Source organism: Streptomyces sp. NPDC015242, from assembly GCF_043079125.1.
Classification (GTDB): Bacteria; Actinomycetota; Actinomycetes; order Streptomycetales; family Streptomycetaceae; genus Streptomyces.
In genome coordinates, this window is record NZ_JBIBUF010000001.1 from 1,185,709 (window position 1) to 1,243,379 (window position 57,671).

The window sequence follows — 57,671 nt, forward strand, 5'->3', positions numbered from 1 at the left end:
CAACGTCAAGGTCACCCTCGCGCCCCGGCTGCCCGCCACCCACCGCCTCGTGATCGGGGACCACGGACAGGTCCAGTTCTCCTCATGAGCGGTGTCCGTCTCCTCGTCGTCACCGCGGTCGCCGCCGAACGCGACGCCGCGGCCAGCGGGTTCGGTCCCGCAGCCACGCTCCCACAGCCCGTGCCCGCGCTCGCGCCGTCAGGGCGGGACGTGGTCCGCGTGACGACGGGCGGCGACGGTTCCAGTGACCGGCCGGTCCGCGCCGACCTCGTCGCCGGGGGCGTCGGACCGGCCGCGTCGGCGGCGAGCACCGCGACCGCGCTGACCGCGGCGGCCGCCCGCGGCGAACCCTACGACCTGGTCGTCTCCGCCGGCATCGCGGGCGGGTTCGCCCCCGTCGCGGCCCTCGGCTCCGTCGTCGTCGCCGACCAGGTCATCGCCGCCGACCTGGGAGCCGACTCGCCCGACGGGTTCCTGCCCGTCGACGCCCTCGGTTTCGGCACCACGGCACACACCTGCGCGCCGCACCTCGCCGCGGCCGTCGCCCGCGGGCTCGGAGCCGTCCACGCACCCGTCCTGACCGTCTCCACCGCCACCGGCACCGCCGAACGCGCCGCCGTACTGCGGGAACGCCACGGCGCCGTCGCCGAGGCGATGGAGGGGTTCGGGGCCGCCGAGGCCGCCGCCGGGCACGGCACACCGTTCCTGGAGATCCGCACCATCTCCAACGCGGTCGGTCTGCGCGACCGCTCCGCCTGGCGCGTCCCGGAGGCGCTGGCCGCCCTGCGGGACACCTTCGCGGTCCTGCGCACCGTGCTCACGCGGGGCGTACCCCCGCCCTACGGCTGACCGCCGACGGCCGGCGACAACTCCGGGGGCGCCCCCCGGCCTTACGGCTGACCGCCCGGCGGCGGCGACAACTCCGGGGCGCCCCCCGGCCCTACGACTGACCGCCGGCGGCCGACGACAACTCCGGGGCGTCACACCTCCCTGCGGCCGACCGCAGGAACCCCGCCCCGGCCGGATCGCCCGCCGGGCTGCGTCCTCCCGCGTCCTCCTGCACCCGAACACCAGGTGGGTGCGGCAGCTGCGGTCGCTTCGCCCGGACGGATCGCCCGCCGCGCTCCCGGGCCGGTCAGCCCCCACGGTCGTCTCCTTGGGGCGCCCGGCACCTCGCCGCAGCGTTCCCGGCCCCAACTCCCGTCGCATAAAGGGCCGTAGAGCGACACGGCCGAGCTCCGGGCCGACGCCCCGGCCTGCGCGAACAGCGAACTGCGGACGATTTCCAAGGGTTTCCCCAAACAACCCGGCCGCGGACCGGAATCGGGTGACCGCGCGGGTCATGCTGTCCCCACCGCACGAGGAGATCACCACCGGCGGGGCCCCACCGGGCGCCCCGGCCCGGCACCCGGGCCTCCCCGCGGCACCACCGTCACCGAACCGAACAGCATGGGGGCAGTCCATGACGAATGAAGCGCAGCTTCGGGACTACCTCAAGCGGGTCACCGTCGATCTCCACACCACCCGCCGCAAACTGCGGCAGCTGGAGGCCCGCGAGCAGGAGCCCATCGCCATCATCGGCATGAGCTGCCGGCTGCCCGGAGACGTGCGCACCCCGGACGACTTCTGGAACCTGCTGATCTCCGGAACCGACGCGGTGACGGACTGGCCCGCAGACCGCGGCTGGCCCACCGTCCCCGGCACCGACCCCGGCCACCGCCGGGGCGGCTTCGTCCACGACGCCGACCGCTTCGACCCCGCCTTCTTCGGCATCTCCCCGCGCGAAGCCCTCGCCATGGACCCGCAGCAGCGCCTGCTGCTCGAAGTGGTCTGGGAATCCCTCGAACGCGCGGGCATCGACCCGGCCGCCCTGCGCGGCAGCCGCTCCGGCGTCTTCGTCGGCTGCAGCGACCAGGGGTACACCTCCGGCCTGACCGAGGTGCCCGAGGACGTCCGCGGCCACCTCCTGACCGGCAACTCGATGTCCGTCCTCTCCGGCCGTGTCGCCTACACCCTCGGCCTGGAGGGCCCCGCCGTCACCGTCGACACCGCCTGCTCCTCCTCCCTGGTCGCCCTCCACCTGGCCGCCCAGTCGCTGCGGTCCGGCGAGTGCTCCCTGGCGGTCGTCGGTGGTGTCACCGTCATGTCCAGCCCCGGCGCCTTCACCGAGTTCGCCCGGCAGGGCGGCCTCGCGGGCGACGGCCGCTGCAAGGCGTTCTCCGACGACGCCGACGGCACCGGCTGGGCCGAGGGCGCCGGCATCCTCGTCGTGGAGCGCCTTTCCGACGCCCGCCGCAACAACCACCCCGTGCTGGCGGTCGTCCGCGGCAGCGCCGTCAACCAGGACGGCGCCTCCAACGGCCTGACCGCGCCCAACGGCCTGTCCCAGCAGCGCGTCATCCTCGCCGCCCTGGCCAACGCCGGACTCCCCGCCACGGACATCGACGCCGTGGAGGCCCACGGCACCGGCACCGCGCTCGGCGACCCGATCGAGGCACAGGCGCTGCTGGCCACCTACGGCCAGGGCCGTCCCGCCGACCGTCCCCTGCTGCTCGGCTCGGCCAAGTCCAACCTCGGCCACACCCAGGCCGCCGCCGGCGTCGTCGGCGTCATCAAGTCCGTCCTCGCCCTGCGCCACGGCGTACTGCCCCCCACGCTGCACGCCGAGCGGCCCTCGACCCATGTCGACTGGACCGCCGGTCACGTGCGGCTCCTCACCGACGCCCACGACTGGCCGGAGACCGACCACCCGCGCCGCGTCGGCGTCTCCGCCTTCGGTGTCTCAGGCACCAACGCCCATGTCATCGTCGAACAGGCACCGGAGCCGACGGCCGAAGAGGCGGGCGTCGCCGACCGGACCGACGGCACCGACCGGGCCGACCGGACTCCGCGGGCGAGCCTTCCGGTACTGCCCTGGGTCCTGTCCGCCCGCGACGAGGAGTCCCTGCGCACCCAGGCCCGCCGCCTGGCCGACCACCTCGCCAACCGGCCGGACGCCGACCCCTACGACCTGGCCGCGTCCCTCGCCACCACCCGCACCGCACACCCGTACCGTGCCGCGGTCCTGGGCGCCGGCCGCGCGGAACTCCTGTCCGCCGTCGAGGCGTTGGCCCGCGGCGAAGCCGCTGCGGACGTCTTCACCGACACCGCGCAGGAAGCGGGCAAGGTCGCGTTCCTGTTCTCGGGTCAGGGTGCGCAGCGCGCGGGTATGGGGCGTGAGCTGTACGAGGTGTTCCCGGTGTTCGCGGAGGCCTTCGATGCGGTGTGCGCGCATGTCGGCGGCGAGTTGAAGGATGTCGTCTTCGGTGATGACGCGGAGCGTCTGGGGCGTACGGAGTGGACGCAGCCGGCGTTGTTCGCGGTCGAGGTGGCGTTGTTCCGGCTGCTGGAGTCCTGGGGCGTGCGCCCGGACTTCGTGGGCGGGCACTCGATCGGTGAGATCGCTGCTGCGCATGTGGCCGGGGTGCTGTCCCTGCAGGACGCCTGCGCCCTCGTGACAGCCCGGGGTCGGTTGATGCAGGCTCTGCCGTCGGGTGGGGCGATGGTGGCGGTGGAGGCTGCCGAGGAGGAGATCGTCCCGCTGCTGGAGGGGCGTGTGGTGTCGGTGGCGGCGGTCAACGGCCCGAGGGCCGTGGTGATCGCGGGCGACGAGGCGGCCGTGTCCGAGGTGGCCTCCGAGCTGGCCGGGCGCGGCCGCCGAACGACCCGTCTGCGCGTCTCCCACGCCTTCCACTCGCCGCTGATGGAGCCGATGCTGGCGGAGTTCCGCCAGGTCGCCGAAGGCATCACCTACGCCGCCCCGGCCCTGCCGGTCGTCTCCAACGTCACCGGACAGCTCGCGGCCGAAGGGGAGTTGACCACTGCCGAGTACTGGGTCCGGCACGTCCGCGAAGCCGTCCGGTTCGCCGACGGTGTCGCCACTCTCGCGGCGTCGGGTGTCACCCGGTTCGTGGAGATCGGCCCGGACAGCACCCTCACCGCGCTGGCCCGTACCTGCGTGGCCGACGACCGCGGGCTGCTCTTCCTGCCCGCACAGCGCAAGCAGGGCACCGAAGCCCGCAACCTGATCGGTGCATTCGCCGGGCTGCACCTGCACGGGGCGGCGGTGTCGTGGCCCGCCCTGCTTCCGGGCGCCCGCGTCGTCGAGCTGCCGACCTACGCCTTCCGCCGCGACCGCTACTGGCTGGAGCGCTCGTACGCCGAGGACGGTGCCGCGCTCGTTTCTTCCGGGCCACATCACCACGTCGTCTGGACCCCGGTCCAGGGGCTGCCGGAAACCGCGCGGCTGTCCGGGCGCTGGCTGCTCGCCAGGCCCGCGTCCCTTGAAGGCGACGACGGATGGGACGGCGCGCTGACCACCGCGCTGCTCGACGCGGGCGCCGACGTGGTCACCGTGGACCACCACCTCCTCGACACGCGGGCCGAGCTGGCAGGCCGTATCGCCGCCGCCGTCGGGGACGGCCCGGTCACCGCGATTCTCTCCGCGCCGGCGCGCAGCGGCTCGGTGGACGACGTGCCCGAAGGCGTGCCCGCCACCGCATTGCTTCTCCAGGCCCTCGGTGACGCCCGAGTCGACGCTCCGCTGTGGGCGCTCACACGGGGCGCCGTGACCGCCGACGCGAACGATCCGGCACCCGATCCCGCGCAGGCCGCCGTCTGGGGCCTGGGCCGTGTCGCCGCCCTGGAGCACCCCCACCGCTGGGGCGGGCTCGCCGACCTTCCGCCGACGCTGGACCAGCGTTCCGCGGCGCGGCTCGTCGCCCTGCTCGCCGACGGCACGACGGGCCCGTACCCGCGCGAGGACCAGGTCGCCGTCCGCGCCGCCGGCGCCTTCGCCCGCAGGCTGGCACCCGCCGCTCCCTCCGCGGACGCGGCCTGGCAGCCGACCGGAACCGTCCTGGTGACCGGCGGCACCGGTGCGCTGGGCGCCCGAGTGGCCCGCTGGGCCGCACGACAGGGAGCCGCGCGCCTCCTCCTGGTCAGCCGACGGGGTGCGCAGGCGCCCGGAGCGGAGGCCCTCGCCGAGGAGCTGCGCCGTCTGGGCAGCGACGTCACGTTCGCCGCCGTCGACCTGGCGGACCGTGAGGCGGTCCGGGAACTGCTCGACGCGCACCCGGTGGACGCCGTGGTCCACACGGCCGGCGTCATCGACGACGGAGTGCTCGACGGCCTCGGCCCGCAGGCCTTCCGCTCCGTGTTCGCGGCCAAGACGACGGGGGCGCGGCACCTCGACGAACTGACCCGCGACCGCGACCTGTCCGCCTTCGTCCTGTTCTCCTCGTTCGCCGGCACCGTCGGCTCGGCCGGGCAGGCCAACTACGCCGCCGCCAACGCGTGGCTCGACGCCCTGGCAGAGCGGCGGCGGACCGAGGGCCTGCCCGCCACGTCCCTCGCATGGGGGCCCTGGGCCGGCGGCGGCATGGCGGCCGACGCCGACGCCGAGGGCCGCCAGGTGCGCGGCGGTGTCGGCCTGCTCGACCCCGACCGGGCCTTGGAGGCCCTCGCCCTCCACGCCACCGGGGACCACGCCACGCCGCTGGTCGCCGACGTCGACTGGGACCGCTTCGGCGCCGCCTTCACCGCCGTCCGCCCCAGCCCGCTGCTCACCGAGGTCTACGGCCGCCCGGCCGAGGCCCGCACCACCCCGGTTGCGGCCGGCCTGCGTGACCGCCTAGCCGGCCTGACCCCCGAACGGCGTCGGCACGAGCTGCTGGCCGAGGTGCGCACCCGCGCCGCGGCGGCCCTCGGCTACGCCGGGGTCGAACAGGTGGGGGCGGAGCGGGCGTTCCGTGACCTGGGCGTCGACTCGCTGATCGCGGTCGAGCTGCGCAACACCCTCGCCGCCGCGTGCGGTCTCGCGCTTCCGACGACGGTGGTCTTCGACCACCCGACACCGCAGGCCCTCGCCGGCCACCTGCACGACGAACTCTTCGGCGACACCGACACCACCGTCACGGCCACCGTTTCCGCGGCCGCCGTCACCGACGAGCCGGTGGCGATCGTCGGGATGGCCTGCCGTTTCCCGGGCGGCGTCGACTCTCCGGAGAGCCTGTGGGCGCTGCTGGAGGAAGGGCGCGACGGCATCACCGACTTCCCCGCCGACCGCGGCTGGGACCTCGACCGGCTCTTCACCGCCGATCCGGACAACCCCTACGCCAGCCACACCGCGAGCGGAGGCTTCCTCGACGGCGTCGGCGCCTTCGACGCGGAGTTCTTCGGTATCTCGCCGCGTGAGGCGTTGGCGATGGATCCGCAGCAGCGGTTGTTGCTGGAGTCGTCGTGGGAGGCGGTGGAGCGTGCGGGGATCGATCCGAGGTCGCTGCGCGGGGCTCAGGTGGGTGTGTTCACGGGTACCAACGGGCAGGACTATCCGGCCTTGTTGGGTGTGGCGGAGGGTGACTTCGGCGGGTACGTCGGCACGGGCAACGCGGCGAGCGTGATGTCCGGTCGCCTTGCCTACGTCCTGGGCCTGGAAGGTCCCGCGGTCACCGTCGACACCGCCTGCTCTTCCTCGCTCGTCGCGCTGCACATGGCGGTGCGGTCGTTGCGGTCGGGGGAGTGTGATCTGGCCCTGGCCGGTGGTGTGACGGTGATGTCGACGCCGGGTGCTTTCGTGGAGTTCAGTCGTCAGGGTGGTCTGGCGGGTGACGGCCGGTGCAAGGCGTTCGCGGAGGGTGCGGACGGTACGGGCTGGGGTGAAGGCGTCGGGGTACTGCTCGTTGAACGGCTGTCCGATGCGCAGAAGCATGGTCACCGGGTGCTGGCGGTGGTGCGCGGTTCGGCGGTGAATCAGGATGGTGCGTCGAACGGTTTGACGGCGCCGAACGGTCCGTCGCAGCAGCGCGTCATCCGCGCGGCCTTGGCGGATGCCGGGGTGTCGGCGGCGGACGTGGACGCGGTCGAGGCGCACGGGACGGGTACGCGGTTGGGTGACCCGATCGAGGCGCAGGCACTGCTGGCCACCTACGGACAGGACCGCGAAGTCCCCCTGTATCTGGGGTCGGTGAAGTCCAACCTGGGCCATACGCAGGCGGCCGCCGGTGTGGCCGGTGTGATCAAGATGGTGGAGGCTTTGCGGCGCGGTGTGCTGCCGGCGACGCTGCACGTGGACGAGCCGTCCTCGCGGGTGGACTGGTCGGCGGGCGCCGTGCGACTGGTCACGGAACAGCAGGAGTGGCCGTCGGTCGACCGGCCCCGCAGGGCGGGAGTCTCCTCCTTCGGTCTCAGTGGCACCAACGCGCACGTCATCCTCGAACAAGCCCCGCAGGAGACGGCCGCCCCGGCCGACCCCGCGGCCCTGCCCGTGATCCCCTGGGTGCTGTCCGGGCGTGGTGCCGATGCGCTGCGCGCGCAGGCCGCCCGGCTGCTCGACGCCGTACGCTCGGCCCCCGACGCCGACCCCCTGCGGATCGCCTCGGCGCTGGCCACCTCCCGTACCGCCTTCGAGGACCGCGCCGTCGTGCGAGGCCGTTCCCGCGAGGAACTGCTGGCCGGTCTGGCCGAGTTGGCAGCCGGTGAACCCACTGCACAGGTCACCGTCGGCACCGTCGCCGAGGGCCGCACGGCGTTCCTCTTCTCGGGTCAGGGTGCGCAGCGCGCGGGTATGGGGCGTGAACTGTACGAGGCGTTCCCGGTGTTCGCGGAGGCCTTCGACGCGGTGTGCGCGCACGTCGGTGTGGAGCTGAAGGATGTCGTCTTCGGTGACGACGCGGAGCGCCTGGCGCGTACGGAGTGGACGCAACCCGCCCTGTTCGCCGTCGAGGTGGCGTTGTTCCGGCTGCTGGAGTCCTGGGGCGTGCGCCCGGACTTCGTCGGCGGCCACTCCATCGGTGAGATCGCGGCCGCTCACGTGGCCGGGGTGCTGTCCCTGGAGGACGCCTGCAGGCTGGTGGCGGCAAGGGGCCGGCTGATGCAGGCCCTGCCCGAGGGCGGCGCCATGATCGCGGTGGAGGCCGCCGAGGACGAGGTGCTGCCGCTGCTGGCCGGGCGTGAGGTGTCGGTGGCGGCCGTCAACGGTCCCCGTGCCGTGGTGATCGCGGGCGACGAGGCGGCCGTCTCCGAAGTCGCCGCCGAGGTGGCCGGACAGGGCCGCCGCACCACCCGTCTGCGCGTCTCCCACGCCTTCCACTCACCGCTGATGGAACCGATGCTGGCGGGATTCCGTGAGGTCGCCGAAGGCATCACCTACACCAACCCCTCCCTCCCGATCGTCTCCAATGTCACCGGACAGCTCGCGGCCGAGGGGGAGTTGACGACCGCCGACTACTGGGTCCGCCACGTCCGCGAGGCCGTCCGGTTCGCCGACGGCGTCGCCGCCCTCGCGGCGGAAGGCGTCACCCGGTTCGTCGAGATCGGCCCCGATGCCACCCTCACTGCCCTCACCCACACCGTCCTCGGTGACGCCACCGACCCGGTCTGCGTGGCCGCGCAGCGCAAGGACCGGTCCGAGGCGGATGCCCTGACCGCCGCACTCGCGAGCCTGCACACGACGGGCGCGCGGGTGGACTGGGCCGCGGTGTTCCGGGCCGCCGAAGCCGCCGAAGCCGCCGAAGCCGCCGAAGCCGCTGAAGGCGCTGAAGGCGCCGGCGCTGCCGGTGCCGCCGGCACCGTGCCGCTGCCCACCTACGCCTTCCAGCGCCGCTGGTACTGGCCCGAACCGCGCCGTGCCGACGAGCGGGCGGCCGGGACCGCAGCGTCCGCCGCGTCCGCCGAGGACGCCTTCTGGCAGGCCGTCGAGCGCGGTGACACCCGTGAACTCGCCGACGCGCTGCACCTGGACGACAGCACCCTCGGCACCGTGCTGCCGGCGCTGTCCTCCTGGCGGCGTGCCACGACGGAGCGGCTCACCGCCGACTCGTGGCGCTACCGCATCCGCTGGCAGCGCCTCGACGGCGCCGCCGCCCAGGCCGGTCCGGACACCCGGCGGTGGCTGCTGCTCCAGGCCGGGGCCGGGGGCGACGGCGCGCTCAGCGGCATCGAGGAGTTCCTGCCCCGGATCGAGCGCCTGGTCTGCCCCGCGGAGGCCGACCGGACCGTGCTGGCCGGGCTGCTCGCCGCGGCCGCCGAGGGTGACCCGGTCGCCGGCGTGCTCTCCTGCCTGCCCGGCGTCGGTGCGGCCCTGGCCGTCGTCCAGGCCCACGGCGACGCCGGACTCACCGCGCCGCTGTGGCTGCTGACCAGCGGTGCCGTCACCGTCGGCGGCGGCACGGAGGCCGTCGTCGAACCGGGTGCCGCCGCCGTGTGGGGGCTGGGCCGCGTCGCCGCGCTGGAGCACCCCGACCGCTGGGGCGGGCTGCTCGACCTGCCCGCCCGGCCGGACCGCCGTGCGCTCGCCCGCGCCGCCGCCGTCCTGGTCGCCCGGACCGAGGACCAGGTCGCCGTCCGCGGCGGCACCGCCCACGCCCGCCGCCTCGTCCCCGCTCCGGCGCCCGCCGCCGCGACCGAGCAGTGGACCGCGCCCCCGCGTGTCCTCATCACCGGCGGCACCGGGGCCCTCGGCTCCCGGGTCGCCCGCTGGGCCGTCGAGCACGGCGCCCGCGAACTCGTCCTCACGAGCCGCCGCGGCCCCGACGCGCCCGGTGCCGACACCCTGCGCGCCAACCTCGCCCGGCTCGGCGCGAAGGTCACCGTCGTCGCCTGCGACACGGGCGACCGCGACGCCGTCGCCCGGCTGCTGGCCGCCCACCCCGTCGACGCCGTGGTGCACTCCGCCGGCGTCCTCGACGACGACGTGATCACCGACTGCACGCCGGACCGGCTCGCCGCCGTCCTGCGCGCCAAGGCCGACGCGGCCGACCACCTCGACGCCCTCACCCGCGACAGCGACCTGTCCGCGTTCGTCGTGTTCTCCTCCATCGCCGGCGTGTGGGGCAGCGGCGGACAGGCCGCCTACGCCGCCGCCAACGCCCACCTCGACGCCCTGGTGGAACGCCGCCGCGCCCGGGGCCTGACCGGCACCGCCGTCGCCTGGGGCCCCTGGGACGGCACCGGCATGGCCGCCGACCCGCGGGCGCAGGAGACGCTGCGCCGTCGCGGACTGCGCCCGCTCGACCCGGACGCGGCACTGACCGCACTCGGCCGCGCGCTCGCCGCCCGCGACACCGCCGTCGTCGTCGCCGACGTCGACTGGGCCCGGTTCGCGCCCGCGTTCACCACCGGCCGCCCGAGCCCCCTGCTCGCCGACCTGCCCGAGGCTGCCGCACAGGCCACCACCGGCCCCGCCACCGCGTCCGCCACGACCGCGTCCGCCACCACCGCGGGCGGCGCACTGCGCGACCGGCTCGACCCGCTGCCCGCCGAGGAGCGCGACGCCGTCCTGCTGGAGCTGGTGCGCCGTCGCGCCGCCGTCGCGCTCGGCCACGCCGACCCGGCCGCGGTCGCCGAGGGCCGCGCCTTCCGTGACATGGGCTTCGACTCGCTCACCGCCGTCGAACTGCGCAACGACCTCACCGCCGAGACCGGTGTCGCCCTGCCCACCACCCTCGTCTTCGACCACCCCACCCCGGCCGCCGTCGCCGCCCACCTGCGCGAGCGGATGTACGGGACGGGCGAACAGCGGTCGGAGACGGCCGTGGTGACCACCGGCACCGATCCGGTCGTCATCGTCGGCATGGGCTGCCGGCTGCCCGGCGGCGTCGACAGCCCCGACCGGCTGTGGGAGCTGCTGGCGAGCGGCGGTGACGCCGTCGGCGAGTTCCCCCAGGACCGGGGCTGGGACCTCACGGCCCTGCTGGAGGCCAGCGACACCCGCTCCGGTGGCTTCCTCGCCGACGCCTCCGCCTTCGACGCCGCCTTCTTCGGCATCAGCCCCCGTGAGGCCCAGGCCCTCGACCCGCAGCAGCGGCTCTTTCTGGAGACCTCCTGGGAGGCGCTGGAGCGCTCCGGTGTCGCCCCCACCTCGCTGAAGGGCTCCCGCACCGGCGTCTTCGTCGGCGCCGGCAGCTCCGGTTACGCCACCGGCCTCACCGAGGTCCCCGAAGGGCTCGGCGGGCACCTTCTCACCGGTCAGGCCGGGAGCGTGGTCTCCGGCCGCGTCGCCTACACCCTCGGCCTGGAGGGCCCGGCCGTCACCGTCGACACGGCCTGCTCCTCCTCGCTGGTCGCGCTGCACCTCGCCGTGCAGTCGCTGCGCTCCGGCGAGTGCGACCTCGCCCTGGCCGGCGGCGTCACCGTCATGGCCGACCCGGGCGCGTTCGTCGAGTTCAGCCTCCAGGGCGGTCTCGCCCCCGACGGCCGCTGCAAGGCGTTCTCCGACGACGCCGACGGCACCGGCTGGGCCGAGGGCGTCGGCGTCCTCGTCGTCGAACGGCTCTCCGACGCGCGCCGCAACGGCCACCCGGTCCTCGCCGTCGTCGAGGGCACCGCCGTCAACCAGGACGGCGCGTCCAACGGCCTGACCGCCCCCAACGGCCCCTCCCAGCAGCGCGTCATCCGCCAGGCCCTCGCCTCGGCCGGCCTCTCCCCGGCCGACGTGGACGCCGTGGAGGCGCACGGCACCGGCACCACCCTCGGCGACCCCATCGAGGCACAGGCCGTGCTGGCCACCTACGGCCAGGACCGGCCCGCCGACCGCCCGCTGTGGCTGGGCTCCGCCAAGTCCAACCTCGGCCACACCCAGGCCGCCGCCGGAGCCGTAGGCCTCATCAAGATGGTCCTCGCGCTGCGCGAGAACACCCTCCCGCGCACCCTGCACACCGAGCGTCCTTCCTCGCGCGTCGACTGGAGCACCGGAAACGTCCGGCTGCTGGGCGAGCCCGTCGCCTGGCCCGCCGGCGACCGCCCCCGGCGCGCCGGTGTCTCCGCCTTCGGCGTCTCCGGCACCAACGCGCACGTCATCGTCGCCGAACCGCCCGCCGGGCCCGCCCCCGCGGCCCACCCCGCCGAACGCGCCGAGCGCGCCGAGCGCGCCGTGGCGTGGGCGCTGTCCGCGGGCGGCCCGGCCGCGCTGCGCGACCAGGCCGCCCGGCTCCTCACCCACCTTCAGGACCGCCCCGGGGCGCACCCGGCGGACGTGGCCCACGCCCTGGCGTTCACCCGCGCCTCCCTGGAGCACCGCGCCGTCGTCACCGGCACCGGTCGCGACGCCCTGCTGACCGGCCTCGCCGCGCTCGCCGAGGGCCGCGGCGCACCCGGCGTCGTCACCGGCGACACCCTCACCACCGGGGGCGGCACGGCCTTCCTCTTCGCCGGACAGGGCACCCAGCGCCCCGGCATGGGCCGCGCCCTGTACGACGTCTTCCCGGCCTACGCCGACGCCTTCGACACCGTGTGCGGGCACTTCGACGGGCTGCTGCCCCGACCGCTCGCCGAGGTCATGGCGGACGCCGACGCCGGCACCCTGAACCGCACCGAGTACGCCCAGCCGGCCCTGTTCGCCGTCGAGGTCGCCCTCCACCGGCTGCTGGAGTCCCTCGGGGTGCACCCCTCCCACCTCATCGGCCACTCCGTCGGCGAACTGGCCGCCGCCCACGTGGCCGGAGTGTTCTCGCTGCCCGACGCCTGCCGCCTGGTCGCCGCCCGCGGCCGGCTGATGCAGGCCCTGCCCGAGGGCGGCGCCATGATCGCCGTGGAGGCCGCCGAGGAGGAGGTGCTGCCCCTGCTCGCCGGCCGCGAGGACACCCTGTCGCTCGCCGCCGTCAACGGTCCCCGCTCGGTCGTCGTCGCCGGGGACGAGGACGCGGCCGACGCCGTCGCCGCGCACTTCGCCGCGCTGGGCCGCAGGACGAGCAGGCTCCGCGTCAGCCACGCCTTCCACTCGCCGCACATGGAGGCGATGCTCGACGAGTTCCGCGCGGTCGCCGCCGGCGTCGCGTACGCCGAACCGCGCATCCCGGTCGTCTCCGACCTCACCGGCCGGCCCGCCGCCCCCGGCGAACTCACCGACCCCGAGTACTGGGTACGGCACGTGCGGCACACCGTGCGCTTCGCCGACGGGGTCGCCGCCCTCCAGGAGCTGGGCACCACCCGGCTCGTCGAACTCGGGCCCGACGCCACCCTGACCGCCCTCGCCCAGACCGCCTGGCGGGGCGGCGCCCCGCTCGCCGTGCCCACGCTGCGCGAGGACCGGGACGAGACCGAGACCCTGCTGACGGCCGTCGGCGCCCTGCACACCCGCGGCGTCCCGGTCGACTGGCGCGCCCTGCTCGCCGTCACCGCCCCCGGCTCCCGCCCGGTGGAACTCCCCACCTACGCCTTCCAGCACCGCCCCTACTGGATCGCGCCCACCACGGCGTCCGGCGACCCGGCCGCCGCCGGACTCGTCGCCGCCGACCACCCCCTGCTCGGCGCGGTCGTCCCGTCCGCGGTCGACGACACCCTGCTGCTGACCGGCCGGCTGACCGCCGACGGCAACGGCTGGCTCGCCGCGCACCGGCTCGGCGGGACCGCCGTACTGCCGAGCACCGCCTTCCTCGACCTCGCCCTGCACGCCGGTGCCGTCGCGGGCCGTCCGCAGGTCCGCGAACTGGTCCTGGAGAGCCCGCTGCCGCTGCCCGAGCACGGCGGCGTCGCCCTGCAGATCCGCGTCGAGGCCCCCGACGCCCGCGGCGACCGCCCCTTCGGCGTGTACGCCCGCGCCGCCGCCGGCCCCACCGCCGGCTGGACCCGGCACGCGGGCGGCATCCTCACCGCCGACACCGACGCCCTGTCCCTTCCCGTCCACGACCTCACCGCCTGGCCGCCGCCCGGCGCGCGGGAACTGCCCACCGACGGCCTGTACCCGCGGCTGCGCGAGGCCGGTCTGGACTACGGGCCCGTCTTCCAGGGCCTGCTGGCCGCATGGCGGGACGACACGGCCGTGTACGCGGAGGTCGCCCTGCCCGCCCGGGCCGCCGACGAGGCCGCCCGCCACGACCTGCACCCGGCCCTCCTGGACGCCGCCCTGCACCCGCTGGGCCTCGGCGCCTTCGACGGCCTCGGCGACGGACGTGTGCTGTTCTCCGCCGGACCGGCCCGCCTGCACGCCACCGGCGCCACCACCCTGCGGGTCCGGCTCGACCGCACCGGCCCCGACACCCTCGCCCTCACCGCGGCCGACGCGGTCGGCGACCCCGTCCTGCAGATCGGCTCGCTGCTGCTGCGCCCGGTGCCCGGCATAACGCCCACCAGCACCACGGCTCCCACGGCCACGACCCGGGAACCGGCCCCGGCGGCCGAACCGGCCCGCCGCCGCGCCGCCGCCCGCAACCAGCCCGCCGGCAGCACGCTGGAACGGCTGGCCGCCAGGCCCGCCGCCGAACGCGCCCGCACCCTGCTCGCCACCGTCCGCGACCGCACCGCCGCCGTCCTCGGCCACGCAGGCGCCGACGACATCGAACCCGCCCGGCCCTTCACCGACCTCGGCCTGACCTCGCTCACCGCCGTGGAGCTGCGCAACGGCCTCAGCGCCGCGCTCGGCGTCACCCTGCCCGCCACCCTTGTCTTCGACCACCCCACCCCCGCCGCGCTCGCCGCACACCTCGCCGACGACCTGTTCGGCACCGCGAGCGCGGACACCCCCGCGGTCACGGCCCGGCGCCCCGTCGACGACGACCCGATCGCCGTCGTCGGCATGGCCTGCCGCTACCCCGGCGGCGTCAACAGCCCCGAGGACCTGTGGGACCTGGTGCGCGCCGGAGCGGACGGCATCTCGCCGCTGCCCACCGACCGCGACTGGAACCCCGAGCGGCTCTACCACCCCGACCCCGACCACCCCGGCACCGTCTACACCCGCGAGGGCGGCTTCCTGCACGACGCCAGCAGCTTCGACCCGGCGTTCTTCGGCATCTCCCCGCGCGAGGCCCTCGCCATGGACCCGCAGCAGCGCCTGCTCCTGGAGGTCTCCTGGGAGGCTCTGGAGCGGGCCGGCGTCGACCCGGCCGGTGCCCGCGGCTCCGACACCGGCGTCTTCGCCGGCGTCACCTACCAGGACTACGTCACGATCCTCGCCGCCTCCGACGACAACTTCGAGGGCTACGTCGGCACCGGCAACTCGCCCAGCGTCCTGTCGGGCCGCGTCTCCTACGCCCTCGGCCTGGAGGGCCCGGCCGTCTCCGTCGACACCGCCTGCTCCTCCTCCCTGGTGGCCCTGCACCTCGCCGCGCAGTCCCTGCGCCAGGGCGAGTGCTCCCTCGCCCTGGCCGGCGGTGTCACCGTGATGTCGACGCCGGGCTCCCTCATCGAGTTCAGCCGCCAGCGCGCCCTCGCCGAGGACGGCCGCTGCAAGCCCTTCTCCGCGGACGCCGACGGCGCCAGCTGGGCCGAGGGCGTCGGCATGGTCGTCCTCGAACGGCTCTCCGACGCCCGGCGCAACGGCCACCGGGTCCTCGCCCTCATCCGCGGCAGCGCCCTCAACCAGGACGGCGCCTCCAACGGCCTGACCGCCCCCAACGGCCCCTCCCAGCAGCGCGTCATCCGCCAGGCCCTCGCCGCCGCCGGACTGACCCCGCAGGACGTCGACGCCGTCGAGGCGCACGGCACCGGCACCACCCTCGGCGACCCCATCGAGGCGCAGGCCCTCATCGCCGCCTACGGCCAAGGCCGCGCCGAGGACCGGCCGCTGTGGCTCGGCTCGCTGAAGTCCAACATCGGGCACAGCCAGGCCGCCGCCGGTGTCGGAGGCGTCATCAAGATGGTGGCGGCGCTGCGCGAGGGCGTCCTGCCCCGCACCCTGCACGCCGAGAACCCCACCCCACACGTCGACTGGAGCGCCGGCCGCGTCGAACTGCTCACCGAGGAACGGCCCTGGCCCGACACCGGCCGCCCCCGCCGCGCCGGCGTGTCCTCGTTCGGCATGAGCGGCACCAACGCCCACGTCATCGTCGAGCAGGCCCCCGACGACACGACCGTACGGCCGCCCGCCACGACCGGACTGCCCGCCGTACCCGTCCTGCTGTCCGCCCGCACCCCCGCCGCGCTGCGCGCCCAGGCCGCCCGGCTCCGCACCCACCTGCGCACCCGGCCCGGCACCCCGCTCACCGACGTCGCCTACACCCTCGCCGTGGGCCGCGCCGCCTTCACCCACCGGGCCGCCGTCCTCGCCGACGACGCCGCCGGCCTCGACGAGACGCTCGCCGCGCTGGCGGCCGGCGGGCCGCTCACCGGGCCCGCCCTGCTCGCCGACGCCGTGCCGGGCGGCGCCGAACCCGTCCTCGTCTTCCCCGGCCAGGGCGCCCAGTGGGCCGGAATGGGCCGCGAACTCCTCGCCGAGTCGCCGGAGTTCGCCCAGTGGATCGACCGCTGCGAGCAGGCCCTCGCCCCGTACGTCGACTGGTCGCTGAGCGCCGTGCTGCGCGGTGACGAGGGCGCCGCCGACCTCGGCCGCGTCGACGTCGTCCAGCCCGCCCTGTGGGCCGTGATGGTCTCCACCGCCGCCCTGTGGCGGGCCCACGGCATCCGGCCCGCCGCCGTGGTCGGCCACTCCCAGGGCGAGATCGCCGCCGCCTGCGCGGCCGGCGCGCTGTCCCTGGAGGACGGCGCCCGCGTGGTCGCCCTGCGCAGCCGCGCCCTCACCCGCATCGCCGGCACCGGCGGCATGATGTCCGTGCCGCTGAGCGCCGACGACACCCGCGCCCGCATGGCCCCCTGGGAGGGCCGCCTCGCCCTCGCCGCCGTCAACGGCCCGTCGTCCTCCGTCGTGTCCGGCGAGGCGGGCGCGCTGGAGGAGATGCACGCCGCGCTCGTCGCGGACGGCGTGCGCGCCCGCAAGGTCAACGTCGACTACGGCTCCCACTCCCCGCAGGTCGAGGAGATCGAGGACGCCGTCCGGGACGCCCTGGCCGGCATCGAGCCGCGCGAGAGCGACATCCCCTTCCGCTCCTCCCTGACCGGCGACTGGCTGGAGACCACCGCCCTGGACGCCGGCTACTGGTACACCAACCTGCGGGAGACCGTCCGCTTCGAGGACGCCGTGCGCGGTCTGATCGACGCGGGCCACCGTGTCTTCATCGAGGTCGGCCCGCACCCGGTGCTCGCCGTCGGACTGCGCGACAGCCTCGACGCGGCCGGCGTCGACGGCGCCGTCCTCGGCTCGCTCCGCCGGGACCAGGGCGGCCTGCGCCAGTGGCTCACAGCGCTCACCGACGCCCACCTGCGCGGCGTGGACGTCGATTTCGGGACCGTGTTCGCCGGCACCGGCGCCGTCCGCACCGACCTGCCCACCTACCCCTTCGAGCACCGCCGCTACTGGCCCGCCGTACGCGGGACCGCCCCGGCCGACGCCGCCGGCGGTTCCCCGGCCGCCGACTCCGTCGAGGCCCGCTTCTGGGAGACCGTCGAACAGGAGGACCTGCGCGGCCTCACCGAGACCCTCGACCTTCCCGCCGACGCCCCGCTGAGCAGTCTCCTGCCCGCGCTGTCCCACTGGCGGCGCGCCGGCCGCGAACGCGCCACCGCCGACGCCCTGCGCTACGCCGTCTCCTTCAGCCCTCTCACCCTCGGCGCCGCCGCCCTCACCGGCACCTGGCTGCTCCTCGCCCCCGCCGCCGAGGCCGGACAGGACGCCACCGCCGACCACGTGGCCGACGCCCTCACCGCGGGCGGCGCCCGCACCGTCCGCCGGATCGCCCTGCCCGACGGCGCACCCGACCGCGCCGTGATCGCCGCCCTGCTCACGGCCGGCGAGGACACCGACCGGCCCGCCGGAGTGCTGTCCCTGCTCGCCCTCGACACCCGCGACCACCCCGGCCTCCCGGGCGTCACCGTCGGTCTCGCCACGACCCTCGCCCTCGTGCAGGCCCTCGGCGACCTCGGTGCCGACGCCCCCCTGTGGTGCGTCACCCGCGGCGCGGTCGCGGTCGGCACCGCCGACCCCGCCCCCGTACCCGCCCAGGCCCTGGTCTGGGGCTTCGGCCGGGTCGCCGCACTGGAACACGCCGACCGCTGGGGCGGCCTGATCGACCTGCCCGCCGACCTGGACGCCCGCACCGGCACCCGGCTGGCCGCCCTCCTCGCCGACCCCGGCCAGGAGGACCAGATCGCGCTGCGCGCGGCCGGCGCCTTCGGCCGCCGCCTGGTGCACGCCCCCGGCACCGCCGAGCCGGCCGAGCCCTGGAAGCCCGGCGGCACCGTCCTGGTCACCGGCGGCACCGGCGCCCTCGGCCGGCACGTCGCCCGCTGGCTCGCCGACCGCGGCGCCACCCGCCTGGTGCTGGCGGGCCGCCGCGGCGCCGACGCCCCCGGAGCCGGCGAACTGCGCGACGAACTCGCCGCCCGCGGCGTCGACGTCACCCTCGCCGCCTGCGACGCCGCCGACCGCACCGCTCTCGCCGACCTGCTCGCCGGACTCCCGGCCGACCAGCCGCTCGACGCCGTCTTCCACGCCGCGGGCGTCCTCGACGACGGCGTGATCGACTCCCTCACCCCCGAGCGCATGGCGGGCGTCCTGCACGGCAAGGCCACCGCCGCCCGCGTCCTGCACGATCTCACCCGCGACCTGGACCTGTCCGCCTTCGTCCTGTTCTCCTCCACCGCCGGCGTCCTCGGCGGAGCGGGCCTCGGCAACTACGCCCCGGGCAACGCCTACCTCGACGCCCTCGCCGCCGAGCGCCGCGCCGCGGGCCTGCCCGCCACGGCCGTCTCCTGGGGGCTGTGGGCCGACGGCGGCATGGTCGGCGACGCGGCGGGCGAGCGCATGCGCCGCCACGGCGTCCACCCCATGGACACCCGCACCGCCTGCCAGGCCCTCGGCCGGGCCCTCGACCTCGGCGACACCCACGTCGTCGTGACCGACCTGCGCTGGGACACCTACGCGCCCTCCTTCACCGCGCCCCGGCCCAGCCACCTGCTGGACGAACTGCCCGCCGCCCGCCGGGCCCTGGACGCCGCCGGCGACGACACGGCGTCCGGCACCGCCGACATCTCCTCGCTGCACGCCCACCTCGCCGCCCTGCCCGAGTACGAGCGGGCGGACGCCGTCCTGGGCATCGTGCGCAGCCACGTCGCCGGCGTCCTCGGCCACCCCTCCGCCGACGCGGTCGACCCCGCCCGGCCCTTCACCGACCTGGGCATCGACTCGCTCAGCGCGGTCGAACTGCGCAACGGCATGAACCGCATCACCGGCCTGCGCCTGCCCAGCACCCTCGTCTTCGACCACCCCACCTGCCGGGACCTGGCCGGCTTCCTGCTCGCGCAGGTCGCCGCGGACACCGGCGCCGGTGACACCCCCGCCCCGGCCGCGGCCGACGCCGTCCACCGCGCGCCCGCCGCGGAGGACCCCATCGCCATCGTGGCCATGGGCTGCCGTTTCCCCGGCGGCGTGCACACCCCCGAGCAGCTGTGGGACATGCTGCTGGCCGGCGAGGAGGGCCTGGTGCCCTTCCCCGAGGACCGCGGCTGGGACCTCGGCGTCCTCTTCGACGCGGAGCCCGGCAAGGCGGGCACCGTCGCCACCCGCACCGGCGGCTTCCTCGGCGACGCCGGCGGTTTCGACCCGGCCTTCTTCAACATCTCGCCGCGCGAGGCTCTCGCCATGGACCCGCAGCAGCGGCTGCTGCTGGAGATGGCGTGGGAGACGTTCGAGCGGGCCGGGATCGACCCGCGCGCGCTGCGCGGCAGCCGCACCGGCGTCTTCGCCGGCACCAACGGCCAGGACTACACAGGCATGCTCGCCGCGTCCGGCGAGGACTTCGAGGGCTACATGCTGACCGGCAACGCCGCCAGCGTCGTCTCCGGCCGGCTGTCGTACACCTTCGGCCTGGAGGGCCCGGCCGTCACCGTCGACACCGCCTGCTCCGCGTCCCTCGTCGCCCTGCACCTGGCCGTGCAGTCGCTGCGCGCGGGGGAGTGCGACCTCGCCCTCGCGGGCGGCATCACCGTCATGGCCTCACCGGGCCTGTTCGTGGACTTCAGCCGTCAGCAGGGGCTGGCGGCGGACGGCCGGTGCAAGGCGTTCGCGGACGCGGCGGACGGGACCGGGTTCTCCGAGGGCGGCGGTCTGCTGCTGGTGGAGCGGCTGTCGGACGCGCGCGCCAAGGGGCACCCGGTGCTGGCGGTGGTGCGCGGCTCGGCGGTGAACCAGGACGGCGCGTCCAACGGTTTGAGCGCGCCGAACGGCCCCTCCCAGCAGCGGGTGATCCGGGCCGCGCTCGCGGACGCCGGGCTGTCGGCCGCAGAGGTGGACGCGGTGGAGGCGCACGGCACGGGCACGCGGCTGGGTGACCCGATCGAGGCGCAGGCCCTGCTCGCCACCTACGGTCAGGAGCACGACGTGGAGCGTCCGCTGTACCTGGGTTCGGTGAAGTCCAACGTCGGTCACACGCAGGCGGGTGCCGGTGTAGCGGGCGTGATGAAGATGGTGCTGGCGATGGAGCACGGTGTGCTGCCGGCGACGCTGCACGTGGACGCGCCGTCCTCGCATGTGGACTGGGAGCAGGGCGCGGTCGAGCTGCTGACCGAGGCACGGGAGTGGACCGTGCCGGGGGACCGGCCGCGGCGTGCGGGTGTGTCGTCGTTCGGGATCAGCGGCACCAACGCGCACGTCGTCCTCGAAGCCGCCCCCGAACAGCCCGCCGCGGAGACGCCCGAAGTCCCCGCCGCCGCCCACGGCACGCTGCCCTGGGTCCTCAGCGCCCGCAGCCGCGACGCGCTGCGCGCCCAGGCCGCCCAGCTCCTCGCGCACGCCGGGCGGAACCCCGGCCACACCGCGGCCGACCTCGGCCTGTCCCTGACCGCGACCCGCACCGTCTTCGAACACCGGGCCGTCGTGCTCGGCGCCGACCGCGCCGCCCTCACCGACGGACTGCGGCTCCTCGCCGACGGCGAGACGGGACCGCACACCGTCACGGGCACCCACCGCGGCGAAGGCAAGACCGCCTTCCTCTTCTCCGGACAGGGCTCCCAGCGCCCCGGCATGGGCCGCGGCCTGTACGACGCCTTCCCGGCGTTCGCCGACGCCTTCGACGCCGTCTGCGCCCACCTCGGCGACGATCTGCGCGCCGTCGTCCTCGGCGACGACGCCGAGCGGATCAACCAGACCCGGTGGACCCAGCCCGCCCTCTTCGCCGTCGAGGTCGCGCTCTACCGCCTCCTCGAATCCTGGGGCGTGCGGCCCGACTTCGTCGCGGGCCACTCCATCGGCGAGATCGCCGCCGCCCACGTGGCCGGCGTCATGTCCCTCCCGGACGCCTGCGCCCTGGTCGCCGCACGCGGCCGGCTGATGCAGGAACTCCCCGAGGGCGGCGCGATGTTCGCCGTCGAGGCAGCCGAGGACGAGGTGCTGCCGCTGCTCGCCGGCCACGCCGACGCCGGCATCGCCGCCGTCAACGGGCCGCGCTCCGTGGTCGTCTCGGGCGCCGAGGCCGCGGTCGCCGAGGTGGCCGCCGAACTCGCCGCGGGCGGCCGCCGCACCACCCGGCTGCGCGTCAGCCACGCCTTCCACTCGCCGCTGATGGACCCCATGCTCGACGCCTTCCGCGAGGTCGCCGCCGGCATCGCCTACGCCCCGCCCCGTATGGCCGTGATCTCCAACGTCACCGGGCGGGCCGCCGCATCCGGCGAACTGCAGGACCCCGAGTACTGGGTCCGCCACGTCCGCGAGGCGGTCCGCTTCCACGACGGTGTCGCCTGGCTCGCCGCGCACGGAGCCGACCGGTTCTGGGAGATCGGCCCCGACGGCACCCTGACCGCCCTCGCCCAGGACTGCCTCGCCGGGGACACCGGCGACCGCCTGTTCGTCCCGTCGCTGCGCAAGGACCGCGACGAGGCCGACGCCCTGCTCGACGCCCTCGCCCGCGCCTTCGCCAAGGGCGTGGACGTCGACTGGCCCCGCCTCTTCGACGGCACCGGCGCCCGCGTCGTGCAGCTGCCCACCTACCCCTTCCAGCGCCGCCGGTTCTGGCCGCGCCCGCCCGCCCTGCTCGGCGACGTCACCGCCGCCGGCCTCGGCACCAGCAGCCACCCGCTGCTGGGCGCGGCCGTCGCCCTCGCGGACGGCGGCACCCACCTCCTCACCGGACGCCTGTCCCTGCACTCCAGCCCCTGGCTGAAGGAGCACGCCCTCACCAGCACCGCCCTGTTCCCAGCCACCGGCTTCCTCGACCTCGCCCTGCACGCCGGGGCACGCACCGGCTGCGAGCACGTCGCCGAGCTGACCATCCTGACCCCGCTCACCCTGCCCGCGCACGGCGGAGTCCAGGTGCAGGTCCGCGTCGAGGCGCCCGACGCCGGCGGCGCCCGGGCGCTCACCGTGCACGGCCGCCCGGACGACGCCCACCCCGACGACCCGTGGACGCTGCACGTCAGCGGCCTGCTCACCGCCCAACCGGCCGCCGGCGCCTCCCCGGCGTACGACTTCACCGCCTGGCCGCCCCGGGACGGCGAGGAGGTGCCGCTGGACGGGTTCTACGAGGCGTTCGCCGACCGCGGCCACCTCTACGGCCCGCTCTTCCAGGGGCTGACCCGGGTGTGGACGCGCGGCGAGGAGGTCTTCGCCGAGGTCCGCCTGCCCGCCGACGCCGACCCCGCCGCCGGCGCCTTCGACCTGCACCCGGCGCTGCTCGACGCCGCCCTGCACGCCGTGATGTTCGTGCCGATGGCGGACGCCGGACGGCTCCCGTTCTCCTGGAACGACGTCCGGCTGGACGCCGTCGGCGCCTCCGCCCTGCGGGTGCGCATGGTCCAGCGGGGCCCGGAGGCCGTCGCCCTCGAACTCGCCGACCCGGCCGGCCGCCCCGTCGCCTCCGTCGGCTCGCTCACCCTGCGCGAACTCACCGGCGACCTCGACGGCGCCACCGTCGGCAGCCCCGGCCGGCAGGGCCTGTACGAACTCGACTGGCAGCCGGTGACCCCCTCCGGTACACCGGCTCAGGCCGACTGGGCGGTCGTCGGCTCCGCGGAGGCCCGAGACCTGGCCGCGGCCCTGCGCGAGGCCGGGCACACCGTCACCGTCGTCCCCGGCCCGGACGCCCTCGCCGACGCCGCCCCCGTACCGGACACCGTGCTGTACGCCGTGCCGGCCGCCGGCCGGGCCGCCGACGGCGACCCGGCGCGCCGGGCGCGGGACCTCACCGCCGAGGTGCTGGCGTTCCTCCGGCGGTGGCTGGACGACCCGGCGTTCGCCGCGGCGCGCCTCGCCGTCGTCACCCGCGGCGCCGTGCCCACCGGGCCCAGGCCCGCGGACCCGGCCCAGGCCGCCGTCTGGGGCCTGGTCCGCTCCGCCCGCACGGAGAACCCCGGGCGCCTGGTCCTCGTCGACACCGACGGCACCGCCGCCTCCGCCGCGGCGCTGCCCGGCGCGCTCGGCGACTCCGCGTTCGAACTGGCCGTGCACGACGGCTCCGTGACCGCGCCCAGGGTGGTGCCGCTGGCCGCCGACCGGGCCCTCGTCCCGCCGCCCGGCACCGAGGCGTGGCGGCTCGGCGTCGAGCGCAAGGGCACCCTGGAGGGGCTGCGGCTCATCCCCTGCCCGGAGGTCACCGCCCCGCTCGGCCCGCGCGAGATACGGATCTCGATGCGCGCCTGCGGCGTCAACTTCCGCGACGTCCTCACCGCGCTCGGCATGTACCCGGGCGACGCCACCGCCATCGGCCTGGAGGGCGCCGGCGTGGTCACCGAGACCGGCGCCGACGTGACCTCCGTCGCCCCCGGCGACCGCGTGATGGGCATGTTCGCGGGCGCCTTCGGACCGGTCGCCGTCGCCGACGAGCGCATGGTCGCGCCCATCCCGAAGGGCTGGAGCTTCGCGGAGGCCGCCACCGTCCCGATCGTCTACCTCACCGCCTACTACGCCCTCGTCGACCTCGCCGCACTGAAGCCCGGCGAGAGCGTCCTCGTGCACGCCGCGGCCGGCGGTGTCGGCTCCGCCGCCGTCCAGCTCGCCCGCCACCTCGGCGCCGAGGTCTACGGCACCGCGTCCCCGGCCAAGTGGGACGCGCTGCGCGCCGCCGGCCTCGACGACCGCCACCTCGCCTCCTCCCGCGACCTCGGCTTCGAGGAGCGGCTGCGCACCGCCACCGGGGGCCGCGGCGTCGACGTGGTCCTCGACTCCCTGGCCGGGGAGTTCGTGGACGCCTCCCTGCGGCTGCTGCCGCGCGGCGGACGCTTCCTGGAGATGGGCAAGACCGACGTCCGCGACCCGGCCGCGGTCGCCGCCGGCCACCCCGGCGTCCGCTACCGCGCCTTCGACCTGGTCGAGGCCGGACCCGACCGGATCGGCGAGATCCTGCACGAGCTGGCGGACTTGTTCGACCGGGGGGTGATCGAGCCGCTGCCGATGACCGTGTGGGACGTGCGCCGCGCCCCCGAGGCGTTCCGGTACCTCAGCCAGGCCAAGCACGTCGGCAAGGTCGTCCTCACCGTCCCGGCCGACCCCGACCCCGAGGGCACCGTGCTGCTCACCGGCGGCCTCGGCGGGCTGGGCCGCGCCACCGCCCGGCACCTGGTCGCCGAGCACGGTGTCAAGCACCTGCTGATCGCCGGCCGGCGCGGCCCGGACACCCCCGGCGCGGCCGGCCTGCGCGCCGAACTCGCCGCCCTGGGCGCCGAGGTGACCGTCGCCGCCTGCGACGTCGCCGACCGCGCCGCGCTCGCCCAGCTCCTCGCGGGCATCCCCGCCGACCGGCCGCTGACCGCCGTCCTGCACACCGCGGGCGTCCTCGCCGACGGCGTCCTCACCTCCATGACGCCCACCCGGCTCGCCGAGGCGCTGCGGCCCAAGGCCGACGCCGTCGTCGCCCTGCACGAGCTGACCCGCGACCTGGACCTGGCCCGGTTCGTGGTCTTCTCCTCCGTCGCCGGCACCTTCGGCGGCGCCGGACAGGCCAACTACTCCGCCGCCAACGCCTTCCTGGACGCCTTCGCCCACCACCGGCGCGCCCTCGGCCTGCCGGCCGTCTCCCTCGCCTGGGGCACCTGGCTGCCGGACGCGGGCATGACCGGCGACCTCACCGACGCCGACCGGGAACGGCACGCCCGCACCGGCATGGTGCCGCTCGGCCCCGAGCGCGGCATGCGCCTGCTGGACGCCGCGTCGGCCTCCGACCGGGCCGCCCTGCTGCCCATGGACCTCGACGCCGCCGCCCTGCGCGAGCACCACGACGTCCTGCCGGTCCTGCTGCGCGGCCTGGTCCGCACCCCCGTCCGCCGTCGCGCCGACGCCGCCCCGGCGGCGGCCGGAGCCGCCACGGCCACCGAGGCGACCCTGGCCGAACGGCTGGCCCCGCTGTCCGCCGGGGACCGCGAGCAGCTGCTCCTCGACGTGGTGGCCGAACAGGCCGCCGCCGTCCTCGGGCACGGCTCGGCCGACGCGATGGAACCCGACCAGACCTTCAAGGAGCTCGGCTTCGACTCCCTCACCGCGGTCGAACTGCGCAACCGGCTCGGCGCGGTCACCGGACTGCGGCTGCCCGCCACCCTGGTCTTCGACTACCCGACGCCGCTCGCCCAGGCCCGGCACCTGCTGGACGCCCTCGACCTGCCCGAGCCGCCCGGCACCGCACAGGCCCTGCTCGGCGAGATGGACCGCCTGGAGAGCGCCCTGCGCGACGCGGCCGTGGACGGCGAGGACCGCGAGCGGGTCACCGCCCGGCTGCGGGAGCTGCTCTCCAGCTGGCAGGGCGAACCGGTCCCCGCGGCCGGCGCCCCCGTCCCGGTGGAGGACGACGAGGAGCTGGCCGGGGTCGAGACGCCGGGCGACCTCTTCGACCTGATCGACCGCGAGCTGGGAGACGCATGAGCACCCCGCCGCCCTCCCGACCGCACCCGACGCCCCGGCCCCGCCGGGTTCAAGGAAGTGACACACGTGGCTGACGACGACAAGTACGTGGAATACCTCAAGCGGGTCACGGGCGAACTGCGGCAGACCCGCCGCCGGCTGCGCGAGGCGGAGGACCGGGTCCGCGAGCCGATCGCCATCGTCGCGATGAGCTGCCGCTTCCCCGGCGACATCCGCAGCCCCGAGGACCTGTGGCGGCTCGTCGACGCGGGCGGCGACGCCATCGGCGCGCTGCCCGCGGACCGCGGCTGGGACATCGAGGACCGCTACGACCCCGACCCCGACCGCCCCGGCACCTTCTCCACCCGGGAGGGCGGCTTCCTCCGCGACGCCGCCGCCTTCGACGCGGCCTTCTTCGGCATGAGCCCCCGCGAGGCCCTGGCCACCGACCCCCAGCAGCGCCTGCTGCTGGAAGCCTCCTGGGAACTGCTGGAGCGGGCAGGGATCCGGCCGCAGACCCTGCGGGGCAGCGCCACCGGCGTGTTCGTGGGCGCGGCCACCTCCGGCTACGGCCAGGGCCCCGTCGAGGTGCCCGAGGACGTCCACGGCCTGATGCTGGCCGGCAACGCCACCTCCGTCGCCTCCGGCCGCATCTCCTACGTCCTCGGCCTGGAGGGCCCCACCGTCACCGTCGACACCGCCTGCTCCTCCTCCCTCGTCGCCCTGCACTGGGCGGTGCAGGCCCTGCGCAACGGCGAGTGCGACCTCGCGATGGCCGGCGGCGTCGCCGTCATGGCCACCCCCGGCCTGCTGTTCGAGTTCAGCCGGCAGCGCGGCCTGGCGCCCGACGGCCGCTGCAAGGCGTTCGCCGACTCCGCCGACGGCACCGGCTGGTCCGAAGGCGTCGGCCTGCTCCTGGTGGAACGCCTCTCCGACGCCCGCCGCAACGGCCACCCCGTGCTCGCCGTGGTCCGCGGCTCCGCCGTCAACTCCGACGGCGCCTCCAACGGGCTGACCGCCCCCAACGGCCCCGCCCAGCAGCGGGTGATCGAACAGGCCCTCGCCAACGCCGGTCTCACCGCCGCCGACGTCGACGCCGTCGAGGCGCACGGCACCGGCACCACCCTCGGCGACCCCATCGAGGCCCAAGCCCTGCTGGCCACCTACGGCCAGGACCGGCCCGCCGAACGGCCGCTGCTGCTCGGCTCCCTGAAGTCCAACCTCGGCCACACCCAGGCCGCCGCCGGAGTCGCCGGCGTCATCAAGACCGTGATGGCGCTGCGGCACGGCCGGCTGCCGCGCACCCTGCACGTCGACACGCCCTCCACGCACGTCGACTGGGACGCCGGACACGTCCGCCTGCTCACCGAGCCCGCCGACTGGCCGGACACCGGCGACCGCCCGCGCCGGGCCGCCGTCTCCTCCTTCGGCATCAGCGGCACCAACGCCCACACGATCCTGGAGGCCGCACCCGAGCCGGAGCCCGCGGCGGACGACACGACACCGGCGGCCGTTCCGGCCGAACCGCTGCCCCTGGCCCCCTGGTTCCTGTCCGCGCGCAGCGCCGGGGCCCTGCGCGGCCAGGCCGCACGGCTCCTCGACCACGTCACCGCCCACCCCGGGCACGACCCGCGCGACACCGCCCGCGCCCTGGCCACCACCCGGCAGGCCTTCGAGCACCGGGCCGCCGTCCTCGCCCCGGACACCGCCGCCGCACGCGACGCACTGCGCGCCCTCGCCGACGGCGAGGAGCACCCGGCCGTCGTCACCGGCCGCACCCTGCGCGGCGGTACCGCGTTCCTGTTCCCCGGGCAGGGCGCCCAGCGCCCCGGCATGGGCCGGGACCTGTACGACGCCTTCCCCGCCTTCGCCCGCGCCTACGACGAGGTCTGCGCCCACCTCGACCCCGAACTCGGCCTGTCCCTCAAGGACACCGTCCTGCACACCGGCGACGAGGAGGCCCTGCGCGCCACGGGACTCGCCCAGCCGGCCCTGTTCGCCTTCGGCGTGGCCCTGTTCCGGCTGCTGGAGTCCTGGGGCATCACCCCCAAGTACCTGCTGGGCCACTCCCTGGGCGAGCTGACCGCCGCCCACGTCGCGGGCGTGTGGTCGCTGGCCGACGCCTGCCGGCTCGTCGCCGCCCGCGGCCGGCTCATGCAGGCGCTGCCCGAGGGCGGCGCCATGATCTCCCTCGACGCGGCCGAGGACGAGGTGACCCCGCGGCTCGCCGCGCACGGCGACGCCGTGTCCGTCGCCGCCGTCAACGGGCCCCGCGCCACCGTGATCTCCGGCAGCACCGCGGCCGTCGAGGCGGTCGCCGCCGAACTCGGCGCCCTCGGCCGGACCACGCGGCGGCTGCGCGTGTCGCACGCCTTCCACTCCGCCCGCATGGACGGCGCCCTCGACGAGTTCCGGCGCGTCGCCGAGAGCGTCACCGCCCGCCCGCCGCGGATCACCGTCGTCTCCGACCTCACCGGCCGTGCCGCCACCGCCGGCGAACTCGCCTCGGCCGACTACTGGGTACGGCACCTCCGCCACACCGTCCGCTTCGCCGACGGCGTCGGCCACCTCGTCGAGCGGGGCGTCACCCGCTTCCTCGAACTCGGCCCCGACGCCTCCCTCACCGCGCTCGCCCGCACCTGCCTGCCCGACGACACCACCGAGCGGGTCTGCCTGCCCCTGCAGCGCAAGGGCCGCCCCGAGCCGGCCACCCTGCTGGCCGCCGTGGCCGGGGCCCACGCGCACGGTGTGCCCGTCGACCACGAGCGCCTCCTCGGCGGCCCGGGGCCGGACGCCCCCCGGATCGAGCTGCCCACCTACGCCTTCACCCGCGAGCGGTACTGGCTGCGGCCCGCCGCACAGACCGGCGACGTCACCGGTGCCGGCCTCACAGGCGCCGGGCACCCGCTGCTCGGTGCCGTGGTCCGCGTCGCCGACGAGGACCGGGTCCTGCTCACCGGCCGCCTGTCCACCCGCAGCCAGCCCTGGCTCGCCGACCACACCGTCTCCGGGACCGTCCTGCTGCCCGGCACCGCCTTCGTCGAACTCGTCCTGCGGGCCGGCGACGAGGTCGGGTGCGGCCTGCTGGAGGAGCTCACCCTCCAGGCGCCGCTGGCCCTGCCCGACGGCACCGGCGTGCAGCTGCAGATCGTCCTGGGCGCCCCCGACGACGCGGGCCGCCGCACGGTCGCCGTCCACGCCCGCCCGGACGCCGACGACGACACCCCCTGGACCCGGCACGCCACCGCCGTCCTCGCCCCGGCCACCCCCACCCCGCCCGGCGACGACCTGACCGCATGGCCGCCCGCCGGCGCCCGTCCCGTCCCGCTGGACGGCTTCTACGCCGCGCTCGCCGCCCAGGGCTACCAGTACGGCCCCGTCTTCCAGGGCCTGCGCGCCGCCTGGCACGACGGCGACGTCCGGTACGCCGAGGTCGCGCTGCCCGAGGACGAGCACCGTGACGCCGCCCGTTTCGGGCTGCACCCCGCCCTCCTCGACGCCGCCCTGCACGCCCAGCTCACCGGCGGCGACGGCGAGGCGGACGGCGACGGCGGGGGAGTGGGCCTGCCCTTCGCCTTCAGCGGCGTCACCCTGCACGCCGTCGGCGCCACCACTCTGCGCGTCCGGCTCGAGAAGCGCCCGGGTGGTTCGGTGCGACTGCGCGTCGCCGACGGCACCGGACGACCCGTGGCCACCGTCGACTCCCTCGTCAGCCGCCCGCTGTCCACGGACGCCACGCCCGCCGCCCGGCCGGCCGACGGAGCTCTGTACGCGGTCCGCTGGACGGCCGCCGACCTGCCCGTGGCGCCGGCCACCGACGGCTGGCGCCTGGCCGCCGACGACCCGTCGGACCTGATCCCCGACTGGCCCGCGCTCGGGCCCGACGGCTGCACCGCCGCCGTCCTGCCCTTCGCCTCCGCACCCGGCGAGACCCCCGCCGGGGTCGCCTCCCGCGCCCTGGACGCCCTGCGCACGCTCCTCGCCGACCAGCGCACCCAGGACGCCCCTGTGGTCGTCGTCACCCGGGGCGCCGTCGCCGCCGGGGACGAGGACGTACCGGACCTGTCCGCCGCCGCCCTGTGGGGCCTGGTGCGCTCCGCCCAGACGGAGAACCCCGGCCGGATCGTCCTCGCCGACCTCGACGGCACCGACGCCTCCCGTACCGCCCTGGCCGCCGCAGTCGCCTCCGGCGCACCGCAACTGGCCCTGCGGGAAGGCCGGTTGCTCACACCGACGCTGACGCGTGCCGATACCGCGCGGAACGCCGATGGCACCGCCGCCGGGAACGCCGATGGCACCGCCGCCGGGCACCCCGCCGGCACCGCCGCCGGCCGGACCGCCGCCTGGGACCCCGACGGCACCGTCCTGATCACCGGCGGCACCGGCGCCCTCGGCACGCTCGTCGCCCGCCACCTGGTCACCGCGCACGGCGTGCGCTCCCTGCTGCTGCTCTCCCGCAGCGGCCCGCACGCCCCCGGCGCCACCGAGCTCGCCGCCGAACTCACCGCCCAGGGCGCGGCCGTCCGCATCGAGGCCTGCGACGCGGCCGACCCCGCGGCCCTCGCCACCGCCCTGGCCACCGTCCCCGCCGAGCACCCGCTGCGCGCCGTCGTGCACACCGCCGGCGTCCTCGACGACGGCGTCCTCAGCTCGCTCACCCCGGACCGCCTCGCCACCGTCCTGCGCGCCAAGGCCGACTCCGCGCTGGCCCTGCACCGGGCCACCCGCGACGCCGGCCTCACCGCCTTCGTGCTGTTCTCCTCCGCCGCAGGCCTCCTCGGAGGCGCCGGACAGGCCAACTACGCCGCCGCCAACACCGTCCTGGACGCCCTCGCCCAGCACCGCCGCGCCCAGGGACTGCCCGCCGTCTCGCTCGCCTGGACCCTGTGGCAGCACGACGGCGGCATGACCGGCGGCCTCGACGACGGCGACGTACGCCGCATCGCCGCCTCCGGACTGCCCGCCCTCGACCCCGCGCACGCCCTGCGGCTGCTGGACGAGGCGCTCACGGCCGGCGAGGCCGTGCTCGCCCCGCTGCGCACCGACCCCGCCGCGCTGCGGGCCGCCGCCGCGGCCGGCCGGCTGCCCGCCCTGCTCCACGGCCTGGTCCCGGCACCGGCCCGGCGCACCGCCCGCACCGCGGACGGCGGCGACTCCTCCGCACTCCTGCGGCGCCTCGCCGCACTCACCGTCCCCGAGCAGGAACGCCTGCTGCTGGACGTGGTGCGCCGCCACGCCGCCGTCGCCCTCGGCCACGGCTCGGCGGGCGCCGTCGACGGCGAACAGTCCTTCAAGGACCTCGGGTTCGACTCCCTCACCTCGGTCGACCTGCGCAACCGGCTGAACGCCGAAACGGGACTCAGGCTGCCCGCCACCCTCGTCTTCGACCACCCCAGGCCCAGCGCCCTCGCCCGCCACCTGCGGCAGGAACTCGCCGGCGGCACCGAGACGGCGCAGACCGCCACCGCCGCCGTGGGCGACGACGACCCCGTCGTCATCGTCTCCATGGCCTGCCAGTACCCGGGCGGAGTCACCTCCCCCGAGGAGCTGTGGCGGTTCGTGTCCGAGGGCGGCGACGCCATCGGCGCCTTCCCCACCGACCGGGGCTGGGACCTGGACCGGCTGCCCGGCCTGGAGGCCGGCTTCCTGCACGGCGCCACCCACTTCGACGCCGCCCTGTTCGGCATCTCCCCGCGCGAGGCCCTCGCCATGGACCCGCAGCAGCGCCTGCTCCTGGAGACGTCCTGGGAGGTCTTCGAGCGCGCCGGTCTCGACCCGCTGGCCCAGCAGGGCAGCCGCACCGGCGTGTACGTCGGCGCGATGGGATCCGGTTACGCGTCGGGCCTCGCCGACATCCCCGAGGGCATGGAGGGCTACATCGGTCTCGGCGTGTCCGGCAGCGTCATCTCCGGCCGGGTCGCCTACACCTTCGGCCTGGAGGGGCCGACGATGACGGTCGACACCGCCTGCTCCTCCGCCCTGGTCGCCCTGCACCTCGCGGCCCAGGCGCTGCGGCGGGGCGAGTGCTCGATGGCGCTGGCCGGCGGCGTCACCGTCATGGCCACCCCCGGCACCTACACCGAGTTCACCGCGCAGAACGGGCTGGCCGCCGACGGCCGCTGCAAGGCGTTCGCAGCCGCCGCCGACGGCACCAGCTTCTCCGAGGGCGTCGGCATGCTCCTGCTGGAACGGCTGTCGGACGCCCGGCGCAACGGGCACCCGGTGCTCGCCGTCGTCCGCGGTTCGGCCACCAACCAGGACGGCGCGTCCAACGGCCTGACCGCCCCCAGCGGCCCCTCCCAGCAGCACGTCATCCGCCAGGCCCTCGCCTCGGCCGGACTCTCCGCCGCCGACGTCGACGCCGTCGAGGCGCACGGCACCGGCACCACCCTCGGCGACCCCATCGAGGCCCAGGCCCTGTTCGCCACCTACGGCCGGGAACGGCCCGAGGGACGGCCCCTGCTGCTGGGCTCCGCCAAGTCGAACTTCGGCCACACCCAGGCCGCCGCGGGCGCCGCCGGCGTCATCAAGATGGTGATGGCGATGCACCACGGCGAACTGCCCCGCACCCTGCACGTCGACGAACCCTCCCCGCACATCGACTGGTCCAGCGGCACCATCGAACTGCTCACCGAGCCCCGCCCGTGGCCCGCCCGCGAAGAACGCCCCCGCCGGGCCGGCGTCTCCTCCTTCGGCATCAGCGGGAGCAACGCCCACGTCGTCCTGGAGGAACCCCCCGCCCCCGCACCCGCTCCCGAACGGGACGCGGCGGCGGTCGTGCCGCGCGCCCACCCCGTCTCCGGGCACACCCCCGAGGCGCTGCGCGCCCAGGCGGCCCGGCTGCGCACCCACCTGCGCACCGCCGAGCACGACCCGCGCGACCTCGCGCACACCCTGGCCGCGGCCCGCCACGCGCAGCGCCACCGGGCCGTCGTCGTCGCCGAGGACCGGGAGGAACTGCTCACCGGCCTCGCCGCCGTCGCCACCGGCGAGAGCGCCGGCCACGTCGTCACCGGCGCCGCCGACGACGGCCGCCTCGCCGTCCTGTTCAGCGGCCAGGGCGCCCAACGCCCCGGCATGGGCCGCGACCTGTACGCCGCTCACCCGGTGTTCGCCGAGACCTTCGACGCCGTCTGCGCCGAACTGGACCGGCACCTGGAGGGACCGCCGCTGCGGGAGGTCGTCCTCGCCGCCGAGGGCAGCGCCGAGGCGGCGCTGCTGGACCGCACCGCCTGGACCCAGGCCGCCCTGTTCGCCTTCGGCACGGCCGCCCACGCCCTGACCGCCTCCTGGGGCGTCCGGCCCGACGTACTGGCCGGGCACTCCGTCGGCGAGCTCACCGCCGCGCACGCCGCCGGGGTGTTCGACCTCGCCGACGCCTGCGCCCTGGTCGCCGCGCGCGGCCGGCTCATGCAGGCGCTGCCGGAGGGCGGCGCGATGACCGCAGTCGAGGCCACCGAGGCGGAGGTGCTGCCGTACCTGGAGGGCCGGGCCGACCGCGTCGCGGTCGCCGCCGTCAACGGGCCCGTCTCCGTCGTGGTCTCCGGTGCCGCGGACGACGTGGACGCGGTCGCCGCCGAGTTCGCCGCGCGCGGCCGCCGGACCCGGCGCCTGCGGGTCAGCCACGCCTTCCACTCGCCGCTGATGGACGCCATGCTGGAAGACTTCCGTCAGGTGGCCGCGCGCGTGCGCTACGCGCCGCCGGCCGTCCCCGTGGTGTCGAACCTGACCGGCGCCCTGTGCGCCGGCGAGGACCTGTGCACCCCGGACTACTGGGTGCGCCACGTCCGCGAGGCCGTGCGCTTCGCGGACGGGGTGCGCGCCCTGGAGACCGACGGCGTCACCCTCTGCCTCGAACTCGGCCCCGACGCCACCCTCACCCCCCTGGTCCGCGACGGCGTCGGCGACCCCGCCGCCGTCACCGCCGTGCCCCTCCTCCACCGCGACCTGCCCGAGACGCGCGCGGCGCTGCTGGCCGCCGCCACCCTGCACGCGCACGGCCGCGGAGACCTGCCCGCCCACCCCGCCGACGCCGGCGCCCGGCCCGTCGCCCTGCCGACGTACGCCTTCCAGCGCGAGCGCTACTGGCTGGAACCGTCCGCGCGGACCGCCGCGCCCGCGGTCGACGGCGCCTTCTGGGACCTGGTCGAGGCCGCCGACCCGGCAGCCCTGGCCGAGCGGCTCGACCTCGACGCCGACGCCCCGCTCAGCGCCGTCCTGCCCGCCCTCGCCGCCTGGCGCGGCGCGGACCGCAGGCACGCCGAGGAACAGCGCTGGGAACACCGCGTCACCTGGCGGCCCGCCGCCGACGGCGCCACCGCCGCCCTCACCGGCACCTGGCTGCTCGCCGTCCCCGGCTCGCTGGACGGCGGCCCCTGGGTCACGTCGATCGCCGAGGCGCTCACCGCGCACGGCGCCCACGTCCGCGTCCTGCCCGTGGACTGCGCGGGCGCCGACCGCACGAGCCTGGCCGCCGCCTACGACACCGCCCGCGAGGACGGTCCGGCGCCCGCGGGTGTCCTGTCCCTGCTGGCCGCCGACACCCGGCCGCTGCCCGGTCACCGCGCCGTCCCGGCCGGGCTCGCCGCGACCACCGCCCTCGTGCAGGCCCTCGCCGACCGGGCCACGGGCCCGGAGACCACCCGCCTGTGGGCCGTCACCGCCGGCGCCGCCGGCGTGCTGGGACACGAGGCGCCCGCCGCACTCGAACAGGCCGCCGTCTGGGGCCTGGGCCGCACCGCCGCGCTGGAACACCCGCAGCTGTGGGGCGGACTGGTCGACCTGCCCGCCGGCACCGGTGCCGTCGCCCCCGGCATCGCCCGTCGGCTGTGCGCGGTCCTGGCGGACGGCCGCGAGGACCAGACCGCCGTGCGCGCCGCCGGGACCTTCCTGCGCCGCCTCGAACGCGTCCCGGCCGCACGCCCCGCCGGCACGTCGCCCGACTGGACGGGCACCGTCCTGCTCACCGGCGCGACCGGCGCCCTCGGCCTGCGCACCGCCGCCTGGCTCGCCTCCCGCGGCACCACCCGGATCGTCGCCGTCAGCCGCTCGGGCCCCGGCTCGCCCGGCGCCGCCCGCCTCGAGGAGACCCTGGCCGGCACCGGCACCGCACTCGTCCTGACCGCCTGCGACGTCGCCGACCGGGACGCCCTCGCCGCCCTGCTGGCCGAGCACCCCGTCGACGCGGTCGTGCACACCGCCGGCGTGCTCGACGACCGGCTCATCGACGGCATGGACGCCGACGCCCTGGAGAACGTGCTGCGGCCCAAGCTCGCCGCCGCCCGCAACCTCCACGACCTCACCCGGGACCGGGACCTGACGGCGTTCGTCCTGTACTCGTCGGTCTCCGGCACCCTGGGCACCATCGGCCAGGCCAACTACGCCGCCGCCAACGCCTGCCTCGACGCGCTCGCCGAACAGCGCCGCGCCGCCGGCCTGCCGGCCACCTCCCTGGCCTGGGGCCCCTGGGCGGGCGGCGGCATGGCGACCCGGGACGCCGGCACCGAGGCCCGCATGCGCCGCGGCGGCATCAGCCCCCTCGACCCCGACCGGGCGGTGGAGGCGGTCGGCCGGGCCACGGCACGCACCGACGCCGTGCTCGCCGTCGCCGACATCGACTGGGCGCGGTTCGCCCCCGGCTTCACCACCTCCCGGCCCAGCCCGCTGCTCGCCGAACTGCCCGAGGTGCGCGAACTGCTCGCCCGGCGTCCCGAGAGCGCGGACGCGGACGCCGGGCAGGCCCTGCGCGCCCGGCTGGCCGGACAGACCCCCGCCGAACGGGAACGCACGCTGGTCGGCCTGGTGCGCACCGAGGCCGCCGCCGTCCTCGGGCACGCCTCCGCCGACCGGGTCGGCGCCACGCAGGCGTTCAACGCCCTCGGCTTCGACTCGCTGACGGCGGTCGAACTGCGCAACCGGATCGGCGCCGCCACCGGTCTCGCCCTCCCGGCCACGCTCCTGTTCGACCAGCCCAACGCCACCGCGCTCGCCGGACACCTGCTCGGCCGGCTCACCGACGACACGGACGCGGCCGGCGCCGTCCTCGCCGACCTCGACCGGCTGGAAGCGGCCCTGTCCGGGCTGCCGGCCGGCGACGCCCGGCTCGACCGCATCGGCGCCCGCCTGCAGTCGCTGCTCGGACGCATCGGCGGCACCGCGACCGCCGCCGCACCGGCCGCGGCGACCGGCGACGACATCACCGACCGCCTGGAGTCCGCCGCGGCGGACGAACTCTTCGACTTCATCGAGAACGACCTCGGCATCTCCTAGCGGGGACGGCCACGGGACCTCGGAAACGGGTGAGGAACGCATGAGCGATGAGGACAAGCTCCTCGGCTACCTGAAGAAGGTCACGGCCGATCTCCACCAGACGCGACAGCGGCTGGCGGCGGCCGAGGCCCGTGAGAAGGAACCCATAGCGATCGTCGCGATGGGCTGCCGCTTCCCCGGCGGCGTGTCCGGCCCCGACGACCTGTGGCGGCTGCTGGAGGACGGCACGGACGCGATGACCGACTGGCCGCGCGACCGCGGCTGGGACGTCGAGTCGCTCTACGACCCGGAACCGGGCACGCCCGGCCGCAGCTACACCCGCACCGGCGGGTTCATCGACCGGGTCGCCGACTTCGACGCCTCGTTCTTCGGCATCTCCCCGCGCGAGGCCGTCGGCACCGACCCGCAGCAGCGGCTGCTGCTGGAGATCTGCTGGGAGGCGCTGGAACGCGCCGGCATCGACCCGCTCGCCCTGCGCGGCAGCCGCACCGGCGTGTTCGCCGGCACCAACCTGCAGGACTACCCCGCCCTGCTCGCCCACTCCGACAACGCCGGCGACGACGGTGTCGGCAACTCGCCCAGCGTGCTCTCCGGGCGCATCTCGTACACCCTGGGCCTGGAGGGCCCGGCCGTCTCCGTCGACACCGCCTGCTCCTCCTCCCTGGTCACCCTGCACCTGGCCGCGCAGGCGCTGCGCGCGGGGGAGTGCGACCTGGCCCTGGCCGGCGGCGTCACCGTCATGTCGACCCCGACGATCTTCCTCGAGTTCAGCCGCCAGCGCGGGCTGTCCCCGGACGGACGCTGCCGGGCCTTCGCCGACGCGGCCGACGGCACCGCCTGGGGCGAGGGTGCCGGCGTCCTCGTCGTCGAGCGGCTGGCCGACGCCCGCCGCAACGGCCACCCCGTCCTCGCCGTGCTGCGTGGCTCCGCCGTCAACCAGGACGGCGCCTCCAACGGCCTGACCGCACCCAACGGGCCGTCCCAGGAACGTGTCATCTGGCAGGCCCTGCGCTCCGCCGGGCTCGCCCCCGCCGATGTCGACGCCGTCGAGGCGCACGGCACCGGCACCACCCTCGGCGACCCCATCGAGGCCCAGGCGCTGCTGGCCACCTACGGCCAGGACCGGCCCGCCGACCGGCCGCTGTTGCTCGGCTCGGTGAAGTCCAACATCGGCCACACCCAGGCCGCCGCCGGAGTCGCCGGCGTCATCAAGACCGTCCTCGCCCTGCGCGCCGGCCGCCTGCCGGCCACCCTGCACGTCGACCGGCCCAGCCGGCACGTCGACTGGAGCGCGGGCCACGTCGAACTGCTCACCGAGGCCCGCGACTGGCCCGGCACCGGCGACCGGCCGCGCCGCGCCGCGGTCTCCTCCTTCGGCGTCAGCGGCACCAACGCCCACGTCATCCTCGAACAGGCCCCCGAGCCGGACACGGACGAGACGGCCGCGCCGGCCGACGGCACCCCCCGCGCCCGCGCCTTCCCCGTCTCCGGCCGCACCGCCGCCGCCCTGCGCGCGCAGGCCGCCCGTCTCGCCGCCCACCTCCGGGCCGCCCCCGAGGGCACGCCCCGCCCCGCCGACCTCGCCTGGTCCCTGGCCACCACCCGGCCCGCCCTCGAACACCGGGCCGTGGTCGTCGCCCGCGACCGGGACGATCTCCTGCGCGGCCTGGGCTCACTCGCCGAGGGCACACCCGACGCGGCCGTCGTGCGGGGTGTCGCCGACACCGACGGCGACCCGGTCCTCCTCTTCCCCGGCCAGGGCCCCCAGTGGGAGGGCATGGCCACCGAGCTGTACGCGGCCGACCCGCGGTTCCGCCGCTTCTTCGACGAGGCCGCCGCCGCGGTCGAGGCGTTCACCGACTACGCGGTCCTCGACGTGCTGCGCCGCGCACCGGGCGCCCCGCCGCTGGAGCGCCTCGACGTCGTCCAGCCCACCCTGTTCGTCGTCTGCGTCGCACTCGCCCGGCTGTGGATGGCCTGCGGAGTGCGCCCCGCCGCGGTGGCCGGGCAGAGCCAGGGCGAGATCGCCGCCGCCCACATCGCCGGCGTCCTCACCCTGGAGGACGCCGCCCGCGTCGTCGTCACCCGCTCCCGGGAACTGACCGCCATCACCGGCCGCGGCGGCATGGTGGCGGTCCCCCTGCCGCTCGCCGAGGTGGAACAGCTCCTGACCCCCTACGAGGGCCGGATCTCGGTGGGTTCGGTCACCGGCCCCCGCTCGGTCACCGTCTCCGGGGACGCCGAACCGCTCGCCGAACTCCTGACCGCCCTCACCGGCGCCGGGGTCCGCGCCCGCCGCGTCCCCGTGGACTACGCCTCCCACTGCGCCCAGGTGGAGGAGGTCCGCGACCCGCTCCTCGCCGGGTTCGCCCCGGTCCGCCCGCGCCCCGCGCGGATCCCCTTCCACTCCACCGTCACCGGGGCCCGCGTCGAGGACACCACCACCCTCGACGCCGCCTACTGGTACGACAACGTCCGCCGCCCGGTCCGCTTCGAGACCACCGTGCGGGACCTCGCCGCAGCCGGGCACCGCGTCTTCGTCGAGGCCGGCCCGCACCCCGTCGTCACCACCGCGGTCGGCGACATCCTGGAGGACCTCGGCATCACCGACGGCGCCGTCCTCGGCACCCTGCGCCGCTCCGAAGGCGGACCCGAACGCTTCCTCGCCTCCGCCGCCGCCCTCGCCGTGCGCGGCGGCAGCGTCGACTGGACGGCCGTCCACGACGAGCCCGCCCACCGCGTCGACCTGCCCGTCTACGCCTTCCAGCGCCGCCGCTACTGGCCCGCCTTCACCGGCAAGGCGGCCGCGGACACCGCCACCGGCACCGCGGACGCCCCGTTCTGGCAGGCCGTCGAGGCGGGCGACCTCGACACCCTCGCCGCCGCCCTCGAACTGGACCCGGACACCGTCTCCGCCCTCGCCCCCGCCCTGGCCGGCTACCGCAGGCGCAGCACCGACCGGGCCACCGCCGACCACTGGCGCTACCGCATCACCTGGCACCCCCTGGCCGACCACCCCGCCCCCGCGCTGACCGGCCGCTGGCCGCTGCTGGTGCCCCGCGGCCACGAGGAGGGTCCCGAGGCCACCGCGGTCCGCGCCGCCCTCACCCGCGCCGGCGCCGACTGCGTCCCGGTCGTCGTCGACACCGCCGCCGACCGCGCGGCCCTCGCCGCCGCCCTGTCCGACGCGGCCGACGGAGCCCAGGCCGTGCTGTCCCTCCTCGCCCTGGACGACACCCCGCACCCCGGCCACCCGCTGCTGCCGGGCGGGTTCGCCGCCACGGTCGCCCTCGTCCAGGCCATGGACGACCTCAACACCCGCCTGCCGGTGTGGTTCCTGACCCGCGGCGCCGTCGCCACCGCGCCGGCAGCGGGCCCCGACCACCCCGCCCAGGCCCTCGTCTGGGGCTTCGGCCGGGTCGTCGCGCTGGAACAGGCCGACTGCTGGGGCGGCCTGGCCGACCTGCCGGCCGACCCGGACGACCGCGCCGCCGACCGGCTGATCGCGGTCCTCGCGGGCACCGACCACGAGGACCAGGTCGCCATCCGCCCCACCGGCGTCCTCGGCCGCCGCCTGGAACGCGCCGCCACCGGCGGGCTGCCCGCCCGCCGCCACTGGCAGCCCGGCGGCACCGTCCTGGTCACCGGCGGCACCGGCGCCCTCGGCCGGCACGTCGCCCGCTGGCTCGCCCGCTCCGGCGCCGAGCACCTGCTGCTCGTCAGCCGCTCCGGCCCCGACGCGGAGGGCGCCGCCGGCCTGCTGGAGGAACTCGCCGCCCACGGAGCCCGCGCCGAGCTGGCCGCCTGCGACATCGCCGATCCCGACGCCCTCGGCTCCCTCCTCGCCACCATCCCCGCCGACCGGCCCCTGACCGCCGTTTTCCACACCGCGGCCGTCCTCGACGACGGCGTCATCGGCTCCCTCACCCCCGACCGGCTCGCCGAGGTCCTGCGGGTCAAGGTCGGCGGCGCCCTCAACCTCGACGCCGCCACCGCCGGACTCGACCTGTCCGCGTTCGTGCTGTTCTCCTCCTCGTCGGGCGTCTTCGGCAGCCCCGGACACGGCAACTACGCACCCGGCAACGCCTTCCTCGACGCCCTCGCCCAGGACCGCCGCGCCCGCGGACTGCCCGCCACCGCCGTCGCCTGGAGCGGCTGGGCCGACGGCGGCATGGCCTCCGGCACCGTCGGCGAACGCCTCCAGCGGCACGGCGTCCGCCTGATGGACCCCGCCGTCGCGGTCACCGCCCTCCAGGACGCCCTCGACCACGACGACACGGCGCTGGTCGTCACCGACATCGACTGGGAGGTCTTCGGCGCCGAACTCGACAAGGGCCGCCCCCGGCGCCTGTACGCCGCCCTGCCCGACCTCGAGCGCCTGCGGGCGAACCGGCCCGCACCCGGCGCCGGCGACCCGGACACGGCGGACACCGAGGGTGGGCTCCCCGCCCAGCTCGCAGCCCTCTCCGACGCGGACCGCAGGCACGCCCTGCTGCACCTCGTCCGCGCCCACATCGCCTACGTCCTCAACCACCCGAGCCCCGACGACGTCGAACCCGCCCGCGCCTTCCGCGAACTCGGCTTCGACTCTCTCACCGCCGTCGAACTGCGCAACACCCTCGGCGAGGCGACCGGCATGCGGCTGCCCGCCACCCTCGTCTACGACTACCCGACCCCGGCCGCGCTCGCCGAACACCTCGACCAGCAACTTGCCCCCCGGCAAGGGCTCCCCGCCTCCGGCGCCGGCCCCGCCGGGCCGCGCACGGACACCGCCGACGACCCCGTCGTGATCGTCGGCATGGCCTGCCGCTTCCCCCGCGGCGCGGACACCCCCGAGCGGTTCTGGCAGCTCCTGGCCGACGGCACCGACGCCATGGGCCCCTTCCCGCAGGACCGGGACTGGGACCTGGAGTCCCTCTACGACCCCGAGCCCGGCCGGGCCGGCCGCACCTCCACGCTCACCGGCGGTTTCCTCGACGGCTTCGCGGACTTCGACCCGGGTGTGTTCAACATCTCGCCGCGCGAGGCTCTCGCCATGGACCCGCAGCAGCGGCTGCTGCTGGAGATGGCGTGGGAGACGTTCGAGCGGGCCGGGATCGACCCGCGCACGCTGCGCGGCAGCCGCACCGGTGTCTTCGCCGGCACCAACTACCAGGACTACACCTCCCGCCCGATCGCACCGGGCGACGAGGTCGGAGCCCACCTGGGCACCGGCAACTCCGCCAGTGTCATGTCGGGCCGGCTGTCGTACACCTTCGGCCTGGAGGGCCCGGCCGTCACCGTCGACACCGCCTGCTCGTCCTCCCTCGTGGCCCTGCACCTGGCCGTGCAGGCGTTGCGCGCGGGGGAGTGCGACCTCGCCCTCGCGGGCGGCATCACTGTGATGTCGACGCCCGGTCTGTTCGTGGACTTCAGCCGTCAGCAGGGGCTGGCGGCGGACGGGCGGTGCAAGGCGTTCGCGGACGCGGCGGACGGCACCGGGTTCTCCGAGGGTGGCGGTCTGCTGCTGGTGGAGCGGCTGTCGGACGCGCGCCGGCTGGGGCACCGCGTACTGGCGGTGGTGAAGGGCAGCGCGGTCAACCAGGACGGCGCGTCCAACGGTCTGAGCGCGCCGAACGGCCCCTCCCAGCAGCGGGTGATCCGGGCCGCGCTCGCGGACGCCGGGCTGTCGGCCGCAGAGGTGGACGCGGTGGAGGCGCACGGCACGGGCACGCGGCTGGGTGACCCGATCGAGGCGCAGGCCCTGCTCGCCACCTACGGCCGCGATCGTCAACGGCCCCTGTATCTGGGTTCGGTGAAGTCCAACGTCGGTCACACGCAGGCGGGTGCCGGTGTGGCGGGCGTGATGAAGATGGTGCTGGCGATGGAGCACGGTGTGCTGCCGGCGACCTTGCACGTGGACGCGCCCTCTTCGCACGTGGACTGGGAACAGGGCGCGGTCGAGCTGCTGACCGAGGCACGGGAGTGGACCGTGCCGGGGGACCGGCCGCGGCGTGCGGGTGTGTCGTCGTTCGGGATCAGCGGCACCAACGCGCACGTCGTCCTCGAAGCCGCTCCGGAACAGCCCGCCCCTCAACAGCCCGCCGCCGGCACGGAGGAGAAGCCGTCCGGCGACGTCCCCTGGGTCGTCAGCGGCCGCGACCCGCGGGCCCTGCGCGACCAGGCCCGCCGCCTGCTCGACCACGTGAGCGCGCACCCCGGCGTGGCCCCGGCCGACACCGCCCTCGCCCTGGCCACCACCCGCACCGCCTTCCCCCACCGCGCCGTCCTCGTCGGCGCGGGCCGGGACGACCTCACCGCCCAGCTCCGGGCCCTCGCCGACGGCACCCCGCTGCCGGCCACCGTCACCGGCACCGCCCGCACCGGCGGACGCACCGCCTTCCTCTTCACCGGACAGGGCGCCCAGCGCCCCGGCATGGGCCGCGAACTGCACGCCGCCTTCCCGGTGTTCGCCGACGCCTTCGACGCCGTGTGCGCCCGCGTCCCCGGCCTGCGCGAGGCCGTGTTCGGGGACGACGCCGACCTCGTGCACCGCACCGAGTACACCCAGCCCGCCCTCTTCGCCTTCGAGGTCGCGCTGTTCCGGCTGCTGGAGTCGCTCGGCGTACGCCCCGACGTGCTCGCGGGCCACTCCGTCGGAGAGATCGCCGCGGCCCACGTGGCCGGCGTGTTCTCCCTCGACGACGCCTGCGCCCTGGTGGCCGCCCGCGGACGCCTGATGCAGGCCCTCCCGCCGGGCGGCGCGATGGCCGCCGTGCGGGCCACCGAGGCCGAGGTGGCGCCCCTGCTGGCCGGACGGGAGGACGAGATCGGCGTCGCCGCCCTCAACGGGCCCGACGACACCGTCGTCTCCGGCACCGAGGACGCCGTGACGGAGCTCTGCGCGCACTTCGCCCGGCTGGGCCGGCGCGCCACCCGGCTGCGGGTCGGCCACGCCTTCCACTCGCCCCTGATGGAGCCGGTGCTGGAGGAGTTCCGGGCCGTCGTCACCGGACTCTCCTACGCCGAGCCCGACCTGCCGGTCGTGTCGACCGTGACCGGCTCGCCCGCGGAACCCGGCCTGCTCACCGACCCCGAGTACTGGGTACGGCACGTCAGGCGGCCGGTCCGGTTCCACGACGCCCTGCTGCGCCTGCGCGACCTCGGCACGCGCCGCTTCCTGGAGGTGGGCCCCGACAGCCGGCTCACCGCCCTCGCCGAGGCGGCCCTCACCGAGGCGGAGCCCGAGGCCGCGCCGGACGCGGTGTTCACCGCCGCCGTCCAGCGCGACCAGCCCGAACGACGCCGGCTGCTCACCGCGGTCGCCACCCTCTTCGCCCACGGCACCGACCCCGACTGGGCGGCCCTGCTGCCCGGCGCCCGGCCCGTGGCCCTGCCCACGTACGCCTTCCAGCGGCAGCGCTACTGGCTGCCCACCGTGCCGGCCGGCCCGGTCGCCGCGGCCGGCGGAGCCGACCCCGCCGGTCACCCGTTCCTCGACGCCGAGATCACCCGGGCGGGCTCCCAGGAGCTGCTGTTCACCGGGCGGCTGTCCACGCGCACCCACCCCTGGCTCGCCGACCACGCCGTCCTCGGGCAGGTCATCCTGCCCGCCACCGGCTTCCTCGACCTCGCCGTACACGTCGGCGACCGGGCCGGCTGCGGCCACCTGAGCGAACTCACCCTGCTCAGCCCGCTCGCCGTACCGGAGCGGGGAGCCGTCCCCGTCCAGGTCACCGTCGACGCCCCCGACGAGTCCGGGCGCCGCTCCTTCGGCATCTGGTCACGGCCCGCCGGGGACGGGACGGACTGGCGCCCGCACGCCCGGGGCGTCCTCACCCCGCAGGTCCCCTCCCCGCCGGCGGGCGACCTGGCCGCCTGGCCGCCGCCCGGCGCCGCCGTCGTCTCCGACGCGGACCCCTACGCCGCCTTCGCCGCGGCCGGTTTCGACTACGGGCCCGGCTTCCGCGGGCTGCGCACCGTGTGGCAGCGCGGCGAGGAGGTCTTCGCCGAGGTGGAACTGCCCGAGCCGTACCGGGAGGACGCCGCCCGCCACGGCCTGCACCCCGCGCTCCTGGACGCCGCCGTCCAAGCGCTGCTGGTGCGGCGCCCGGGAGTACCGGCGGACGAACCCGCCGCGCCCATGCTGCCGTTCGCCTGGACCGGGCTCACCCTGCACGCCACCGGCGCCACCGCGCTGCGGGTGCGGCTGGCCCCCGCCGGGCACGACCACGGGTACTCCGTCCTCGTCACCGACACCACCGGGCAGCCGGTCGCCACCGCCGACGCGATCACCCTGCGCGCGGTGAGCCCCGCCGAGGGCCAGGACCGGCCCGAACTGCTGCGCCTGGACTGGCGGGAGACCTCGCCGCTGCCGGCCGCGCCCCGCGCGGAGTCGGTGCGCTGGGTCGTCCTCGGCACCGGTGACGACCGCGTCGCCGCCGCCCTCGACGGGGCCGGCGTGCACCTGGAGACCTACGCCGACCTGGAGGCCCTGGCCAAGGCGGTCGACACCGGCATGACCATGCCCGAACTGGTGCTGGTGGCCCCCGAACCCAGCCGCCCCGACGGCCACGCGGCACCCGACGCGGTACGGGGCCTGCTGACCCGGGTGCACGAGCTGATGTGCGGCTGGCTGGCCGACGACCGGTTCGCCGGCTCGCGGCTGGTCCTCGTCACCCGCGCCGCTGTCACCGCCGGCCCGGTCACCGCGTCTGCCGGGGCGGCCCTGCCGGACGTCGTCGGCGCCGCCCTGTGGGGACTGGTGCGCTCCGCGCAGGCCGAGCACCCCGGACGGTTCCAGCTGCTTGACCTGCCCGGCGAGCCCACGGACGCCGACGACCGGGCGCTGCTCGCCGCGGTCGCCGCCGGCCACCCGCACGGCGCCGTCCGCGACGGACGCCTCCTGCACCCCGACGTCGCCCCCGCCGCCACCGGCCCCACCACGCCCGGCCTGGCCGCCGGAACCGTCCTGGTCACCGGCGCCACCGGCACCCTCGGCCGGGCCGTCGCCCGGCACCTGGTCACCCGGCACGGCGTGCGTTCCCTGCTGCTGGCAGGCCGCCGCGGCCCCGCCGCCGACGGCGCCGACACCCTGGTCGCCGAACTGACCGCACTGGGGGCCAGGGTCCGGCTGGAGGCCTGCGACGTCGCCGACCGCGCCGACGTCACCCGCCTGCTGAGCCGGCTGCCCGACGACGCGCCGCTCACGGGCGTCGTCCACGCGGCCGGCGTCACCGACGACGCCGTGCTCACCGCCCTCGACCCCGGCCGTCTGGACACCGTGCTGGGGCCCAAGGCGGACGGCGCCCGGCACCTGCACGACGCCACCGCGCACCTCGGCCCGACGGCGTTCGTGCTGTTCTCCTCCGCGGCCGGCACCTTCGGCGCGCCCGGCCAGGCCAACTACGCGGCCGCGAACGCCTTCCTCGACGGGCTCGCCGCCCACCGGCACGCCCTCGGGCTGCCCGCCGTCTCCGTCGCCTGGGGACTGTGGGACGGCGACAGCGGCATGACCTCCCGGCTGTCCGCCACCGACCGCGGCCGGCTGGCCCGCGGCGGACTGCGCCCGCTGGCCACCGACGAGGCCCTCGCCCTGCTGGACGACGCGCTGACCGCCACGGACCCCGCGGTGATCGCCGTACGCACCGGCTCGGGCACCGCGGGAGTACGCGCGCTGCTCCGCCCCGCGCCCACCGCCCCGGCCCGCCGCACCGTCGGGGCCGGGTCCGCCGGCGGACCGGTCACCTCGCGCCTGCTCGCCGGCACCACGCCCGAGGAGGGCCGCGCCCGCCTGCTCGGACTGGTCCGCGACCTGGCCGCCACCGTGCTGGGCCACCCCTCGGCCGAAGCGGTCGAACCCGACCGCCTCTTCACCGAGCAGGGCTTCGACTCCCTGACGGTGGTGGAACTGCGCAACCACCTCGCCTCGGCGACCGGTCTCACCCTGCCCCCCACCCTGCTGTTCGACCACGCCACCCCCGAGGCGCTCGCCGCCCACCTGCACCAGCGCCTCGACGCGGAGCCGCAGCAGGCCGCCGCACCCGCCGGCGGCCCGGCTCCGGCCGGCCCGCCGGTCCGCGCCGAGGACACGATCGGCGGCCTGTTCAAGGCGGCCTGCCTGGACGGCCGGGTGGACGACGGCTTCACGCTGCTCCGGGCGGCGGCCGGACTGCGCCCCACCTTCACCGCCCCGGCCGACCTGCCGTCCGTCCCGGAGGCCATCCGCCTGTCGGCCGGCGACGCCGCCGCACCCCTGGTGTGCTTCAGCTCCTACGTCGCCCTCGCCGGCGTCCACCAGTACGCCCGGTTCGCCTCCCGCTTCCGCGGCCGGCGTGACGTGTGGGCGCTGCCCACCCAGGGTTTCGGCGCCGGGGAGCCGCTGCCCGCCACCTTCGACGCGGTGGCCGACCTGCACGCCGACGCCGTGCACCGCACCGTCGGCGACACCCCGGCGGTCCTGCTCGGCTCCTCCTCCGGCGGCGTGCTGGCCCTGTCCGCGGCCCGGCGCCTGCAGGAGCGCGGCGCGGCACCGGCCGCCGTCGTCCTGCTGGACACCTACATGCCGCGGGCCGACTCGCCGTTCCTGCGCTTCTCCCAGCAGATGCTGAGCGGCATGTTCGAACGGGAGTCGATGTTCGCGCACATGGACACCGACCGGCTGACCGCCATGAGCTGGTACGTGGCGCTCATCGGCGAATGGGAGCCGGGCCCGCTGGACTGCCCGGTCCTGCTGGTGCGTTCCAGCGAACCGCCGGTGCCCCCGGCCCCCGGGGAGGAGCTGCCCGCGCACGAGTGGCAGACGTCCTGGGACCGGGCCCACACCGTGCTCGACGTCCCCGGCAACCACTTCACCATGATGGAGGCGCACGCCCGCTCCACCGCCGACGCCACCGACGGCTGGCTGACCGGCCTCGGCACCTGACGCGGAGTCGAGGGCACGACGCAAGGGCCCGCCCCCTCGGATGAGGGGGCGGGCCCTTGCGTCGTGCCGCGCGGTCACTCGGCCCAGTGCGGCACCTCGGTGACCGTGACCACGGCCGCGCTGCACAGCCAGCCGGGACCCTGGGACACCAGCAGCACGTGGTCGCCGGGGGACACCGCCCGGGTGCGCACCAGGTGCTCCAGCGTGATGAACACATCCGCGCCGCCCACGTGCCCCACCGCCCGGCCGAAGTCCCAGCTGCACCGGTCCATCGTCAGCCCCAGCGGCATCATGATCGAGTACTCGATCATCCGGCCGTCCATGTTGATGGGGACGACCTTCGCCAGGTCCGAGGCGTTGATCCCGGCGTCCACCAGGGAACGCTGGATGATGTCCAGGTCGAACAGGGTCAGCTTCTCCATCGTCTCCGACAGCGGCATCTCGCGTTCGGTGAACCGCTGCGCCCGCTCGGCCATGTCGGACATCGACCCGGCGCCCTCGCGCAGCACCAGCGGACCGTCGCCGCGGTGCCACTTCTCCAGCTCGTGCAGCACCCCGGAGTTCAGCGACCGCACCTCGGCGAACCCGCCCTCGTCGCTGACCAGCGCCGCCGCCGCGCCGTCCCCGAGGATGTACGCCTGCCCGAAGCCCCGCCAGCGGTCCATGGTGGGGGAGGAGAAGTTCTCACCCGTCGTCAGCAGCACCGATCCCGCCTCGGCGGCCCCGGTGAGCTTGCCGATCGCCACCTCCAGCGCGCTGAGCATGCCGTCGCAGCCCTGCTGGAGGAAGAGCGCGGGCAGCCGGCCCAGCCCCAGCTCCCGCAGGATGTAGCCGGGCGGGTACGCGCCTTCGGGTGCCTGGTAGTGGACCGCGCTGTGGATGTGCGCCCCCAGGTCCTCCGGGTCGATCTTGGAGCGGTCCAGCGCGATCCGCGCCGCCGACACCGCCAGGTCCATCGCCGGTACGTCCCCCGCGACATGCGCCCCGGTCAGGCCGTTCGCGGCCTGGATCTCCGCGTCCAGCCGGCCCTCGGCCACCGCCTGCTCGGCACTCGCCCAGGCGGGCAGCACCACGCCCAGCGACTCGACGTACACGTTCTCGACACGCATCTCTTCCTCCTCCTGACCGGCCTGTCGGGCCGGCCTCCATGGGCGGCGTCGAACACGGCACCGGGCGGCAGCGCACCCCCTCGGTGCCCTGCCGCCCGGCGTCGGCCCGCCTCAGCCGGCGAGCAGTTCCTCCCGCAGATGACGGGCCAGCCCCGCCGGTGTCGCGAAGTCGAAGACCACCGACGCCGGCAGCGACAGCCCGGTCGCCGACTCCAGTGCGTTGCGCGCGGTCAGCGCGGTCAGCGAGTCGAAGCCCAGCTCGCGGATCTCCTGGTCGGCGGGCACCTGTCCGGCGCCCGCGCGGCCCAGCGCGTCCGCGAAGTGCCCGCGCACCAGACGCAGCAGGATCTCCTCCTGCTCGGCGCCCGTGAGCGCGGCCAGGCGGTGCCGCAGCCCGCCGGGGTCGGCGACCGCGTCGCGCGCGGCCCGCCGCACCGTGCCCGGTGCGAGGCCGCGCAGCAGCGCGGCGCTCGCCGTGAGGGGCGCGGCGGCACGCGGGCGCGGTATCCCGGGCCGCTCGGCGGTGAGCGCCGGCCGTCCGGCGCCGACGGCCGCGGCGAACAGGTCGGCGGCCTCCTCCGGCGGTCCGGCCGGGCCGCGCAGCGACACGGCCGCCACGCCCGCCTCCCGCAGCCGGCGGGCGCAGACGTCGAACACCGCCGCGACCGCCGCGTCCGCGGGCCCCGCCTCGCGCGGGCCGGGCGTGACGAACACCACGGACGTCACCGCGTGGGCGGGTGCCGAGCGGACCAGCTCCAGTGCCGGGTCCACGACGGGGCGCAGCGCGGCGTCCACGTCGGCGTCCCGCTCGGCCCGTACGGAAGCGGCGAACACCACGGTCGCGGGACCGGTGTCGAGCAGCGCCCGGACGGACCCGGCCGGGTCGCCGGGCTCCCACGGCACCGGATCGCCGTCCCACGGCACCGGATCGCCGACCGCGGTGGCCGCCGGCATCCGGTCGGCCGCGTGCTTCGCGTACGGGCCCGCCAGCAGCGGCCGGCGCCCGGGCCACACGGCCGGCAGGAACGCCGCCGGACCCGCCTCCTCGTCCGCGGCGAACAGCGCGACCCGCCCGGCCGGGGGTCCCTCGGGCACCGCCACCGGCAGCCGGGCCGCTCGCGGCCGGCGGACCTCGCCCCCGCGCAGCGCGAGCCGAGGCTCGCCCGAGGCGACCGCGGCCTCCACCCGCCGCCAGGAGCGTCTGGCGGCGTCGGTCTCGATCAGCGTGAACCGGCCCGGCGCCCGGTCCTGGACCGCGCCGACCAGACCCCACACCGCGGCGGCCGCCGGGTCCGGCGGCACGCCGTCCTCCCGGGCGGCGAGGGCACCCCGGGTCAGCACGACCAGACGGCTGTGCGCGAAGCGGGGACCGGCCCAGTGCCGCACCCAGCCCAGTGCCTCGTCGACGGCCGCGCGCACCGCGTCGGCGGACGACAGTCCCTCCGGCGCCCCGGTCTGCGACACGACCACCACGTCCGGCACCGGGGCGCCCCCCTCCACCGCGGACAGCAGCTCCGGCAGACCGGGCTGGATCTCGCAGTAGCGGCCGGCCGACATCAGCCCCGAGCGGGCCCCCAGCGCGTCCGTGCCGACGACCGTCCAGCGTTCCTGCCGCGGCGGCGTGCGGGGCAGGTCGAAGACGTCCCACACCTCCTCGAACAGGCCGTCCTGCTGGGCCGCGGACGCCGCCCGGACGGCAGCGCGGGCCGGCGGCGCGAACGTCACCGAGCGCGCCGTCAGCACCGGGTCCCCGGCACCGTCCGAGGCGTCCACCGCCCAGGTCCCGTCCGCCGCGGCCCGCAGCCGCACCCGCAGCACCGACGCGTCCACCGCGTACAGGGACACCTCGCGCCAGGACACCGCGGTCTCCGGTTCCGAGGATCTCCCGACCGCGGCCGCGAACGCCGCCTCCAGCAGCGCCGGGTGCACCTCGAACCCGTCCCGTGCCGTGGTCCAGTCCGGCAGCGACACCTCCACGAACACCTCGTCGCCCCGACGCCACACCGTGCCCGGCACCCGGCCGTCCGGCTCCGCGTCACCGGCGCTGTCGCGACGGGCGCCCTGCGGGGGCCACACGGCCACCGGATCGTCCGGCTCCGGCCGGGCGCCGGGCGCCACCGCACCCGTGGCGTGCCGGGCCCACGGGCGGCCCGCGGCGCCGTGTGCGTCCCGCCGTCCGTGCACCTCCACGCGCCGCACACCAGCGCCGTCCGCCGCGCCCACGGTCACCCGCAGCTGCACCCCGTCCTCGCGGGGCACCACCAGCGGCTCGTCGGCCGAGAGCTCGACCACGCGCGCGCAGCCGGCCCGGCCCGCCGCGTACAGCACCAGCTCCAGCAACACGGATCCGGCCAGGACCGTGCCGCCGCCGGTCCGCCGCAGCAGCGAGGGGTCGGTCCCGGCGGCCGTGAGACGGCCCGTGTACACCAGTTCCTGCCGGTCGGGCAGCTCGACGCACGCGGTCAGCAGCGGGTGGCCGGTGTCGTCCAGCCCCAGGTCGGCGGCGCCGGTGTACCGGCGGGCCGACTCCGTGGCCTGCCGGTTCCGGCGCCACAGCAACCGGCCCGCCGCACCGGCCAGTTCCTTGCGGATGACCTTGCCGGCCGGGTTGCGCGGCACCTCGGCGATCTCGTGGATCTCCTCCGGCAGCTTGAACGCCGACAGCCGCTCCCGGCACACGGCCAGCACGGCGTCGACGTCGATCCCGTCCGGGCCCGGCACCAGGTAGGCCGCGGGGACCTCGCCGAGCGACTCGTGCGGGACGCCCGCCACGGCCGCGTCGGCCACCCCGGGGGCCGCGATCAGCGCCTGCTCCACCTCGCGCGGGTGGATGTTCTCCCCGCCGCGGATGATGAGCTCCTTGAGCCGGCCCGTGATCGTCACATAGCCGTCGGCGTCCTGCCGGGCCAGGTCACCGGTGCGGTACCAGCCGTCCGACAGGACGGCGGCGGTCTCCTCCGGCTGCCGGTGGTAGCCCAGCATCAGGGCGGGGCTGGAGACCCAGATCTCCCCCTCGGAGCCCGGTTCGACCTCCGCGCGGGTGCGCGGATCGGTCAGCCGCAGCGTCAGCCCGGGCAGCGGCACCCCGCACGAACCCGGCACGTACGGCCCGCCGGGCAGGTTGGTCGTGATGGCGCCGCCGGTCTCGGTGGAGCCGTAGCTGTCCAGCAGCCCGATGCCGAAGGCGGCCCGGAACTCCTCGTGCAGGGACCGCGGGCAGGAGGAGCCCGCCACCATGCACACCCGCAGCCGCGGCACCTCCACGGCACCGGAGCGGGCCAGCTCCACCATGTGGTGGAACAGCGTCGGCACGCCCACCAGGAAAGTGGCGTCCTCCTCCCGCGCCCGGAGCAGCACCTCCTCGGCCGCCGGCGCGTCGGTGATGCGGGCGCTCGCGCCGACGGCGACCACACCGAGCACGCAGATGTTGTGCGCCACCGCGTGGAAGAGGGGCATCGGCCACACGAGGCGGTCCTGCGGCGACAGCCCCAGCAGCGGGGCGTTGCACGCCGCCGTCGCCCACAGGGAGCCGCGCTGCGTGGAGACGACACCCTTGGGGCGTCCGGTCGTGCCGGAGGTGTACAGCATCCAGGCCGGCTCGTCCAGGCCCAGGTCGTCGCGGGGCGGGTCGCGCAGCGACCAGGTCGACGCCAGGACCTCCCACTGCGGCAGCGTCTCGTCGCGGGCCTCGGCGAACCCCGGCTCGGAGGCGTCACCGACCAGGATCACCACGACGTCCGGCCGGTCCGCGAGGACCCGGCGCACCTGTGGCAGCTGCGCCGCACCCGTGATGACCACCCGGGCCGCGCAGTCCGCCAGCAGGTGGGCCAGTTCGGCGTCGGTCGACTGCGGGTTCAGCGGCACCCCCACGCCCGCGGCGCGGGTGACGGCGAGATAGCTCTCCACCGTCTCCACCCGGTTCGGCAGGTAGATCACCGCCGACTCGCCGCGGCCCAGCCCCAGGCCCACCAGGTGTCCGGCGACCCGGGCCGTGCGCCGGTCCAGCTCGGCCCAGGTGACCGAGCGGCGGCCGTCCTTGAAGGCGACGCGGTCCGGTTGCCGGGCCGCGTGCCCGGCGAGCAGTTCGTGCACCGGCCGGATCAGATCCGCCCGGAACGTGGCGTCCGTCATCAGGCCGTCCCCCTCAGGCACCGGCCGCACGGTAGCGGCGTACCGCCAGCGTCCGGCACACCACGGCGATGACCACCGACCAGGTCAGAGAGACCAGCACCGGATGCTGCGCGGGCCACGAGCCGGTGGCGGCCAGCCCCGGGTTGCCGAACAGCTCGCGGGCCGCCTGCACCGTCGCGCTCAGCGGATTCCACTCGGCGGCCCAGCGCAGCACCGTCGGCAGCGTGGACGGCGCCACGAACGCGTTGGACAGGAACGTCAGCGGGAACAGCCACAGGAAGTTGCTGGTCGCCGCCGCCTCCGGGGCGCGCACCGACAGTCCGACGACGACGCCCACCCACGACAGCGCGTACCCCATGAGCAGCAGCAGCGCGAAGGCCGCGACCGCCCGGAGCACACCGTGGTGGATCCGCCAGCCGACCAGCAGCGCGCAGAGGATCATCACCGCGATGACGATCACGTTCTGCACCAGGTCCGCGACCGTGCGCCCGGTCAGCAGCGCGCCGCGCGCCATGGGCAGCGACCGGAACCGGTCCACCATGCCGCTCTGCACGTCGGTGGCCATGCTGACGCTGCTGTTGCTGGCCGTGGCGAACGCGATGGTCTGGGCGAAGAACCCCGGCATCATGTACTCCCGGTAGGCCGCCGGGCCCTCCGCGCCGGGCAGTCCGAAGGAGCCGGCGAACAGGTAGGCGAAGAGCAGCACGAACACCACGGGCTGCACCAGGCTGAGGATCAGCACCTCGGGAATCCGCACCATGCGCAGCACGTTGCGCCGGGTCACCACCAGGACGTCGCGTACGGCCTTGGCGGCCGTACCGGGCTTCAGTTCGGGTACGGCGGGTGCCGCTGCCGACACGTTCATCACTCCTTCTCGCTCGGCGCGCCGACGCCCACCGAGGCCCGCCCGGTGCCCGGCGACACGTTCTCGGTCAGGGCCAGGAAGACCTCGTCCAGGGTGGGGCGGCGCAGCCCGATGTCGGTGATCTCGATGCCCTCGGTGTCCAGCGCGGTGACCACCTCCGCCAGCAGCCGCACCCCGCCCTCGGCCGGCGCGGACACCGTGGCCCGGGGCCGGTCGACGTCCGGGGTGCGGCCGGTGAGCCGGGCCAGCAGCCCTGCGGCGGCGTCGAGTTGCTCGGACCAGGACACGACCAGCTCGATGCGCCGGCCGCCGGCCTGGGCCTTGAGGTCGTGGGGGGTTCCCCGGGCGATGATCCGCCCGTGGTCGACCACCGCGAGGTCCTGGGCGAGCCGGTCGGCCTCCTCCAGGTACTGGGTGGTCAGCAGCAGCGTGGTGCCCTGCCGCACCAGGTCCTCGATGGCGTCCCACAACAGCAGCCGGCTCGTCGGGTCGAGACCGACCGACGGCTCGTCGAGGAACATCACCGAGGGCCGCACCACCAGCGCGCACGCCAGGTCCAGGCGGCGCCGCATGCCGCCGGAGTAGGTGCTCGACACCCGGTCGGCGGCGCCGGCCAGGTCGAACCGGTCGAGCAGTTCGTCGGCGCGCCGCCGGGCCGGGCGGGAGCGCAGCCCGTACAGCTCGCCGATCATGCGGAGGTTCTCGCGGCCGGTGAGCCGGTCGTCGACGGCGGCGAACTGGCCCGACAGGCCGATCGCGAGCCGCACCGAGTCCGGGTCGCGGACCACGTCGTGACCGGCCACGGTCGCGGTGCCCGCGTCGGGGCGCAGCAGCGTGGTGAGCAGACGCACGATGGTGGTCTTGCCCGCTCCGTTGGGGCCCAGGAGCCCCAGCACGCTGCCTTCCGGTACGTCCAGGTCGACTCCGTCGACGGCCCGGACATCGCCGAAGGTCTTCACCAGACCCGTGGCGTGAATGGCGCCCGCCATGGGCTTCTCCGTCCTTGTGCGCAGGGGTGGGGGGTGGGGGAGCCCGGTCGTCAGGTGGCGGCGATCAGCTTCAGTTCCGGGTGGGCGGTGCCGCCCTCGATGGCCGTGGAGGACACGTGCGAGACGATGCGCTCGTCGACGGGGTCGTTCGCCGGGTCGTCGTGCACGACGAGGTGCTCGTAGGTCGTGGAGCGCTGCGCCGGTACCCGTCCCGCGGCGCGGATCAGGTTGATCAGCTCCATCAGGTTGGAGCGGTGCCTGGCACCGGCGGACGAGACGACGTTCTCCTCGAGCATGACCGAGCCGAGATCGTCGGCGCCGTAGTGCAGCGAGAGCTGGCCGACCTCCTTGCCCGTGGTGAGCCACGAGCCCTGGATGTGCGGCACGTTGTCGAGGAACAGGCGGGCGACGGCGATCATCCGCAGGTACTCGAACAGGGTGGCCTGCGTGCGGCCCTTCAGGTGGTTGTTCTCGGGCTGGTAGGTGTAAGGGATGAAGGCGCGGAAGCCGCCCGTGCGGTCCTGCACGTCGCGGATCATACGCAGGTGCTCGATGCGCTCGGCGTTGGTCTCGCCGGTGCCCATGAGCATCGTGGAGGTGGACTCCACGCCCAGGTTGTGCGCGATCTCCATGATCTCCAGCCAGCGCTCGCCGGACTCCTTCAGCGGGGCGATCGCCTTGCGCGGCCGCTCCGGCAGCAGCTCGGCGCCGGCGCCGGCGAAGGAGTCGAGCCCGGCCGCGTGGATCCGGGTGATCGCCTCCTCGACGCCCACACCCGAGATCCGGGCCATGTGCTCGACCTCGGACGCGCCCAGCGAGTGGATGACCAGCTGCGGGAAGGCCTCCTTGATGGCCTTGAAGTGCTTCTCGTAGTACTCGACGCCGTAGTCCGGGTGGTGCCCGCCCTGGAACATGATCTGGGTGCCGCCCAGCTCGACCGTCTCGGCGCAGCGGCGCAGGATGTCGTCGAGGTCGCGGGTCCAGCCCTTGGCGGTGTCCTTCGGCGCGGCGTAGAAGGCGCAGAACCGGCAGGCCGTCACGCAGACGTTCGTGTAGTTGATGTTGCGCTCGATGATGTACGTCGCGATGTGCTCGGTGCCGGCGTACCGGCGGCGGCGCACGGCGTCGGCGGCGGCGCCCAGCGCGTGCAGCGGGGCGTCGCGGTAGAGGTCGAGGGCCTCTTCGGGGGTGATCCGCCCACCGGCGGCAGCACGGTCGAGGACGGACTGGAGGGGATGGTGCGGAGGTCGGGGCACGGTGCCGGCCTTTCCGGTGGCGTGGTCGGGGAAGTGATCAGGAAGCAGCGGGTTCGAGCAGGCGGACCACGACGTCGGGCGGGAAGCCCGCGTCGTCTCCGCCGACCCGCCGGGCGAACGCGGAGATGCCGGCGAGCTGGGCCCGGCCGAGGCTGAAGTCGAGAGCCGTGGTGTAGTAGCGCTCCAGCGTCGCGGCGTCGAACTCCTCCCATTGGGCGGCCTGTTCGCACACCTTGGACACCTCGGCCAGCGACAGGTCGCGCGAGGCGAGCAGGTCGGCGTGGACCCGGTGCACCAGCTCCGGCTCCCGCTCCAGGAAGTCGCGGCGCGCCGCGAAGACGGCGAAGACGAAGGGCAGACCCGTCCAGTCCTTCCACATCCGGCCCAGGTCGTGCACGCGCAGCCCCATTCTCGGTGCCTCGTGCAGGGCCGCGCGCAGCGCCGCGTCACCGATGACCACGGCGGCCTTCGCCTCGGACATCATGGTGCGCAGGTCGGGCGGGCAGACGTAGTAGTCGGGACGCACCCCGACGCGCTCGGCCAGCAGCAGCTGCGCCAGGCGCACGGAGGTGCGGCTGGTCGAGCCCAGCGCGACACGCTGGCCGTCGAGGTCCTCCAGCGGCACCTGGCTGACGATCAGGCAGGACATCACGTCGCCGTCGCTGCCGACCGCGATGTCAGGCAGGGCCACCAGGTCGTCCGCGTGCCGCAGGAACTCCAGCAGGCTGATCGGCCCGATGTCGAGGTCGCCCGCGGCCAGCGCGTCGTTGAGGCCGTCCGGGGTGTCGGTGCGCAGCTCCATGTCGAGGAGGGTGCCGGTGCGGGCCAGCCCCCAGAACAGCGGCAGGCAGTTGAGGAACTGGATGTGCCCCACCCGGGGCCGGCGCCGGCGCACCGGGATCGGCACCGGCGCCGGTGCCTCGGGGGCGAGTTGCTCGGTCATGGTGCACAACTCCGGGAACGGGTCGAGGGTGACGGGCGGCGGAGGGAGCCGGCCGCGGAAGGTCAGGCCGCCGGTCCGGTGGTGCGGCCGGCGGCGAAGTGCTCGGTCAGCACGGCCAGCACCTCGCCCGGCCGCTCCGACAGGAAGAAGTGCCCGCCGGAGAAGACGCGCACGTCGCAGTCGCCCTCGGTGTGCCCGCTCCACGCGCGGGCCTCCTCCAGCGAGGTGCGCGGGTCCGCGTCCCCGGTCAGCACGGTGACGGGGCAGCGCAGCCGGGCGCCGGGCTCGCAGCGGTAGGTCTCCACGGCCCGGTAGTCGCTGCGGATGGCGGGCAGCACCATGCGCAGCAGTTCCTCGTCCTGGAGGACCTTGGCGTCCGTGCCGGCCAGGGCGCGCAGTTCGGCGACCACACCGTCGTCGTCGAGCGTGTGCACGTACTCGTCGCGGGTCCTGGAGGGGGCGCGGCGGCCCGACGCGAACAGCCGGACCGGCCCGGCCCCGGTCCGTTCCATGCGCCGGGCCGTCTCGAAGGCGACCAGAGCTCCCATGCTGTGCCCGAAGAAGGTCAGCGGACGGTCGTCCCAGCCGGCCAGCGCCGCCGCCACCCCGTCCGCCAGTTCTGCGACGGAGGCGGGCCCCGGCTCGTTCCGGCGGTCCTGGCGTCCGGGGTACTGGATCGCGAGGACGTCGACCCCGGGGCTCAGCGCGTCGGCGACGGGCACGTAGAAACTGGCCGACCCGCCGGCGTGCGGAAAGCACACCAGACGGCCGGCCGCGTCGGGGGAGGGCCGGAACCTGCGGATCCACAGGTCGGCGGAGAGGGTGGTGCTCATGGGACGTGGGGTGTCCTTCCCGGGTGTCGACGTGCCCGCTCCGCAGGGCAGGGGTTCAGTGCGTGGAGCGCGGGATGCGGTCAGGAGGCGGCGGGGCCCGCCGGCCCGCACAGGGGCCGGTCCGGCGGTCCCGCCCGGTGGGGGTGGGGGAGTCAGGCGTCCACGGCGTCGGGTCCGTGGATCTCGACACCGTCGGCGACGCGGCGGACGTGGATGCACTCGCCGGGGCACTCCTTGGCCGAGTCGACCACGTCGGAGAGCACCTCCAGCGGGATCCTCGTCGTCGCGCCGGGCTCCTGCAGCAGTTCGTCCTGCTCGCTCTTCACGTAGGCGAGTCCGTCGATGTCCAGCTCGAACACCTCGGGCGCGTACTGGGCGCAGATGCCGTCACCGGTGCACAGGTCCTGGTCGATCCAGACTTCCAGGTCCTCGTTGTTCGTCGTCTGGGGGGACATTCACACCTGCCTGGCGAAGTCGTCGTGGGTTTGCGGGCGCGGGGGAGAGGAAGTCACGGTGCCGTCCGCCGGTTCACACCCGCATCGGCTGCGGGGACTCGCGGCGCGCCGGGTCGGGGCCGTCGTACTCGCGGATGATCTCGTAGCGGGTGTTGCGCTCCACCGGCCGGAACCCGGCGTCGCGGATCAGGTCGAGGAGGTCCTCACGCGTCAGCTTGTTCGGGGTGCCGTAGTTGTCGGCGTCGTGGGTGATCTTGTACTCGACGACCGACCCGTCCATGTCGTCCGCGCCGT

General features: G+C 76.1%; 13 protein-coding genes and 1 pseudogene (2 of these 14 only partly in view). 5 read left to right on the forward strand and 9 right to left on the reverse strand.

Annotated features, from left to right (window positions below; all coding sequences use genetic code 11):
* The 5 genes and pseudogenes from ACF07N_RS05060 to ACF07N_RS05080 all read left to right on the forward strand — a co-directional run.
* Positions 1-88, forward strand: partial view of a glucose-1-phosphate thymidylyltransferase gene (locus ACF07N_RS05060; RefSeq protein WP_392108493.1) — the end only. The gene continues 980 nt to the left of window position 1, outside the view; only the last 88 of its 1,068 coding nucleotides appear in the window; the start codon falls outside the window, past its left edge; it ends in the stop codon at positions 86-88.
* Positions 85-849 carry a futalosine hydrolase gene (locus tag ACF07N_RS05065; RefSeq protein WP_392108496.1) on the forward strand — a complete coding sequence of 255 codons (765 nt, stop codon included), beginning with the start codon at positions 85-87 and terminating at the stop codon, positions 847-849. Before ACF07N_RS05060 ends, ACF07N_RS05065 begins: the two co-directional genes overlap by 4 nt.
* 613 nt (positions 850-1,462) lie before the next feature.
* Positions 1,463-25,645: a type I polyketide synthase gene (locus ACF07N_RS05070; RefSeq protein WP_392108499.1), complete on the forward strand. Its 24,183-nt coding sequence runs from the start codon at positions 1,463-1,465 to the stop codon at positions 25,643-25,645.
* A 66-nt stretch (positions 25,646-25,711) separates the two neighbouring features.
* Positions 25,712-35,893, forward strand: a complete 10,182-nt coding sequence (locus ACF07N_RS05075; RefSeq protein ID WP_392108502.1) for a type I polyketide synthase — start codon at positions 25,712-25,714, stop codon at positions 35,891-35,893.
* Positions 35,894-35,969: 76 nt separating this feature from the next.
* A pseudogene (locus ACF07N_RS05080) lies at positions 35,970-46,796 on the forward strand (type I polyketide synthase); the annotation flags it as partial.
* A gap of 74 nt (positions 46,797-46,870) precedes the next feature.
* Here the strand turns inward: ACF07N_RS05080 and ACF07N_RS05085 are convergent.
* From ACF07N_RS05085 to mqnE, 9 genes are all read right to left on the reverse strand, one after another.
* A complete protein-coding gene (locus tag ACF07N_RS05085; RefSeq protein WP_365099786.1) occupies positions 46,871-47,905 on the reverse strand; it encodes a ketoacyl-ACP synthase III family protein in 1,035 nt (344 codons plus the stop codon).
* A 111-nt stretch (positions 47,906-48,016) separates the two neighbouring features.
* Positions 48,017-52,057 carry an AMP-binding protein gene (locus ACF07N_RS05090; protein WP_392108506.1) on the reverse strand — a complete coding sequence of 1,347 codons (4,041 nt, stop codon included), beginning with the start codon at positions 52,055-52,057 and terminating at the stop codon, positions 48,017-48,019.
* Positions 52,050-52,901 (reverse strand): ABC transporter permease, encoded by an 852-nt coding sequence (locus tag ACF07N_RS05095; protein ID WP_392108509.1) that lies wholly within the window; start codon positions 52,899-52,901, stop codon positions 52,050-52,052. The genes ACF07N_RS05090 and ACF07N_RS05095 overlap by 8 nt, the downstream gene beginning before the upstream one ends.
* Positions 52,901-53,890 carry an ATP-binding cassette domain-containing protein gene (locus tag ACF07N_RS05100; RefSeq protein WP_392108512.1) on the reverse strand — a complete coding sequence of 330 codons (990 nt, stop codon included), beginning with the start codon at positions 53,888-53,890 and terminating at the stop codon, positions 52,901-52,903. The genes ACF07N_RS05095 and ACF07N_RS05100 overlap by 1 nt, the downstream gene beginning before the upstream one ends.
* Positions 53,891-53,940: 50 nt before the next feature.
* Positions 53,941-55,146 carry a cyclic dehypoxanthinyl futalosine synthase gene (gene mqnC / locus ACF07N_RS05105; RefSeq protein WP_383394708.1) on the reverse strand — a complete coding sequence of 402 codons (1,206 nt, stop codon included), beginning with the start codon at positions 55,144-55,146 and terminating at the stop codon, positions 53,941-53,943.
* Positions 55,147-55,183: 37 nt separating this feature from the next.
* On the reverse strand, positions 55,184-56,089 hold the full coding sequence (locus tag ACF07N_RS05110) for a menaquinone biosynthetic enzyme MqnA/MqnD family protein (protein ID WP_392108516.1): 906 nt from the start codon (positions 56,087-56,089) through the stop codon (positions 55,184-55,186).
* Positions 56,090-56,151: 62 nt separating this feature from the next.
* On the reverse strand, positions 56,152-56,922 hold the full coding sequence (locus ACF07N_RS05115; protein ID WP_392108519.1) for a thioesterase II family protein: 771 nt from the start codon (positions 56,920-56,922) through the stop codon (positions 56,152-56,154).
* Between the two features lie 152 nt (positions 56,923-57,074).
* Positions 57,075-57,377, reverse strand: a complete 303-nt coding sequence (locus ACF07N_RS05120) for a ferredoxin (RefSeq protein ID WP_351366603.1) — start codon at positions 57,375-57,377, stop codon at positions 57,075-57,077.
* Between the two features lie 73 nt (positions 57,378-57,450).
* On the reverse strand, positions 57,451-57,671 hold the final stretch of the coding sequence (gene mqnE, locus ACF07N_RS05125) for an aminofutalosine synthase MqnE (protein WP_351366600.1). It continues 943 nt past the right edge of the window; 221 of the gene's 1,164 nt are visible here — the last part of the coding sequence; its start codon lies off the right edge, out of view — the gene reads right to left on this strand; it ends in the stop codon at positions 57,451-57,453.

Coding starts and splice junctions, on each gene's coding strand:
- ACF07N_RS05065 (WP_392108496.1), top strand. CDS start 85: ATGAGCGGTGTCCGTCTCCTCGTCGTCACCGCGGTCGCCGCCGAACGC.
- ACF07N_RS05070 (WP_392108499.1), top strand. CDS start 1,463: ATGACGAATGAAGCGCAGCTTCGGGACTACCTCAAGCGGGTCACCGTC.
- ACF07N_RS05085 (WP_365099786.1), bottom strand. CDS start 47,905: ATGCGTGTCGAGAACGTGTACGTCGAGTCGCTGGGCGTGGTGCTGCCC.
- ACF07N_RS05095 (WP_392108509.1), bottom strand. CDS start 52,901: ATGAACGTGTCGGCAGCGGCACCCGCCGTACCCGAACTGAAGCCCGGT.
- ACF07N_RS05100 (WP_392108512.1), bottom strand. CDS start 53,890: ATGGCGGGCGCCATTCACGCCACGGGTCTGGTGAAGACCTTCGGCGAT.
- ACF07N_RS05110 (WP_392108516.1), bottom strand. CDS start 56,089: ATGACCGAGCAACTCGCCCCCGAGGCACCGGCGCCGGTGCCGATCCCG.
- ACF07N_RS05115 (WP_392108519.1), bottom strand. CDS start 56,922: ATGAGCACCACCCTCTCCGCCGACCTGTGGATCCGCAGGTTCCGGCCC.
- ACF07N_RS05120 (WP_351366603.1), bottom strand. CDS start 57,377: ATGTCCCCCCAGACGACGAACAACGAGGACCTGGAAGTCTGGATCGAC.